This is a genomic window from Bowmanella dokdonensis (genome assembly GCF_017254865.1).
GTDB lineage: Bacteria > Pseudomonadota > Gammaproteobacteria > Enterobacterales > Alteromonadaceae > Bowmanella > Bowmanella dokdonensis.
Genome location: NZ_JAFKCV010000004.1, coordinates 1 through 57,671 on the forward strand (window position 1 = coordinate 1; position 57,671 = coordinate 57,671).

The following is a 57,671-nucleotide window of genomic DNA, read 5'->3' on the forward strand; positions in this document are numbered from 1 at the left end:
CGCTGGAAGGCGATGCCGAGTGGGAAAAGAAAATCATCGAGCTTGGGGAAGCACTGGATACCTATATTCCAGAGCCAGAGCGTGACATCGACAAGCCGTTCCTGCTGCCAATCGAAGACGTATTCTCTATCTCTGGTCGTGGAACCGTGGTAACGGGCCGTGTAGAGCGTGGTATCGTTAAGACGGGTGACTCAGTGGAAATCGTGGGTATCAACCCGACCACTACGACGACGGTTACTGGTGTAGAGATGTTCCGCAAGCTGCTGGACGAAGGCCGTGCCGGTGAGAACGTAGGTGCGCTGCTGCGTGGTACCAAGCGTGACGAAGTTGAGCGTGGACAGGTATTGGCCAAGCCAGGTTCAATCAACCCTCACACTAAGTTCGAAGCCGAAGTGTACGTACTGAGCAAAGACGAAGGTGGCCGTCACACGCCATTCTTCAAAGGCTACCGTCCCCAGTTCTACTTCCGTACGACTGACGTCACCGGCTCAGTAGAGCTGCCAGAAGGCGTAGAGATGGTAATGCCAGGCGACAACCTGAAGTTCAAGGTAGAGCTGATAGCGCCGATTGCGATGGACGAAGGTCTGCGTTTCGCCATCCGTGAAGGTGGTAGAACCGTTGGCGCCGGTGTTGTTTCCAAGATTATTGACTAATCTGGATTCTTCACAAAGCTGAAGCAAAAAGGCCGCACACTGCGGCCTTTTTCGTACAGGCAGTTTTTTTATGAACTACTTCCATGTAGTTAACCTGCGCTGCAGGCCAGCTAAAGCTGTTCCCTGGCGTTCCCTACGCCATGGTGCTCCTGCAAAAACTGCACTTCCGCCATCCCTGGCGGTCGTAGTGCGGGCGTCGTATCTAAAATCATCGACTAATTCTTCCGGAAAGAATTTACTCACCACCTCCCTGTGGTTCGTCCTTCGGACCCGCTAAAGCGGTTGATGATTGCTCCAGGCAATCATGCTGAACAGCCGGAGGCTGGCCCGTAAGGGCGCAGGGCAGGGTGAAAACGGAATAAGGAACAGCAAACTGTCTTGCTGTTTCCCGTTTGAACGATCCGAGCTCTGCGAGGGGCTGGGCAGCCCGAAGTACTTATAGAGACTTAGAACGCTAGAAAAGGTCACTGTGTTCTTTTATCGTTGTAAGCGGGATTACTGTCAGCGTTTGGATGAACGAAAACTGGGCTTTGCTGAATTCCGCTCCATGGCCTGTGTTGCCAATGAGATGGTTGAAGCGCATCGGCAAGTGGAACAGCAGTTGAAGGAGGCCAACCGGGAGCTGGAAAGGCTGCGGGGAGTACCGCCTGATCCCAACTGACTGGCAATAAAAAGCCCCGTTTCCGGGGCTTTACTTGTTATGCACGGCTAGACTCACCTTCGATGGTGGGTTTGTCCGAGTTCCTGGCCAGCTTTGTCTTTATCCAGGCAAAAGGCTTACGTGCATCTTCCAGAATCAGGTACAGGCAAGGCACCAGCAGCAGTGTCACCAGAGTGGCATAGAGTACCGCAAAGCCCAGGGCTACCGCCATGGGGATCACAAATCTGGCCTGCAGGCTGGTCTCAAACATGATGGGCAGTACGCCGGCAAAGGTGGTGATGGAAGTCAGGGTAATGGCCCGGAAACGGGCACAGCCTGCTTCTATGACCGCATCCTGAATGCGTATGCCCTCTGCACGGCGCTGGTTAATGTAATCTGTCATCACCAGGCTGTCATTGATCACCACACCTGCTGCAGCAATCAGGCCGAAGGTCGACATCATGCTCATATCCAGGCCGAAGAAGAAATGGCCCCAGATGGCGCCGGTCAGGCTGAACGGGATCACCGACATAATGATGATCGGCTGCCCATAGCTCTTCAGTGGCACCGCCAGCAGTATATAGACGATGATCATACCGGCGATAAAGAACAGCATCTGTTCATTCTGTTGGGCCTGCTGCTCGGCGATATCTCCGCCCAGTTCGGTCATCACTGAGGGATACTTGTTCTTCAGTTCAGGCAGCAGGGTCTTCTCGATGGTTTCCACCACCGCATTGGGTTCGACTTTTTCCTCGTCGATGGCGCCCCACACATAGACACTGCGGTAGCCTCCCTCACGGCGGATATAGCTGATACCTGGCTGTTCATCCAGGGTCACCACATCGCCCAGCATGACTTCTTCTCCGGAAGGCGTGGTAATCACTGCATATTTAAGCTCGGCAAAGCGCTCCCGGGTCAGGCGCGGGTAACGCACCATTACCCTGACCTCTTCTGTGCCGCGAATGACCCGCTGGGCCTCGCTGCCGTAGAAGCTGGCGCCAATCTGGCTGGCAATACTGGTCAGATCCAGTCCCAGGTCATAAGCCACAGGCAGAAGCTGCAACTGGATTTCCTTGCTGGCCGGGTCGATGGTCGAGCTGACATCGTACAGCCCCTCCTGCCCCTGCAGCATAGAGATAAATTCACGGCCGGCGGCATTCAGTGTCTTGATGTCCGAGCCGAACAACAGATAGCCGAACTCGCCGTCGTCACCACCGCCGTTCACGTCATCCTGGATGGTGAAGGATTTCATGCCGGGGATTTCGGGAATTTTCTCCCGCCAGCGGCGGGCCAGCTCAAAGGCGGTGAAGGGGCGTTGTTCTTCATCTATCAACGGTACCACGATGCGGGCCTCGGTCCGGCCCTGGTTGAAGGCCAGCAGGTCTTTAACCATACCCGTGCCGAACTCAGCCTCAATTTCCCGGTCAACTTCCCAGATAACGGCTTCTACAGTCTTCAGGGCGTCGATGGTGGCCTGATCTGACACGGTCTCATTCATTTCCAGACTGACGCTGGGGAAATCATGGGGGACCTTGGGGGTGGGGACAGTGCGTACATGGCCTGCTGAGATCAGGGCAAAACTGATCAGCAGAATGGCAATAAAGCTGCACAATACCAGCCAGCGGTTTTGGGTACAGCGGGTGACAAAGTTCTTGTAGGGGCCGTTGACGAAACCGAAGAAGCGGCGATTGAACCTGGCACGCCAGCTGTCTTCCTTGACCGGGTGAAAGTTGATATGAGCAATGTGCGCCGGCAGGATCAGCTTGGACTCAATGAGACTGAAGGTCAGGCAGAGAATCACAACCACGGCTATGATATAGAAGAAGGTCCCTTCCGGTCCGCTACTGAAGGTAAAAGGCGCGAAGACGGCAATGGTGGTCAGTACGCCAAAGGTAGCCGGGGTGGCCACCCGTTTGGCCCCTTTAATCACATTCTCCACTCCATGGCCGCTCTTCTCAATTTCCGTATAGGCGCTTTCCCCTATGACAATGGCATCGTCCACCACTATCCCCAGCACCATAATAAAGGCAAACAGGGAGAGAATATTGATGCTGATACCGAACACCGGCATCATCATCACCGCGCCAAGAAAACAGACCGGCAGGCCTACCATGACCCAGAAGGCCAGACGGAAGCGCAGAAACAGGGTCAGCATCAGCGCCACCAGTATGGAGCCCTGGAACAGGTTACTCAGCATCATGTCAAGGCGGGCATTCAGGTAGTAGGTCATATCCACCAGAATTTTCATCTCCACACCCTGTGGCAGGCTCTTGTTGCGATGATCTATATAGTCTTTGACTGACTGGGCGACCGGCACCATGTTCTGATCCCGGGTGGCCTTGACGGACATAAAGATGGCGTTCTCGCCGGAATATTTGAAGTAGCGCTCACCCTCGACAAATTCGTCCTGGATGGTGGCCACGTCTCTGAGCAATACCTTGGCACCGCTGGGACCAATCTTCACCGGGATCTGGCGGAACTGCTCACCGCTGTAACGCTGATTCTCGACCCGCACAGAGATGATACCCGACTCGGTGCGCAACTGACCGGCCGAGATATTCGCCGAGTAGCGGCGAATGGCCTGGGACACCTCCGCCAGTGTCAGATTGTACTTGCGCAGCATTTCCGGCTGGATTTCGATGGCGATTTCATCATCCGGGCTGTCCACATTCACCAAAGACACATTACCCAAATGGAGCATCTCCTTCTCCACCTGATTGGCAATGCTCTTAAGCTCAGTCAACGGCAGATCACCCACCACGGCCATCTCAATGACATCCTGGCGGAATTCTATCTGTGAAACGGTAACCGGCTCCATGTCGGCGGGAAAGGTGGCGATACTGTCCACCCGCAGTTTCACCTTGTCCAACACATCGGTCAGTTTCTTGTCCGTACGTATTTCCAGTGTCACCCGTCCGTAATTGCGAAAGGCACGGGACACGGTTTTCTTAATCTCGGTAATGTCCTTGATGGCTTCTTCAATCTTGATCAGAATGCCTTCTTCTATCTCCTGCGGGGATGCGCCGCGGTAATTGGCTTCAATTTCGATATAGTTGATTTCCACATTGGGAAACATCTGCCGCTGTATGGTGAAATAACTGACAATACCCATGACGATGATAAACAACATCATCAGGTTGGCCGCTACCGAGTTATGGGCGAAAAATGCGATCAGGCCCGTTTGTTTCTGCTCTTGAGTTGACATGCGGGCTCCTTAACGACTGGCCTGGGCGACCAGTTCATCCGTTTCTGCCTGACCGGCATTCTTCGCTTCGCTAGCCAGTTTAACTTTCATCCCTTTTTGTGGATATTCGGGGAGGGTCATCACCACCTGATCGCCGTTGGACAGGCCGTCGCCGATTAAAAAGTACTCCCCTTCCTCACGCAGCACTTCCACTTTCCTGGCAGCCAGTTGGTTGTCCTGATCCACCACCCATACCGTGCGATTGGTCACCAGTTCCTGGGGCAGCCTATACACCTCATTCAGGGTGCGGCCAGGCAGGGTGACTTCAACATAACTGCCAAACTTGAACTTGGGGGCATCCGTATTCAGGCTGTAAGGGTCTTTGATGCGGGCGACTATCTGGCTCATGCGGGTTTCCACATCGACCACGCCCAGATCCCTGTGAATCACTGCCTGGCGACTGACAGACTGCACCCCGCGACTGGTAATAGTGGCTTCGTTGCCTTCCAGATCGGCGGGCAGAAAGGCGCTGTCAAAGCCGGCGATGGGCAGCAGGATTTCTGCAGTCTCGATATTGTAAAGCTCAGCAACCTGGGTACCGACACTGACGTACTGCCCCTGACCCAGTTCTCTGGAGATGACCAATGCATCATAAGGGGCCCTGACCTCACAGTACTGCAGGTCGCGTTTGGCGATTTTTAACCTGGCTTCTGCCGATTTGACCGCAGCTTCGGCGCTGAGCACCTGGGGCTTGCGCAGGTAGAGGTCAGTAACCTTGCTGTCCGGCAGGCTTCTGGCCTCGCTCCTGGCCACTTCTGCCCGAGCCCGTTCCTCTATCAACTGGGCGTTGGCCTGTTTCAGTTCGGCTTCGGCCTGAAGCAGGGCAGCTTCATATTTTTCCTTGTCGATACTAAACAGCACTGTTCCCCGCTTGACCAGCCCGCCGGGCAAAAAGTCCGGATGCCAGGCTACCACCTCGCCTGATACCAAGGCGGCCAGTTGGGTTCTCTCCAGGGGCGCCACTTCCCCATAAGTATTGATCACAACCTGGTAGTCCTGAGCCGATATTTCATTGACTCTTACAGTCGGGCGGGTGTCCACCACCTCCTGTTCTGCTTTTTCATTGGTGGTCGCGTTGATGGCAGCCATGCCTGCCACGCCCAGGCCCAGTACTGCCAGGGGCAATGCTACTTTTATCCATTTCTGTTTCATCGTCTCTACCGGTCATTTAATTCTTTTGTGCGCGTATCATACCTAAGCGGAAAACAAAAGGCGTTAGCCAATTGTAAATATGTATGAGCCGATATTTCAGGCCAGCCGTCGCAAAAGACAAACCGGCTCTGTTAAAATGGGCTTTTTCTAAGAGTTGTGCCATGGATTCGCAAGCCAATAATCCGTTACACGGGATTACCCTGGAGCAAATGCTGGTCAGGCTGGAACAACGCCTGGGATGGCAGGAGATGGGACGGGCCGTGGATATCCGCTGTTTTACTCATGACCCCTCTATTAAATCCAGTCTGAAATTTCTGCGCCGCACCCCCTGGGCAAGGGAAAAGGTTGAGCGGCTATACCTAAATGTGTTTCATGTGTGGGGAGGAAAAAGCCAGCGATGACCGGCGACATGCTCACAGAGTGTTCTGTGTTGCTTTAAAGTCGGGGCTTCCAACGCTTTTACAGCCTTGTTTGTAAATAGTTTGTAATAAAGTTTTGCGCCGGTTATTGACGAGATAAGTCCGTTAACATAATCTATGTAAGCGCTTTCATGTCTGTTTCGTTTTATTTGTAAGCGCTTACGGCTGATTAACCAGTCAGATCCCGACTAAGAATCCATGTCTGCATTAGGGCTGAATACATGAAGACAACAGCGACAATACTGTCCCGTTTGGCGGCCACCTTCTCGGTGGCGGCTTTATTGGGATGTGGTGAAAGTGCCACGACGAATACCGATCTGGACAAGGTCGATCCCACCCTGCCGGTCAGTAGCTGGGAGATGGTTTGGAGCGACGAATTCGACGGCGCCGGTATCGATACCGATAATTGGACCTTCGAGGTCAACTGTGCCGGTGGCGGTAACAACGAAAAGCAGTGCTACACCGACAGCGAAGACAATGCCTTTACTAGCGACGGCATGCTCAATATCGTCGCTCTGCCGGCCGAAGAGGGAGCGGAAAAGCCCTATACATCTGCCAGACTGAATACCCGCTACAAGGCCGACTTCAAATATGGTCGGATAGAGATGCGGGCCAAGCTTCCCTACGGTCAGGGCAGCTGGCCGGCCTTCTGGATGATGCCGACCGATGAGCGTTATGGCGGCTGGCCGCGCTCCGGCGAAATCGACATTATGGAGGCGGTCAACCTCAAGGCCCCAACAGCAGAAGGGCAGGCAGAAGCCAGTGTGCATGGCACCCTGCATTACGGCAAAGAGTGGCCAAACAATGCCAGTTCTGGCAAGGCCTACCAACTGCCGGATGGACAAAATCCTGCCGATGATTTTCATACCTACGCCATCGAATGGCAGGAAGGTGAAATTCGCTGGTATGTGGACGACTACCTGTTTGCCACCCAGCGTCAATCCAAAGTGCGCTATAACAGCAAAGGTGAGCCGGTTGGCCTGGCTCATCGGGGTTGGTTTGCAGAATACTTCGGTCAGGGCAGCGGTGAGTTGGAAACCCACTGGGACACCGCCCCTTTCGATCAGGAATTCTACCTGATCCTGAACCTGGCCGTGGGCGGTGACTGGCCCGAAAACGTCAACACCCTGGGCATTGACGCCGGAGCGTTTGCCGATGGACAGAGCTATATTATTGATTATGTCAGGGTCTACGAATGTGCCCTGGATCCTGTCACAGGGAAAGGCTGCGAAACAGTACGCCCTGGTTATGACAGCAAAGACGATGCTCTGGTTGAAGGTGCTGCGCCTATTCCTTCTCCCCCCTCTTCGGGCATCCCGCAAAACCTGACGATCTTCGATGGCAGTGTTAACCCCAACTGGCCTGCCTGGGATTGCTGTGGCGGCTCCACGCCGAGTTTAGTGGCCGATGATGAGCGTGGCGACGTGATGGAGTTTACTGTAGGTGCTGCACCTACGGTCAATGGCTTTATCAGTCGTGCAGAATTTATTACTGACCCATCTGGACAGCCTAAGCCGTTTGACGCTTCGCCAATCATTGAAAATGGCGCCATCAGCTTTGATATGCGGGTGGTATCGGCACCCAATAATCCGGATGCGGCCTGGTTGTTCAAAGTGGAGAGCGTGGGTGCCAGCACCGCAGTGGAAATACCCCTGAATACCAGCTCAGAGGGCGTCGATCCTGTGCCCGGTCAGTGGCAGACCTACACTTTCCCGCTGCAGATGCTGGCTGACGCCGGTCTGGATGTCTCGGCCATTGACGTGATCATGATTTTCCCGGCCTGGGGATCAGGTGAGGGTGCGGTTTACCGGGTCGATAATGCCCAAATTGCACAGGACGGAATCAGCCTGCCTGAACTGGTAATTTTCGAAGAGGGAATGAATCCGGCCTGGCCCATGTGGGATTGCTGTGGCGGTTCGGTGCCCACTGAGGAGATGGATGACGCGGAACATGATTTGGTGGCTGAATTCCGGATCGGTGCATCTCCCACTGTGATGGGCTTTATCACCCGCAGCGCCAATGGCGGCAGTGACGAGCCTTTCGATGCCACTCCACTGCTGGATGGCGGCTTGATCCAATTCGAGATGAAAGTGGTCAGCATGCCCAACAATCCCGATGCAGCCTGGTTGTTTAAAGTGGAAGCCGACAATGCCGCTTCGGCCGTCGAGCTGAACCTGACTGAAAGTGAAGAAGGGCAGGCGCCGGTGGCCGGCCAGTGGCAGACATACAGCTTTAAGATCTCGGACTTGGCCGACGCGGGCCTGGATGTGTCAGCCATCGATGTGCTGATGATTTTCCCGGCCTGGGGGGCAGGCGAAGGGGCTGTGTATCGTGTGGATAACGTCAAAATCTTCCACCCTGACAGCGGCGCGCCGGCCGGTGACAGCCTGACCCTGTTTAAAGATACGGTGGCCGATCAGTGGTCAATCTGGGACTGCTGTGGTGGTAGCACACCGACCGAAGAACAGGATGACGACGCCCATGGCACGGTCGCCCAGTACGTCATCGGCAGCGCACCAACGGTAATGGGTTTCCTGGCCGAAGATGGGGTCTATTTCGATGCCTCTGCACTGTTGGCCGATGGGGTGGTCAGGTTTGAGATGAAAGTGGTCTCTGCCCCGGACAACCCGGATGCTGTGTGGAAATTCAAAATTGAATCCGGTGATGCCGCGACTGCAGTAGAGCTGAATTTGTCTGATTCCCAGGAAGGGCAGGCGCCGTCGGTCGGACAATGGCAGACCTACACCTACAGCCTGCAGGATTTGTTTGATGCGGGATTGGATATCAGCGCAATCGATGTGGTGATGGTCTTCCCTGCCTGGGGAACTGGCGAGGGCGCAGTATACCGACTGGACAATGCGGTGATCGCGCGTCCCTGAGGATCCTCTGACACATTGTACCGGGGGCAACCTCTGCCCCCGCCACAGACAACAGATTTAAATAAGTAGGGCAGTCATGAAACAGAACAATTTCAACAAGACCCGTCTGGCCATCGCGGTTTCAGTGCTACTCGGTACGGGGATGGGTCAAAGTGCTTTGGCGCAGGACAGCGAAGCGGGTGCACAGGGTGATGTCGAGGTCATTCAGGTCAGCGGTATCCGTGGCAGCCTGATGCGAGCCATGGATATTAAACGAGACTCATCAGGTGTTGTGGACGCCATATCCGCTGAGGAAATGGGTAAATTCCCTGATACTAACCTGGCTGAGTCTCTGCAGCGCATTACCGGGGTATCGGTGAGTCGGGCGAACGGGGAAGGCAGTCAGATTACCGTGCGGGGATTTGGTCCGGATTTCAACCTGGTCACGCTCAATGGGCGTCAGATGGCCGGAACCGGATTCTCACGTTCGTTTAACTTTGAAAACTTGTCATCTGAAGGCGTCAGTGCATTAGAGATATACAAGACAGCCCGTGCAGATGTGCCAACAGGCGGTCTGGGTGCGACGGTTAATATTGTCACGGCTAAACCCTTTCAAAACCCCGGAGAGCGCTACTCCTTTATGGCGAAGGGGCTGCATGACTCCTCCAACGAAGCCGGTGAAGACGTCACACCAGAACTTGCGGGCATTTACAGCAATACCTTTATGGATGACCGTTTTGGTGTCACGGCTAACTTCTCCTATCACCGCAGAGACTTCCAGCGGCAGTCGGCCAATGTCCGCTCCTGGCAGTTAAACCCCTCTTTAACCGTAGACGAAGCGGATATTGTGGATGGTCGGCCAGTGGATGCCAACGGTGAGGTGATCCCGCGTTTCTGGGCGCCTGATGCCAACGGCGACCTGCAGCCTGTTACCGCAACCTTCTTTCCTCAGGAAATCAGCTTTGCCCGGGATGACATTCAGCGGGAGCGCACAAATGGTCAGGTGACTTTCCAGTTTGCGGCAACGGACGATGTGATCTTCACCCTGGATCACACCATATCCAATGCAGTAACCGGCAATAACTCCCTGTCCTGGGGGGTTTGGAACGGTTCCTTCGGCGGGAACGCCAATGCCTATGAGCTGGATGAGAACGGCACGGCCATTTACTACAACTCGTCCGGTGATGACGGTTCGTTTACGGGCTTTCGGGAAACCAACGAAGTCGATTCTAAGGCCACTGGCCTGAATGTGGCATGGGCCTTCTCTGATACATTGAGCTTCAGCTTTGATGCACATACGTCCAAAACCACCACCGACAACGGCATGGATGAGGGGTTAGGCGCACAGGCCCGGGTCATCCTGGGCTCGGCCGCCCTGTCATCGAAGGAGTATTTTTTCCGCGAGGGCGAGATCCCGGGCTACAACATCAGGTGGCAAAACGGCACTAATGAACTGGGCCCCAGTCAGATTGGCTCAAACTTCAGCATCTTCACCCGCACGCCGGGTGAATCAGAAGTCACTCAGTACCAGTTTGACGGGGACTGGTTGCCCGACCTAGGTTACGGCCTGGTGGGGGTTTCCTTCGGTGCGGCTTACACCGAGCAATCACTGAGTGAATGGGGTGGTTCCAACAATGCCAACGCACCGGGATTTAACAACGGCACCTTTGCCGAAATCTTCCCGGACAGCATGTTCGAGCGGGTGGATTTGAGTGATTTCCTGGATGAATTTGCCTTCGGACCGGAAGGGATCTCGCCCGGGTATGCCTATACCTTTGATATCGATGAAGCCATCATCCGGCAAATGGCCTTCCTCACAGAGGATGTGCTGGGCGCCGATGCCTACGAGGTTGGCACGTTCGGGCCAGAAAATTTCCCCGTTAACCGTATCGAGGAAGAAACCCTCAGCCTCTATGTTTCGACTGAGTGGGAATTTGAAGTCAAAGGCTACTATGTGGATGTGAACCTCGGTTTGCGTTACGAGGAAACCGACATTCTCAGCCCGGCCAAGAGTCGCGTGCCCGAGTATGTTTACTGGGCCGGGGGCTCAGAGTGGCTTACTCAGTTCGCCAGCGGGGGGGAACTGGTCGAAGTCGAGTTCACCGGTAACTATGACTTACTGCTGCCCATGTTTGACGTGAAAGTGGATATTACCGATGACCTGGTTGGACGATTCTCTGCGGGCAAAACTATTACCCGACCCACCCTGGAGCAAATGCTTGGCAATCTGAGTCTGACGCCGTCGCCTAAGATTGGTGCCAGAAGTGGCAGCCGCGGTAATCCAAACCTGAAACCCTTTGAGTCAACCAATCTGGATCTCTCCCTTGAGTACTACTATGACGAGGCGAGTTATGCAGCAATTGGTTTATTCTGGAAAGACGTGGACGACTGGATCGATAACTCGCAAGTCACTACCACATTCGAAGGCTTGCACGACGTTTATCAGGGCCAGCGCTGGAATGATGCGGTTGCGGCCATACAAGCACGTGGCGAGCAGGCTACCGATGCAGCCATTTACAATGAGATAGTGGCCAACGGGGTGGGCATAGGTGAAAACAATCGGGTCCTGCCGGATCCGGCCACCGATCCCCTGATCCAGTGGACGATAAACTCTCCTGAGAACGTCGGTGCCAGAAAAGTGAACGGCTTGGAGTTTGCAGTTCAGCACGTGTTTGGGGACAGTGGTTTCGGTACGGGAATAAACGCCACGCTGGTGGACGGTGATGTGGAGTACGATAATTTCGTACTGGCCGCACAGGCGATTCTGCCCGGTCTGAGTAACTCGGCCAACTGGCAGGGCTTTTACGAGAAAGATGGACTCTCCGTCCGGTTAACGGCCGCATGGCGGGACGAGTACCTGTCAGGCCAGGGCCAGCCCGATACAACCGATGGGCCGCCCAATTATGTTGAAGAATACCTGCAGTGGGATTTAAGCGTTAACTACGACATTAACGAAAATCTGACCGTATTCTTCGAAGGCATTAACCTCACCAATGAGACCGAGCGCAGCTTTGGCCGGTTCGAAAGGCAGTTCCTAAGTGCCGCGCAATACGGTCCCAGGTATGCCATTGGTGTCAGATACACCATGGGCGACAACTAATCTTCCCTTGGACAGGTTTAAGCCGCTCTCTGAGCGGCTTTTTTTATATCTGTCCCGCGGCAAGGGATTACTGAAGCTGACAGCCTCTGCGGCTGTAAAGTGAAGCAGGCTCAACGCCGCATGAGACTCTCTTTGATAGATCTTGAATAATTCTGATCGTCCTGTGCCGGTTTGTGCCATCCAGGCGGGAGATTTTGAATGGCAACTTTGTACGTAAAGCTGCCCTTCGGCATCGCTAGTAGCCAGGTCCAGAAAGGAGGAAACTGCAGCCAGTGAATAGTTGCGGATCCAGTGACTGCAAACATTGGCGAGCTGAATTTTAATCCAGAGGACTGCTCACTTCATACGGACCTTGCTTCACAACATGCGTGTATATCTGTGTGGTTTGGACAGAGCTATGTCCCAGCAACTCCTGAATAGTCCGGATATCGTATCCGGCTCTTAACAACTCTGTGGCAAAGGTATGACGAAAGGTGTGACAACCGCCGTGTTTATGCACACCAGCCACCTCAATGGCTTTTTTTACCGCCTTTTGTAAGGTTCGAGTCGATGTATACCAGCGACGCTCTACGTTAAAGGTTTTATCTATCTTTGAGATGGCAGAAGGAAAGAGATATTGCCAACCAAACGCTCGTTCCGCGGCAGGGTATTTCTTCCTTAGAGAATTAGGTAATTCCACATACCCCTTCCCTTGACTCAAGTCATAGTCGTGGAGAGATTTTCTCCATTCGATTTGTTGAGAAAGCGGCCGGGTAAGCTTCTCAGGAAGGAGCGTGATACGGTCTTTCTTACCTTTTGAGCACTTCACATGGATAGTTCGTAGACTTACATCCACATCTTTAACTCTCAGTTTGACGCACTCACTCACGCGAAGGCCTGAGCCATATAGCAGGGATGCCATCAGACGGTGGGTTCCGTGCATGGCGCGTAATATCTTCATGGCTTCCTGATGGGTAAAAACCACAGGTAAGTTCGTCGGTGTTTTGGGGCGATGAATCGGGTCGAGCTGACCCATATCACGTTCCAAAACGTGCTTGAAGAAGAAGTTAATCGAGTTGATGGCGGCGTTGACTGTTGTAGCTGATTTATTTCGATTGGAGATGTGTAGGAGGAACTTGTTGATGTGCTCGGTGCAAAGGTCTGGAGTAGGCGTCGCGCGGCTATAGTTGAGGAAATACTTTATCCAGTAACGGTAGGTTTGCTCAGTTCGTTTACTGTAGCCCAGTCTGTTAACGGCAAACGAGACACGGTTAATAAGGTTCTGTCCAGTCTCAGCGATTCGTATTTTTTTTGTGTTCCATGTTTTGCGAACTCCTAAGTGTATGACTTGGCAGCTAAAAGCTGTAATATGCCAATAGTGATGTATTTATATGCGAACCCTAGTTCGCATATAAATAGGTTCGCAAAAAAATGAAAGTGATGCCAGCGCAGGAAGAACTAGGGATGGCAGAAGGTACACCTCAATGATAAAAAATAATATGCGGTTCATAGGGTCCGCATCATTTAACTGTTAGCAGGAAAAGGTTCAAACGTGAGAATTTCAATAATACCCGAAGACGGATGGGCCAATTTTGAAAGCTCTAAGAGCATTGAAAAGCTTATATGGGAAACCCTGAAATGCCGAGATATCGGCGGTGCATGGGAATATCACAGCTTTACAAGTAACAGTTCTTTTTGGAGCAACGGGGGCTTCAGTTTAGCTTTGCAATTTGAAGATGATGAATGTAAGAAAGTGCAAAATATTGAAATGGTAAATCCAGCTCCGCAAAGCGCAGAGTTAAATCAACTCGTTGAATTATTTGAAACGCAATATGGCCTTATCAGCAATCGCTGCTAACAATCGCCAGCACAACGCGCCGTCGGCGCTCGACTCGCAACAAGTTGCTCGCGTGTGTGGCGGGCGTTAGCATTTTAATATGAAAGAAATCGAGTGGTACCATACAAAAGATGGCTTTACTGTAAAAGGCCAATTTTTTTCTCCAATATCTATGGTCGCTCATATAGAAAGGCTTAATGGTGTAAAAGTGCTAGCAAAAAAATCATGGGGTATGACCGATGATTTTGAAGCATTTTTCGAGTACAAAGGTCATCGATTTATCGTCGAAACACCGTTCGTTGAAGTTGAGGTGGCAGCATTCGATAAACGAATACCAAAAGAAATAATCAAGGAAGTATTGGAACATGCAGCAAATTATTCATGGGTTAATCCAGTCACTTTTATCTGGGCAATGCTGCGTTACTTTATACTTCCATTTAATCCACCTGCTAAAAAATAATATGCGGTTCATAGGGTCCGCATCATTTAACTGTTATATGTCTGTGAGCAGATGAAGGAAAGTTACCCTTATTGGGACGAAGAACGGCTTAAGTACAAGTTTAAGTGCTTAACCTGCGGCACCTATGTGAAACGTGGCACCAGAAAGTGCTACAAGTGTAATAGCTGGTTTTCTCAGGCTGATGTGGAAGAGATGATTCAATACTACAAAGAGAATAAAAGGAAGAACTGGCATCATATTTTCTACTTCGTACTCATCACCTCCAGCATCCTAGCCCTCTGGATTGGAGCCTGGCTTTGAATACATATAAAAAATAATATGCGGTTCATAGGGTCCGCATCATTTAACTGTTATGTGCCTCAAGTGAAATGATATGACTAATATAGAGTCGCAACCCCATATCATTAAGTTATCGTACTTAAAATATATATTAGCCTTAGTTTTTTTAGTCGGTTTTGAATATATGGCGATCAAGATCATATCGATGCCATACTCTGAACTTGAACTAAACGCAGATCGCTTCCATCCATTAATGGCATATCTTTTTTTTATTCCACTGATCCCATTAATAGCTTTAATTCTTCTTTCGTTACTAATCTTTTTATTCAGCAGAAATAAAGGCGTTGAGCTGGGTTTAGAGGGAATATTTGAAAAAACGTCACCTTTTTCTATCGGCTTTATTCCCTACGAACAGATATCGTCAATATCGAACATCACAGGCCTTTCTGTAGGTAGGTGGCCTTTCAAAAGTAAACGCAAAGTGATTTCAATCAATCTTAGGAACAGAAAACAGGATAAAAACTGGTGGTATAGTAAAGGTTGGAGGGCCAGACTCTTGCGCGGACGTAGTTATGAAATCCAAACAAGCCTTCTTGGGATGTCGCACGATCGTGTTGTGAAAATTTTAAGCTACCATGCGAAAAAACATGGTATTAAAGTTAACACAGTTAACTTGGATTCATAGTAGTGGCAACGGCACATAACAAATGCAATCACGCGGATAAAATCTCCGTTGCACTCCAATTTTACCAGTGTTGCAGGCGTTGAATGTCCGCTCCTTGTCTGAACCAGACTGTCGTACATGACCTCATCAGTAACCAAATCTCTTCAGGTTAACTAACCTCCTTTCAGCACAGATATCAGACCAGAGATTAGCGCCTTTCTGCAAAGGTTTGTGGCCCGGCGGTATCGCTATATCCAACTGTTAAGTATTCCAGTCAAATCGGTCTTGTGTGACCTTTGGGTAATAAAAAAAGTGGGGCAATCAATATCTGCAGTGGCAGGCCGTGCCTGCCACTGCAGTGGGCTTAGTTGCTATCGCAGGTGACCGATGCCGGGCTCTGCGGGTGTGGGAGCAGGCGAATATTGGCCAGACTGAGTTGACCTTCGCCGCTGCTGGTCAGCACAAAAGGAGCATACATCTGCGCCAGGTGCTGTGAGTCAAAGCAGTCAAGGGATACCGATATGGTCTGCCACTCGTTCAGTGGCAGCAGCTGCAGCGTCTCCCTCAGACTGGCTTCACTCTGACAGTCAGGGCCACAGGACATGGCCAGGGTGACCTCGCCGCTAAAGGCCTGCTGCACTCTTACATCCAGGGTCAGTTGGGCGTTGGCCTCCTGATAATTGCGCATGTCCACAGGGAAGCTTGCGCCAATGGTTACCTGACCCGGCTCGGTACCATCAAAAGTCAGCTGACGGGCATCTTCCTGAATATGCCTGTCCAGGGTGCGCAGGGACACAGGGCCAACCTGCTGAACACTGCTGGTGACAATCTGAGTGGCACCAACCGCACCGATCTGCAGTTGCCACGGAGCTTTGATGCTGTTTTCGAACAGGACCAAGGGCGGCAGGTCATCGTGAGTCCGTTGCACTTCCTCATTCAGATTGTCACCAAGCACATTTTCTTGTCCGTAGCTCAGCCCAAAGCCATAAGGCAACAGGGGCTGGTAGTCCTCATCGCCGATATTGACCAGGGTCTGGCCGGGAGAGGCGGGCCAGGAGAAAGACAGCTTGCCGGTAAAATCATAGTTGATTGTCCCATCGGGCTTGCTGAACAGCACATCGGCCACCCCCTGTCCTTCAGAGCCCGGCAGCCAGGCCGCCACAAAGGCATCGGAGGCGTTAAGCTCGGGATTCACCCACAAGGGACGGCCGCTTAAGAACACTGAGACTACCGGGATCCCCTGTGATTTAAGCTTTTTCAGCAAAGCCAGATCGGCCTTATTACCCCGCTGATATTCCAGGTTAGCCAGATCCCCAACCCCTTCAGCATAGGGCTCCTCACCAAATACCACGATGGCAACATCAGGCTTGTTCTGGAAGTTCCCGTCAATTGAGAGCTCCACCTTGCCTTCCACTGCTTCGACTCTTGCTTTGATACCTTCATAGATGGAGGTGCCACCTGGGAAATCCGCATTGGTATTACCGGTGCCTTGCCAGGTAACGGTCCAGCCACCGGATTGCTTGCCAATATTGTCTGCACCGTCACCGGCCACCAGCACGTTAAGCTTGGGGTAAAGTGGCAGCAACTGGTCTTTGTTCTTCAGCAGCACCAGAGATTCCCTGACCGCCTGGCGGGCGATGGCCCGGTGGTCCGCATGACCAATCAGGCTCTTATTGGCGGCCAGCAACCGATTAGCCGGGGAGGGCTTGTCAAACAGGCCGGCGCGCAGTTTGACACGCAGCACCCGGCTGACTGCATCATCCAGCCGGGCAAGAGGAATTTGCCCGGATTTGACCTGAGCCAGGGTGTTCTCCATCAACGGCTTCCAGGCCTGGGTTGGCACCATGAACACATCGAGGCCGGCATTGAAAGCCTGGGGGCAACTTTCATTGCTGCATCCAGCCACCTGGCCGTGGCCGTTCCAGTCGCCCACCACAAAGCCGTCGAAGCCCATGCGTTCTTTCAGTATATCGGTAAGCAGGTACTCACTACCGTGTATCTTTTTGCCATGCCAGCTATTAAAGGACGCCATCACTGACTGGGCACCAGCGGTCAGACCACCCACATAGCCCTGGGCGTGGATACTGAACAGCGCCTCTTCAGTGGCCAGGTTATTGCCCTGATCGTCACCGCCTTGAGTACCCCCGTCGCCGACAAAGTGTTTAACCGTGCTGATGACCCGCTGCTGGGAGAGGAAATCATCCCCTTCCCCCTGCAGGCCCCTGACGATGGCATAGGCATAATTGCGCACAATATCCGGGTCTTCCGAATAGGCCTCATAAGTGCGGCCCCATCTGTCGTCCCGGGTGACTGCCACTGTGGGGGCAAAAATCCAGTCAATGCCGGTGGCCGCCACCTCGGTGGCAGTGGCCTTGGCAATCTGCTGGATCAACTCAGGATTGTTGGTGGCCCCCAGCCCGATATTGTGCGGGAATAACGTGGCGCCGATGACGTTATTGTGCCCATGCACGGCATCGGTGCCCCACATGGTGGGAATGGCGCTTCCGTCCAGACTGTCGTCGACGGAAGCCTGATACATGGTTTCGGCCAGGTTGACCCAATCCTCAACGCTGGCATGCTTGTCATTATTGGGAAAGGCCCCGCCGCCATTGAGGTAGGACCCAAATCCATACCGGCGCATGTCCTCAACTGTGATATCCCTGATTTCCGGCTGGATAATCTGGGCGACTTTCTGCTCCAGCGTCATATTCTGCAGCAGTGCTCCAACGCGCTGTTCAATAACCGGATTGGCAGGTATCTCAGGGTTTATTTGTGGCCAGTAGTCCGGTACCCGGGACGATTCACTTGCCGGCTCTATGGGATCCGCATTTGGGTTGTTGCAGCCGCTTGTCAGGGCACCCAGCAACATCAGGACAGATACCTTGCTCAGCGTGAATAAGGTTTTGCTGTTGTTCACTGTACCGCCTCCTGTGGCTGCAGACTGCCATCGGACTGCTTCCTGAGCCTGCTGCCCGTCAATCCGTAGAAGGCGATATAGAGATAGCAGACCAGCGGCAGCAGGAACGACAGCTGTAATCCCAGGTTGTCGGCGAGCATACCCTGAAACAAGGGGACCAGGGCGCCACCCACTATGGCAAGGCACAACAAACCCGAGCCACGGCTGGTATCCTGACCAATGCCGGCCAGGGCCAGGCTGAAAATAGTGGGGAACATGATGGAGTTGCACAGGCCTACCGCCAGGATACTCCACATGGCCAGACTGCCGCTGGACAACACCGCCGTCAGGATCAGCAGCATGGAGGCGAGGCTGTTGAAAGCCAGCAACTTGCCGGCAGAGACTTTCTGCATCACCAGGGCGCCGATAAAACGACCCACCATGGCGCCACCCCAGTAATAGGCGATGTAGATGGAGGCCTGCCCTTCACTCATCCCCATCACGTAGTCTTCGCCGAGGAAGTTGACCAGAAAGCTGCCGATGGAAACCTCCGCACCCACGTAAACAAAGATGCCGATGGCGCCGAGGATGAGATGGGGATGTTTCATCAAAGAAGCACTGGGCGCATGGGTGACCGGGTGTTCAACCGGCTCCAGAACCGGCACAGGCAGGCGCAACTTGACGAAAAAGACTGCCAGACCCAGCAGCACCAGTGCCAGGCCGATGTAAGGCGCAATGACGCTGTCGGCGGACTGGCTGCTACCTGCGGCATGGGAGAATATCAACAGTCCGCCAATAATGGGCGCTACTGTCGTCCCCAGGGAGTTGAACGCCTGAGTCATGGTCAGGCGGCTGGAAGCGGTCTGCGGGGCACCCAGCAGGGTGACCAGCGGGTTGGCGGCCACCTGCAGTATGGTAATGCCGGCGGCGAGGATGAACAGGGCCGCCAGAAACATCCAGTAAGCCTGGTAAATTGCCGAGGGTACAAACAGCAGGCAGCCCAGTGCCGCGGTCAGCAAGCCTACGCCAATGCCTTTCTGGAAGCCGGTCTTGTCCACCAACCGACCGGCCGGCACGGAAATCAGAAAATAGGCGCCGAAGAAGCAGAACTGCACCAGCATGGCCTGGGTATAGCTGAGATTGAATACGCCTTTGAGATGCGGAATCAGTATGTCATTCAGGGCCGTGATAAAGCCCCAGATAAAAAACAGGGTGGTCAGTGACACCAGAGCAGCCAGATAGTTGGCAGAGGCCTGTTGCGACTGCGTGCTGTGGGAAGATTTTAACATAGTGTGGTTCGCCAAGTTGCCGGTCAGTGAAGGGTGGCAGTTTCCGTTGACCCGTCCCTAACAAAGGTTTAACATTCATGAAAGCGCTTACATTTTTATCATCAGCCAGCCTCATGTGCAACAAATGCGTTAAGAAATTGTTGTCGGGGCAACGAAGTGCGGTTGGTTAACCAAGAGTAAAACCATTAACTTTGTCAGGTACGTAAATTGAACAACACAGTTATTTCATTGCCATCCTCGTCACCTTTAAACAAAGCTGACTTTATTTTTGGTGTGGCCACGGCGTCTTTCCAGATTGAAGGGGCTGTCGATAAGCGCCTGCCCTGTATCTGGGATACCTTCTGTGCCGAGGCGGGGCGGATTCGAGATGGTTCAGACGGCAGCATGGCCTGTGATCATGTGCGCTTGTGGAAGCAGGACGTGGAGATGATCTATTCCCTGGGCGTGGACGCTTATCGATTTTCCGTATCCTGGACCCGGGTGATGCATGCAGATGGCAGCCCCAACCAGCAAGGGCTGGATTTTTACCTGCAACTGCTGGAACGGCTCAACAGCCTGGGTATAAAGGCCTTTGTAACCCTTTACCACTGGGATTTGCCACAATATCTGCAGGATCAGGGCGGCTGGCTTAACCGGGAAACGGCTTATAAGTTTCGTGACTATGCCGATCTCGTGGCGCGCAGCTTTGGCGACAGGGTGTACTCCTGGGCCACCCTCAATGAGCCCTACTGCAGTGCCTACCTCGGCCATGAGTTAGGTATTCATGCCCCCGGATTGAAGAGCCGGGCGCAGAGCAAGCAGGCGGCACACCATTTGTTGCTGGCTCACGGGCTTGCCATGCAGGTGCTCAGGACACACTGCCCCACGGCACAATCTGGTATCGTGCTGAATTTCAGCCCCTGTTATGCCAAAACCGATAGGGCTGAAGATGTGCAGGCAGCCAACCTGGCCGATCAGTATTTTAATCAGTGGTATCTGTTGCCGGTGCTGACTGGGCGTTACCCTGAATTGCTGGACAGGCTTCCCGTGAATGACAGGCCGCCCATTGAAGAAGGGGACATGCAGATTATCGCTCAGCCGCTGGACTATCTGGGCATCAACTATTACACCCGGGAAGTCTACGAGGCCCATGACCAGCATTGGTTTGCCAACCTGCAGGAGAAACAGGGGCCGCTGACTGATATGGGCTGGGAAATCTATCCCCAGGGGCTGACCGACCTGCTGGTGACCTATCATCAGCAGTATGATCTTCCGCCCATCTATATCACCGAAAATGGCGCCGCCATGCCGGACAAGCTAGTGGACGGCAAGGTGACCGACAAGGACAGGGTGGAGTATCTGAACAGTCATATCCATGCCGTTCACGAGGCTGCCAGAATGGGAGTGGATATTCGTGGTTACTTCGCCTGGAGCCTGATGGACAACTTCGAGTGGGCCGAGGGCTACCTGAAACGCTTTGGTCTGGTGTATGTGGATTACCCGACCCAAAAGCGTATCATTAAGGCCAGTGGCCTGGCCTACCGGGACTTCCTGGCCCGTCGTCAGCAGCAGTCCGGTTCCTCTCACCGGCAAGTTGGAGAGTCAAACTGATGTTGTCAGTGCGCGAAAAAGTGGCTTACGGTTTGGGTGACACGGCCAGCAATATCGTCTTTCAGTCGGTCATGCTGTTTCTGTCTTTCTTTTACACTGACGTGTTTGGTATCTCGCCGGCTGTTGTGGGGACGCTTTTTCTGGTGGTACGCATCTTTGATGCAATCACCGACCCCCTGATGGGGGCCATCAATGACAGGACGCAGACCAAATACGGTAAATTTCGTCCTTATCTGCTGTGGCTTGCCATTCCTTTTGGTCTGATCAGCGTACTGGCGTTCACTACCCCGGATTTAAGCGAGCAAGGCAAAATTGTCTATGCCTTTTGTACCTATGGATTGCTGATGCTGGCCTATACGGCCATCAATATTCCTTACTCGGCACTGGGAGGAGTACTGACCGCCGATCCAACCGAACGTGTGTCGGTGCAATCCTATCGTTTCGTGTTTGGTATGCTCGGTGGCCTGATGGTCACGGCTTTTACCCTGCCGCTGGTGGACTGGTTCGGCCAGGGCGACACGGCCAAAGGTTATCAGCTGACCATTGCCGCCATGAGTGCGCTGGGTGTGCTGATGTTCTGGGCCTGCTTTGCCGGCACCAAGGAACGTATTTTTCCGCCGCCAGAGCAAGATTCCACTTTCTGGCAGGATATGGCTTCACTGTGGCGGAATGACCAGTGGCGCATTCTGAGCCTGGCCGCTCTATTTGTATTGCTGGGAATGGTCCTGCGCACCACCCTGGCCATCTATTACGTGAAGTACTACCTGGGGCGTCCGGATCTGATTACCCTGTTCGTGACTCTGGGGATGGTCGGCAATATTCTTGGTTGTGCCACTGCTCAGTGGCTGGCCAGGCGCATCTGCAAAGTCAAAGCCTACATCGGCCTGCAGTTGCTGGCGGCCGCCATCTGTGTGGGCAGCTTCTTTATCGGTCAGGACCAACTGATTCTGGCGTTTGTGGCTTATGTTTTATGGTGTTTCTTCCTGCAGATGGCTACGCCGCTGTTGTGGGCGAAGATGGCCGATATTGTCGACTACGGACAGTGGCGTACCGGTATACGTATTACCGGCATGACGTATTCCTCTGTGGTGTTCTTTATCAAGATGGGCCTGGCCCTGGGAGGGGCATCGGCGGGCTGGCTGCTGGCCTACCATGGCTATCAGCCCGGCGACAACCAATCTGCCGACACCCTGCAGGGGATACTGGTGTCCTTTACCCTGCTGCCGGCTGTGGCCTTTATTCTGGTGGCGTTTGTGATGAAGTTCTATAGACTGGACGACCAGGCAGTGGCGCGGGTCAGACAGGCATTGACGCAGCCGGCCGTTTAAGGCCCGGGATAAGGAGCAGTGAAAACAGCGATGGCAACGATTTATCAGGTTTCAGAGCGGGCCGGGGTTTCCCTGGCCACCGTTTCAAGAGTCATGAACGGCAATGCCAAGGTCAGTGAAACTACCCGCAATAAAGTGCTGGCGGCCATGGCCGAGCTGAACTACCGGCCCAATTCCATCGCCCAGTCATTGGCTTCCAATTGCTCCAACAGTGTGGGGATGCTGGTATCCGAGGTCCACGGGCCGTTTTTTGGTGAGATGATGAGCGGGGTGGAAAACGAGCTCAGGACCGCCGGCAAGCATGTCATTATTGCCGCCGGACACAGTGACGAGGCCAGTGAGAAGGAAGCCATCGAGTTCCTCATCAGCCGTAAGTGCGATGCCCTTATCCTGCATGTGGATGCGGTCACTGACCAGTATCTGATTGATCTCAATGAGCGCACCCCGGTGGTGATTATCAATCGCACCATCCCGGGGCTGGAAGATCATTGTATCTGCCTGAACAATGAACTGGGTGGCTATCAGGCCACCAAGGCGTTGCTGGACATGAATCACCGACAGATAGCCTATATCTCGGGCCCCTTGTGGAAACACGACGCCAGGGAACGTTTCGAGGGACATAAACGGGCTCTCTCAGAGTTCGGATTGCCATTGGATGAGGCCCTGTGCGTCCAGGGGGATTTTCATGAAGAGGGCGGCGCCAGGGCTATGGAGACGTTGCTGGCCAGCGCAAAGCCGTTCACGGCGGTGGCCTGCGCCAACGATGAAATGGCCTGTGGGGCGATGAACTGTGCCCGTGACCACAAGCTGGATATTCCCGCCGACGTGTCGGTGATGGGCTTCGATAATGTGATCATGTCCCGGTATACCTTCCCCCACCTCACCACCATAGACTACCCCGCCGGGGAGATGGGTCGCATGGCGGCCTGCTGGGTACGTCGACAAATTTACCAGGACAAACAGGTCAAGGTCCGCCAGTTATTCGAACCCAGCCTGGTTTTGCGGGATTCGGTCAGGCAGCTCTGATAAACCACCACCAGTCATCAGAAGCAACCTCCGGTATGCCCATGTCCTATAAAAAAAGCCGCAACATCTGTTGCGGCTTTTTCTTTCGGCTTCCTGCTACCAGGTATAGCGTACACCCAGGGCATAGCGGGCGTCATTTTGCTGGGCCAGCAGCATCTGCTCCTGATATCGCCCATGCACCCGTTTTTCCTGCTCCAGTAAGTTAATTCCTTCGAAGAAGACCACCAGTTCATCATTGAACTGGTAGCTGACGCTCATATCCAACTGGCCATAGGCTTCTGTGAACTGCGGGGCCGGACCTCCGGCTTCGGCCTGGCCCATGGCGGAAAGAAAATCGTCGCGCCAGTTATATGCCAGTCGTGCCTGCCACCCTGCGTCTTCGTAAAACACCGCAAAGTTTGCCGAATCGCTCAACCCGGGCAAGGCAAACTGTTCATCGGTACGTTCCACATCGTACTTAGTATCCCCTGTGACCGCCGTATAGTTGAGGCTGAAGCCAAGACCCGTATCCCACAGCCAGTGCTGCCATGCCAGTTCCCAGCCATGGATATTCAGATCTTCCACGTTGTTGGGCTTACTGATATTCCAGGTGGCGATGGGGTCGTCGGCTGACTGCTCAACCCGGTCAAGGTCGTTGCCAAAGCCATTGTCGATTAACCACTGGAAGACCGCCTCATCACTGGGCGTTTGATTATTGGCGATCAGTTCGGCTCTTGCCTGCTGAGCAGCGGGGCCTTCGAAGGGATCGCGTAAATGATCAAACTGAACTTCAGAGATGGTATTCATCAGGAAATTTTCCACTTCCTTGTTGAACCAGCCTACCGACAGGTAGCTTGCATCGTCGTAGTAATATTCAACCGCTATATCCAGGTTGTTAGACCGGTAAGGCTTAAGTGCGGGATTACCGGCAAACCCGGTACGAGACCCGACTTTAGGGATGGGGGTCAGTGAGGTGGTAGCCCGCATGGCGCCCAAACTGGGACGGGTGATGGTCTTGCTGTAGGAAAAGCGGGCAATCCAGTCATCGCTGACTTCCAGGCTCATGTCCAGGTTGGGCAGGAATTCCTTATAGCTGTGGGTCTCATGGCTGAAGGAGAACTCATCGGCGAACAGGGTCTGCCATTCAGTCGGATTCAGCCATACCAGTTGTTGCGCCTCCTTTTGCATGCTGCTGGCCGTCACATCGGTTTCTTCGTAGCGTAAACCCGCGACGATATCCAAAGGCATACCGTTGAATTCACTCTCTATATTGGCCTGGACGTAAGCCGCTGTGGTCTTTTCTTCGATCTCATGATCGTCCTGCCAGGGGGCGGCCACATACTCCACATCATAGAGATCTTGCGCCTTTTGCATCGCGGCAGTCTGATCAAAGGTGTAGTAATAGGGGATTTGCATCTGGCTGCCGCCGCCGCTGAAATCGGCGAGAAAATCTGAGCCCAGACCGACATACTCCACATCGTCCTCCCACAGACCCATATTGCCGTACCAGCCTGCACTGATGGGTCCGGTGTAGCTGCCCAGGGCATGGGTTTTCATTGCGGTGTAGGACAGACCAAAATCAAGGGAAGCCAGGGCATCTTCACTCTGGTTCAACCATTTACCGTCAAATTGTGCCTGCTGGACATCTGTTTCATTGCGGCCGGCCCTGACACCGGCGAACAAGGAGGCATAGTGCTCCGGCAACATGTGTGGCTCACCGGCAGGATTGAGATTGACATAGTTGGCGCTTAATAAGGGGATCTCGGTTTGGCTTGCATCATAGGTCTTATCCTCAATATTCAGGGCACCCATGATAAAGAAAATGTTGTCGGCGTCGTTGCCCAGGGCCCCGTTTGAAATCGCCTTGGAGTCATGAAGATCCAGGGTCAACTCGAGTTGATCGCTGGCCTGCCAGTTTATATTCAGGCCCAATGAGGTGTTTTTGTTCTTTGCGGCATTCTGGTGCATGGTACCGGAGTAGTCTCCGCCCACTTCGGTGACGCGATCAAAAGTGCCATTCTCATTGATGTGCGCATAGGTGGCGTTGCCCGGGCCGGAAAACCACAGTCCCCAGGTATCGCTGTTGGAAAAATCCTCTAACTGGGAATAGGTGTAGTCTGCGGTAATTTCCAGATCCTCACCGGGAGCGTACTGCAGTACCAGTTGCGCATTGGTACGTTCGCGTTCGGTATCCTGGCTGGCAAAGCCGATGTTACGGGCGTAAAACGTATTGCCATAAGGATTCTGGTTTTCATCTTCCACTACGGCATTGGGATTGAGGTCACCGTGGATGTTTTGCCGCCAGCCGTCAATGGTAGCGCGTTTGGTGTTGCTGTCACGTTTCTGGTAAGAGGCAGAAAAGCCGACCCCAAAGGTATCATCCAAAAAGGTGTTGCTGAAAATTCCTGATACTTCCGGGGTCAGGTTGTCGCCGGACTCGACACTTGTATCATGGTGACCCTTGACGCCGATGCTGGCAATCAGTGTTTTGCTTTCAAAGGGTCTGGCAGTGCGGATGTTGATGGTGGAGCCGATTCCGCCGGAGGCGATATCAGCCTTGCCGGTCTTGTAAATCTCCACAGAACTGACGCTGTCAGAGGCCAGGTTGGCAAACTCAAATGAACGGGTTGACTCACCGGCCACCTGTGCGGTGGGCATGGTCCGATTGTTCAGTAGTACCAGGTTAAAATCCGGGCCAAAGCCACGTACGGTTACCTTGCTGCCTTCACCATTTTGGCGATCAATGGATACGCCGGTGATACGCTGCAGGGACTCGGCGAGGTTAGTGTCGGGAAATTTGCCGATATCCTCGGCAGAGATTGCGTCCACTACGCCATCACTACTGCGCTTGATGTCCATGGCCCGGATCATACTGCTGCGAATGCCCGATACCTGAATGACCTCTACCTCATTGGCACTGCTGTCCTGAGTCTGGGTTTCCTGGCCTTGAACGCCGAACGCCGCACCCAGAATCAGGGATAGGCTGGTGGCAAGCTGTGTTCTCTTGAATTTGTTGTATTTCATGTGTCCCCCGATGCAACAGATACATCGATTTATTCTGATTTTTGAATTTGTAAGCGCTTACAAAGCAGGGCCAAAAAAATATTTCTATTCCCAATGCCGCTGTTCTGCGCCCCTTCAGATGTTAAAAGCGTCTGTAAGGATTCTCCCGATGGCAACATTCTGTTAACCCTGTGCGGGTCAGGATCCCATAAAATATCGTGTTGCAACGGGAACTGACGAAACCTGTTTCACAAGCTGCTTACTGGCGGATCCCTTAGCTGCACAGCCGGGGAATTCCTCAGAAAACAACCAATGTAAGCGCTTTCATTTTCACACTAGAGGGTTTTGGTTTGTAATGCAAGTGTTTTTAATTTGTTAATATGGAAGTGTGGCAGGATCAACAGCCCGGGTGACGCCAGGGCCACCGCGTTTTAGTATACTATGCAGAACTGATCGGAGGAGTGTAAGGTGACCAAGCAATATCAGAGCTTTCGTGAGTTCTATCCCTACTATCTGAAGGAACACCGGAATCCCACCTGCCGGCGCCTGCACTTTGTCGGTTCCGCTCTGGTGCTGGGGCTTTTGGGCCTGAGTCTTATTACCTTCAATGCCTGGTATCTGCTGCTGGTGCCGGTGGTGGGGTATGGCTTCGCCTGGGTGGGGCATTTCTTTTTCGAAAAGAACCGTCCGGCCACCTTTACCTATCCCTTGTACAGCCTGATGGGAGATTGGGTGATGTTCAGGGATATCCTTATGGGAAAACTGAAGTTTTAACCGGCAGAGGGCAACCATGACAGATCCACACACCGAAACGACTGCCGATACCCACCAGGTATTCAATCAGCCCGCTGCGCTGGAAAACTACAATGTTTATACGGCCGATGACGCACTGCAATACTGGGTAAAGCGATTCGGTGGTGCCTGGGCCGGCGACAGACTGTCCGCTTTTGGATACCAGGTCGGCCACGAACTGTTGCGAGCCGGCTTTGCGGCCAACAAGCACCTTCCCGAGTTTCACTCCCATGACAGGTTCGGCCGGCGTATCGACCAGGTGGATTACCACCCCGCTTACCATCAGTTAATGCAGGCCGCTATCGAAGCAGGCCATACCGGCCTGCCCTGGAATGAAAGCCGATCAGGGGCCCACGTGGTCCGCGGTGCCATGGCCTATCTGCATAACCATGCGGATCCCGGGTCCGGCTGCCCATTGACCATGACTTTTGCCAGTGTACCGGCGATTCGCATGCAGCCAGACGTGGCAAGCAAGTGGCTGCCGGGAATACTCAGCGGTCAGTATGACGGCAGCAATAGCCCCTGGTTTGAAAAGCGGGGGTTGACTATCGGTATGGCCATGACGGAAAAGCAGGGTGGCTCAGACGTGCGTGCCAATACCACCAGGGCTGTGCCACTGGAGCTGGCGGGCCCCGGCAAGCTGTACAGTCTGGTGGGGCATAAATGGTTCTGTTCCGCCCCCATGTGCGACGGTTTTCTGGTGCTGGCCAAAACAGAGGACAAGCTGTCCTGCTTTCTGGTGCCGCGCTGGCGCGAGGACGGCAGCAAAAACCCCATGCAGATCCAAAGGCTGAAAAACAAACTGGGCAATCAGTCCAATGCCAGCTCAGAAATCGAGTTTCGCGGTGCCCATGGCTGGTTGCTGGGCGAGGAAGGGCGCGGCGTGGCGACCATCATTCAGATGGTCGCACTGACCCGCTATGACTGCATGCTGGGCTCCAGTGCCCTGATGGCCCAGGCCGCCAAGGAAGCGATCTGGCATACGGCCGGACGGGAGGTCTTCGGCAAGCCTTTGCACCAGCAGCCGCTGATGCTCAATGTACTGGCAGACCTGGCCCTGGAAGCCGAGGCGGCACTGGCCATCTCCCTGCGTATTTCCCACGCCCTGGACGATCAAAATAAGCCGGGTGAGGCCGCACTGATCAGAAGTGCCACCAGTATCGGTAAATACTGGATCTGCAAGCGCGCCATTCAGCACACCTTTGAGGCCATGGAATGTATCGGCGGGGTGGGCTATGTGGCAGAAAACGTGGCCAGCCGCCTGTACCGGGAAGCACCGGTCAACTCTATCTGGGAAGGCTCTGGCAACGTGCAGTGTCTGGATCTGCTGCGGGTACTGAACAAAGAGCCGGATACGCTCAAGGCCCTGTTTGCCGAACTGGAACAGGCCCGGGGCAGACAATCACTGTTCGATCAAGCCCTGGATTGTCTGTTAAACGACTTTGCCGATAAACAGAACATGGAAACCCGGGCCCGGCAGTTGATGGAGCAACTTGCTCTGTGCTGGCAGGGTGCAACTCTGTTGGTTTATGGTGAGGCGGCCATTGCCAGCGCCTTCGTGGAATCACGTCTGGGTCAAAGGGGTTGGCATCAGTACGGCACCTTGCCGGCCTCTGTTGATGCAGCGGCCATCGTTAAACGTATGATGCCAAAGGTTGGCGATTAACGGGCAAACAGCTGGTCTATATCCTTAAAGGCTTTGAATTCCAGGGCATTGCCGGCCGGATCCATAAAAAACAGCGTAGCCTGCTCACCCGCCTGACCTTTAAAGCGGATATAGGGTTCGATGACAAATTCGGTGCCGGCGGCTTTCAGCCGTTGTGACAGGGCCTGCCAGTCATCCCACTGCAGCACCACGCCAAAATGCGGCACCGGTACTGCATGGCTGTCCACCTCGTTGTGCTGGGGTGCTGAAGGCATGCTGACCACCAGATGGGTCACCAGTTGATGGCCGAAGAAATTCCAGTCAATCCACTGGTTGGAAAAACGGCCCATCTCACAGCCCAGCAGCTCACCGTAAAAGGCTTTGGCTTTGGTTAAATCGTCTACCGGAATGGCCAGGTGAAAAGGTTGTACAGACATTATTTTACCCACTTGAGCATTTTAAGCTTTTTGCTGTTAAACGGCGGATAGCGCCAGTTCACATCAAACCAGGTACTGCGCTTCATCACCGCTTTCAGATGGCTGAAGGTATCAAATCCCCAGCGGCCGTGGTAGTGACCCATACCGCTGTTGCCCACCCCGCCAAAAGGCAGATCCGGATTGGCCATAAACATCATGCCGTCATTGATACAGACGCTGCCGGCACTGGTGTCTTCCAGCAACAATTGCTCGGTGGCGGCCGATCCCGTGTACAGGTAGAGGGCCAGGGGCTTGGGTCGCTGATTGATAAAATCCAGCGCCTGGTCAATCTTATCCAGGGTAACGATGGGCAGGATAGGGCCGAATATTTCTTCTTTCATCAGCGCCGAATCCGGCTCGGGTGCCATCACCAGGGTGGGAGCCAGATAGCGCTCACCGGCCTCCTGCTGACCACCGTACACCACCTGCTGACCCTCCAGATACTGGCTCAGGCGGGCAAAATGCCGGTCATTGATAATCCTGCCGTAATCCGGGCTTTGCTGGGGATCCTGACCGTAAAAATCCTGTAGTTTGGTTTTAATGGCCTCAATCAGATGGGGAGCGAAGCCTTTCTCCACCAGGATATAGTCCGGTGCCACACAAGTCTGGCCGGCGTTCATCCACTTGCTCCAGACGATGCGGGCAGCGGTGACCGCCAAATCACAGTCACTGGCCACCACACAGGGGCTTTTACCGCCCAGCTCCAGGGTGACCGGGGTCAGATGCTCGGCGGCGGCTTTCATCACTGTCTTGCCCACCGCTTCGCCCCCTGTGTAAAGAATATGATCGAAGCGTTGCTTTAACACCTCGGTGGTTTCTTCCACGCCGCCTTCCACCACGGCAATGGCCTGGTTGTCCAGATACTGCGGAATCAGTTTTGCCACCAGGCTGCTGGTGGCACCCGCCAGTTCTGACGGCTTAAGCAGGGCACAGTTGCCGGCCGCAATGGCGGCAATCAGTGGGGCCAGCAACAACTGGAACGGGTAGTTCCAGGCACCGATAATCAATACCGTGCCCAAAGGCTCAGGCTGGACAAAGCTCTTACCCGGCTGAGCCACCATGGGGGTGGCGATAGAGCGTGGCTTGGACCATTTATGTAAATGCTTGAGGCTGTGGTCGATGTCCCCGGTCAGATATCCCACCTCCGATACCCAGCTCTCCTGCTCAGACTTGCCCAAATCCTGTTTCAGGGCCTGATAAATCTTATCTTCATTGTCTGTAATCAGGCCTTTAAGGCGCGTTAACTGTTCTTTGCGCCAATCCAGGGAGCGGGTCTTGTTGCTGGCAAAATACTGATGCAGGGCTGACACCTGCTGGGCAATCGTCAAGGCAGACATGGAGGTTCCGGATAAACTGGTCTGAGCCTAAGTTAAGGGATTCTGGTCGGATGAGCAAGATGGAGGATCGGTAGCGAAACTGGCCAGTTTTTTTACCTCGTCCAGATCCTCGTCCAGTTGCATGACTAACTCGGAGCGTTTCAGCGCGAGCTTGGCATGGGTCAGAGTGGTCTGATGCATCAGATCATGGGGCAGGGTGGACAGTGAGTAGAGCGTCTTCTGCAGCTTGGTGGCCACTTCAACTGCCCCGGCACCGTCCCGGGCAATGAGGGTAAAGGCGTCCTCAAACATCTCTTCGATGCCAAGCTCCGGCACCTGCACCCGGTCAAAGCGCACAGGTTGCACATCCTCTTTGGCCACCGGCTGACTCCAATCGGTAAGCAGCCGGGTCAGGCTGCTCAGCACATCGATAGCGGTGCCAGTATCATTGATACCCGGGGACAGGGCCTTAGAGGCCACCTGGGACAAGGTCACCAGACCGAACCTGGGATCGCCGTCGAAGGTCCGGTTTCTGCCCACGACAAAGGCCCTGCGGATAGCGTCCAAATCTGGATCAGAGGGAAGGGCGCCGTAAAGGCTGGCAATTTTCCTGCCCGGTGACAAAAAACGGCCGGGCAGGGCTTCCAGGCGAATGATCAAATCATCCTGTTCAGCCAGCTTCTGTAATCGCGTCAGTTCCACCCGTTGCACATAGCCCACCGAGTCGGCAAATACAGGATGACCCTCTCGGGACTGCTGCCTGACCGGCGTGCCACCCATCAGGGGAGACAGGCGCCTGGCCTGCAGGGACTTGTTGGTGGCTTGTTCAATCTTCTCGATGGTGGAATTGATCCGGCCCAGTCGGGCAATACGGTCTACCCAGCGCACGAAGGTAAGGATGACCAGGGCAAATACCAGCAGGGTAAATACAAATAACAGGAAATTGCCGCCGGTCCCGAAATACTGGTTCTTGACCGCCACAATGGCCACGATACTGAAAATAAAAGCGCCCACAAAGGTGGCCAGGGCGTTTTGCGAGACATCGTCGGCGATAACCAGGGAAAATGAGCGTGGCGTGGCACTGGTGCTGGCGCTGGCATAGGCGGAAACCATGGAGCCGACACAGAAGGTGGCAATCACCAGCATGCTGGCCGACATAATGGACAGCAGGCTCTCCAGGGACTCAAGGCTGATCTGTGGCAGATAGCTGGCCAGTTCATAGTCACCGAGCCATTTGGCCGCAAATACCGCCAGCACCGACACCACGCACATCATCAATGGCTTGACCCACAGACGTTCCAGGGTGCGGTTAACCCAGAATCCCAATCGACTGACCATGGCTGACTCCCTTGTAAGCTCACTAGCAGCATAACAATGAATGGACAAAAGGGCGAAGGCCGGGGCAATACCCTGAAGTTAATGTTTTGCAGGATCTCTATCCGCTTACATTGTTGGCATTGAGAACAAATTAAGAAGACTAAGCCGACAGCCTTTTCTCTATCTGCTCGTAATAGGTTAACAGCCAGACCGTTAGCTTTGGCTGCTGAAACTTGTCTCTTTATCTTAGCCAGGTGAACGCTATTCAATCCCTTTGCCGTATTCTGACGGAGGAAACGGGGTGAGGTGCCGAGACACTTCTTGGGCAAGGGCTACCAGGCATGCTAAAAAGACAGGATTCAGAAGTACGGCGAAGGCCTGTGTTTAAACACGGGATTTTGCCGGCGATTAATACTGTTAGCTGAAGAAAAACAACGGAGAACTGTTCTGAATGTTCAAAAGCCGAGTCATTGAAAGAATAACCAAAGAATTTGGAGCTCCATCTCGAACCACGGTTAAAGTTCAAGCATGGGATATTACGGATAATTTAGGGGTGGTAGTTCAAACAGATCAACCCAACAGGGAAGATAATGCATTTGTTTGGCTTCCATACCCACCAGAAAATGAAGAAGTACCTGAAATAGCACTTGAGTATGCAGGTGAGTCTGGGCGTCATAGCAATACTTATGCATCACCAGGCCTAAATAAAGGTAACCCTGCCTTAAAGCTCATAGTTACAAGCGATCAAGAACTTGATGATCTTGTAGCCTACATAAATGCATTCAAAGCATTTGCACCTTTGCCTCGAATTAATGCCAGCCCAGCACCTGAGGAGCAAGAGCCTGTAACCGCTGAAGGGTTAATACCAGTTGATATAACAAAAATGCCAACGGCAAAACCCGTTAAGCCTCGTAGAGAGGCTATTCCAAGGGTGGTTCAACGGGAAGTCTGGCAGCGTGATGGTGGCAGATGTGTCGAGTGTGGCTCAAAGGCTAAGTTGTGTTTTGATCATATTGTTCCATTTTCAAAGGGGGGCAGTAACAGCGTTCGTAATCTTCAGTTGCTGTGTGAAAGCTGCAATCTATCCAAAGGCAACAGAATATGAAATCAGCTAACAATCACATCAAATTGCTCCCTTTGGGTTCCAATGCAAAAACCTAACAAGCGCATCTTGGGCTAGCTAGCGCTCGTTGGGACACAAACACGCAGGCTCCCTTCGCTTCGCTCCGTATTTTAGCCTGCGTATTTGTGCCCCAAATGCGGACGTTAGTACTAAACCATGCTCCCTAATTCCCTGCGCCCACAGCGGCGCCGCATGATCCCCACGTAGCCCCCTGCCTGAAAACCTCACCCCCGCGACTGAAACGCCACTGCCACCAGTAAGTTGGTGGCGCGACAGGCGAAGCCGCTGATAAAGCCGATAATCAGCCTTACACTGTGTCTTCTTGATCCTGTACAAATTGTTCAAAGGCAGGGTCAGTGAAGCGCCACACCCCATGCTCGGCGCTGTATATAGCATTGAGGGGGGGACCTTTGAGACGGTAAACCGCGTTTTGGATGCTGGAATTGGCGCTCTTTGTGCTATCAAAACCAGGATAGATGCTTTTTAGCTTGGATTTGTAGTCATCGCTGTACAGGCCGCGTTGTTCCCCTTTGGCCAGTAGGATCAACAGGGCTTTATCCATAGGATGCATACTGTCCCAGGCAGCCTTGAACTGCTGGTTTTCTTCTTCAATCAGAGTTTCAGAAAACCGTGCTACACCTTCATCAATATCATGGACCTCTTCGAGCGCCATCCTTTTTAACAGGTCTGTAAAGCCCCCGGGAGCTCTTCTCATTGTATCGAAAAGCTCTATCGCTCGGGCCTTGTCAAGCATGACTCCCCCCGTGATGCGTTTGAACACTTCAAGTTCGAAGGCGACAAACTCTTCTCCAAGATCTGGGAAATCTATGTTTGAGCTTGCATTATAAAAAGGTGCTTTGGTCCGTTTGAATAGTTGCGCCAGGCCTTCCTGGCTTGAGCCGGTGAATATGCCTTTGACTTTATGGTCGGCACGCGCCGTCATAAAACTTCGCAGGGAAGCTGTGAAATCGCTGAAGGCTGGATTGGTTGCTAGGTGCTGAACTTCATCTAACAGCAATAAAACGGCTTTGTTGGTGGATTCAAGCTCCTCAAACGCAGCTTCGGTCACTTGCTTTTCGGCATGCTTTCTCTGCGGAGAGACTTCAAGCGACAAGTCGCCGCCCAGGAGTTTTAGACTTGCCTTAAGGTTAGAGCTGCTTAATACATTGGCAAACCAGCTTTCCTGTTCTCGTCTTGCCGCGATCACGGCGGTGGCAAATGCCATGGAAGGAGATGACTTGTCTCGCCAGAAGTCGACATATACCACCAAGATTCCCTGCTCTTTGGCCATAGGGGCGACATCGCGCTGAACGAATTCTGTTTTGCCTCTTTTTCTGGGGGCGAAGATAGTGATTCTGTCGGCCAGCCCGGATTGGAAGCCCTTTAAAATTTTCTTTGCCAGATCCGTTCGGGGAAAATGCCAATTGGAATGAGGTGACTCAGTCATAGTTTTCTCTGCTCGCCAGGGAGATTATTAGTAATTATTAACCACTTTAGTAATTATTAAAAGTGTTAGTAAAATCTAATAAACATACATGACGTGCCTACCAAACGACTAAGTTTGTCGACACAAGCGCTATATTGCTCTTCGCGCCCACAGCGGCGCTGGGTAATCCTCACGCAGCGCCAAAGCGGGTGTCTTCAGCCTCTGGACTGAAACGCCACTGCCACCGGCACGCTGGTGGCGCGCCAGGCGGGGAAGAAGCCGCTGATAAAGCCGATAATCAGAGCCAGATAGATACCCTGGAGGATCAGATCCGTGCTGAGCTCAAAGCTGAACACCACCTGGGTGAAACTGCCGCCCAGGGTGGAGGCGTTCATGCCGTCAAACAGGGCGAATGCAGCCAGGGCCCCAATAATGCCGCCAATCAGCGCCAGCACCATGGCCTCGACCAGAGTGCCGATAAAGGCCGACAAGTTGGAAAAGCCAATGGCCCGCAGGGTGGCGATTTCCTTGGCCCGGTCCGCCACCGAGGTGTACATGGTGTTCAGGGCGCCGGCCAGGGCGCCCAGCGCCATAATGGAACTGATAACCCGGCCAAACAGGGCCATATAGCCCAGGCTCTCGCCCTGGGTGGCAAAATAGGCCGCCTCACTCTGCACTTCCTGATTCAGGCGAGGATCCTGTTTCAGGTATTGCTCGATACTTTGCAGGCTGGCGCCCGGCTCCAGCTTGGCGCGCACCGACTGATAGCTGCTGCCTCGGTTATACAGAGTCTGGATAACCCGGGCGTCGGCCCACAGTTCGCTTTCAAATACATTGCCGCCGGTGCTGAACACGCCCACCACCGTCCAGCGGTTTTTGCCGAAGCGCACTTCCTGGCCCAGCTCAAAGCCGTCGAACTGGCGCAGGATCCCTTCGCCCACGATCAGCTCATCGGTGCCCGGCGTAAACAGCCGGCCCTGGGTCAGGCTGAAGTTTTCCCTCATCGCCAGGCCCTGAGGCTCAATACCACGCAGAGGGATATTGGCCTCGGTGCCGGTGCTTTTCTTGATACCGTCTACGATCACATAGAGCTCCGGGGAGACCAGCGGCCCGTCGTCATTGCTGGCAATGCCCGGCGCTTCGCTGATCAGGTTCACCTGATCCTTGGTCACTGTACTGTTCAGTTCAGCCGCTGAGCCGGTGCGGATAAAAAAGGCCACATCCTCGGAGCCTGCGCTTTGCATGGTCGCCTCAAAGCCTTTGGCCATGGCCAGAAACGCCAGCAATACGGCCACCACCACCGCTGCGGCCAGCACCATGGCCAGCGACATCCAGACCCGTCTGGGCAGGCTGAGCACGTTCATTTTGATCACGGCAAGGCTTTGCGAAATAACGCTCATATTACCCCCTGGCAAATGCGCTGATGATATTAAGGCGCAGGGCGTTAACCGCCGGTACTATGCCGGTGATGAGCCCCAGTAACAGCATATAGCCCAGTGCCTGGAGCAGGATATCCGACCCCAGCACCAGATTGGGCAGGAAGCGGGCCATCATCTCTGACAGAAACCTGACCACCAGAAAAGCCGCGCCGATGCCCAACAGCCCGCCGAGAAAAGACAGCAGACAGGACTCGGTGAGGATCATGCGGAATATACGCGGACTGGAAAAGCCCAGGGTTTTTAGCACGGCGATCTCATTGGTGCGTTCGCGCACTGCCAATACCATGGTATTGCCCACCAACACCAGAATGGTGAAGAAGGCCATAAAGACCACCCCGAAGATGATCAGGCCGATATTGCCGATCTGCTCGATAAAGGCTTTATTAAAGGCTTTTTCCGTGTCGGTGTCGGTTTCGGCCTGGGAGTTGGCAAAGTTCTCGTCGATGGCCTTGGCCACCTGCTCGTTAAGGGCCGGGTCCTCGGTGGTGAGCACTATCCAGCCCACGTAATCACCACCCCAGCTCTGGGTTTCCATAAAGTATTTGTAGTGGAACACCATATAGCCGGTGTCAATTTGCGGGTCATTAGCGGTAAAGATGCCTTCCACCACCAGGTCCCAGGTCTGGCCACCGTCCTTGTGCGAGAAAATACTGGAGGAGATGGGAATACGATCGCCGATCTGCCAGTTGTTGACCTTGGCCAGCCGCTCACCCACCAACACGCCGGCCTGATTGGCCAGCCAACTGGCTTTTTGCTGTGGATCCACCACCAGCTCTTCATAGACCTCGAAGTAACTCTCAGGAGCCACTGCCATGGTGACTATCTGATTGGCCGGTTCCTGATAGTAGCCGCCAAACCAGTTGGCGTGTGTCACATGCTCTACGCCGTCGATGCTGCGCACCTTGTTTACATAGGCATAGGGCAAAGGCTGGGTAAAGTTGATCTTGTTAAACACCACCAGGCGGTTATCAGCGGACATTTCCACGCCTGAGTTAAGGGCCCCCTGCAAGGCGGTGACTGCACCGAAAATCAGAAAGGCGATAAAAATGGCAAAACACGTCAGAAACAGCCGCAGTTTTTTGCGGGTCAGATTTTTATAGACCAGATAGAAGTCCTTCATAGAGAAACTTCCTCTGCTGGTACGCCGCCCTCCCTGACAAACTGGCCTTTATCCAGGTGCAGGGTATGGGTGGCGTATTTGGCCGCTGCCGGGTCGTGGGTCACCATCAGTATGGTCTTGCCGAATTCGCGGTTGAGCAGTTGCAGCATCTCCAGAATTTCATCTGCGGTGCGCCTGTCCAGATCCCCTGTAGGCTCGTCACACAGCAGCAGTTTTGGGTCGGACACCACGGCCCGGGCGATAGCCACCCGTTGCAACTGCCCGCCGGACATCTCCGCCGGCATATGTTTGGCCCGATCCGCCAAACCCACCAGTTGAAGCGCGGTGTCCACCCGCTGCTGACGTTCTTTGGCACTCAGATTGGTCAGCAGCAGGGGCAGCTCGACGTTTTTGGCCGCATTGAGCATGGGCATCAGGTTATAAAACTGAAAAATAAAGCCGATGTTGTTGGCCCGCCACTTGGCCAGTTGGCTTTCGCTCAGACTGTCGATGCGGCTGCCGTCGAACCAGACTTCCCCCGAGGTGGGTTGATCCACCCCTCCGAGCAGGTTGAGCAGGGTGGTCTTGCCCGAACCGGACGGACCCATAATGGCCAGGAAATCACCGCGCTTTATCTGCATATCCAGGTTGTCGAAAATGCTGATGGTTTCCTTACCCTTGGTAAAGCGCTTGGAGACCTTGTTCAGTTCAAACAGATTGTCTTGATTCATGGCAATTCCCTTAAGGTGTGACTCAGGTTTTCTGAAAAGCGACCTTGACGCCCATATCGGGCAGAATTCTCGGATCGCTCTCTTCCAGTTTGATTCTTACCTGCACCGTGGCCTTGGCCCGGTCGGCAGTGGGGATAATGGCGATGACAGAGGCCGGAATTGTCCAGTCCGGATAGGCGTCCAGATGGGCGTCCACTTTCTGGCCGGGGAAGACCCGGCCGATAAAGGCCTCGTTCACATCCACCTCGATTTCCAGCGACTCCATATCCACTATGGTGCAGATACCGGTGCGGGTGAATCCGCCACCGGCCGAAGTGGGGGCGACAATTTCACCGGGCTGGGCATTTTTCTCCGTCACCACGCCGCCAAAAGGGGCGCGAATGGTGTGATCATCCAACCGTTCCTGCTGGCGTCTGGCTTCCAGTCTGGCCACCAGGATATCCGCCTCAGCGCTTTCCAGGCTGGCGGTCAGACTCTGTAACTGGCTCATGGCGCGGGTCCGCTCGGCTTCACTGGAATAATCATTGCTGCTGATGCGCTGGTTATTGCGCCGGGCTTCTTCCAGATCCGCCTGCATGGCGTTTTTCCGGGCAATCAGGGCTTTGACCTGGGCATGGGCCAACTCCAGGCTGACGCTGGCCAGGGCATTGTCCAGTTGCGCCAGCACCTGGCCTTCGGTGACCTGCATGCCTTCTTCCACATTTACTTGTGTGATCAGCCCCATAATTTCGGCAGAGACCGTGGCCGTGCGCCTGGCAGTGATGTAGCCGGATGAATTAAGAATGCTTTGGTTGTCAGTCGCCCTGACTGCGGGTTTTGGCTCGGCCGCCTTTTCCTCAGCCGGCCTTGGAGCATTTTTTCTGGCCTGGACGTTGTCCTGTCCGGCCTGAACCGGGCCGCTCAGTGTCAGGGTCAGCCAGTAGGTCAGACCTGCGCTGAGCAGCATCGCCACCAGCAGGTGCCAGACCTTCAGGCCGGACGCCTCCTGCTTGTCGCTGGGGTGGATCTTCAGTTGTTGCAGTAGCGCGCTTTTGTCGTTTTGGTTATTGGCCATTTGATTGGATTGTGATCTTTTGTGTGAAACAGTCCCTGAATATGCCTAATCATTACACAGTCAGGAAAAATTAAAATAGGTCAAAAGTCATTCTCTTTAGCTTTATTTCTGTCGGGCACCATTCAGCCGAAAAAAAGGGAGCCTAAGCTCCCTTTGTTGTACCGGTTAATGGCAGACTGTGGGCCAGCGGTCAGTTACTCAAACTGGGCAGCCCGGAGGGCAGAGGCCCCTGATCGAAACGCTGTATCGGCATCTCCTGCCAGTGTTCCGCAGGCAGGGGTGGGGCCAGAGCCTCTTGATCCTGATGGGCAGGCATGTTGGCCAACCGGATACGCAGGGCGCGAAGAACCTCGGGTTCGCGATGTTCGCTTGGGCTGACAAAGATACCCAGTCGGCGCGCCCAGCGACCCAGTGTCAGACTGCTGGAGAAACGGATAATGGGTGCAGCCAGTACCAGCCCCAGCAATACCGGCATCATCCACCAGAACAGCACCGGGGTAAACAGATAGGTGATAGTGCCCCACAGCAAGGCGATCAGGCTGGCGGGCGCGGAGCGGCGAAGTGAGTCTGACCAGGGCACCATCCTGCCTTCCCTGGCCTGGGCATTCCAACTGACCTGATAACCCAGGAATACGCTGAGTACGAAGAAGGCATGGTAAACCATCATCAAAGGCGCAATCATCACGGCAAACAGGGCTTCAACCAGTGCGCCAAAGCCGAGTCGCCACGCGCCACCAAACTCTTCACGGCGATACATCATGGCCAGTATGACGGCGAACAGCTTGGGCAGCATCAGCAGGCCGGCGGTGACCAGCAGCAGGGCATGGATCAGGCCGGTTTCCGCCACCTGCCAGTTGGGGAACAACTGGTACTGACGGTCAAAAAAGGTGTTTTCGCTGGTGGCCAGAATCAGTGCATCGGCAGTGCTGAGCAGCAACATCAACAACCAGATCAGCGACGAGATGTACGCCAGGGCGCCCATAAAGAAATGCACCCTGCTGGTCATACACAGCCCCGTACTGCCCAGCAGCCCCAGGTGCTGGATATTCCCCTGCACCCAACGTCTGTCGCGGGTGGCGTAATCGAGGATATTGCTGGGCACTTCCTCGTAGCTGCCTGGCAAATCAGCCAACAGATAAACCTCCCAGCCGGCGCGGCTGAGCAGGGCTGCTTCCACAAAATCATGGCTGAGTATATCGCCGCCAAAGGGGGCGGGTCCTTCCAGGGTGGGCAGGCCGCAGTGACGCATAAATGCCGACAAACGGATAATGGCATTGTGTCCCCAGTAGTTACCGCTGTCCGTCTGCCAGAACGCCAGCCCCGTGGCCAGCATCGGGCAATAGAGTATCGAGGCGAACTGCAGGAAACGACCGAATAAGGTAGTCTGGCGCACCGGAATCGGTACTGTCTGGATAAGGCCCGCCCGGGGATTTTTCTCCATGGCGTGCACCAGGGTCAGCATGCTCTGTGCGCTCATGATGCTGTCTGCGTCCAGAACAATCATGTGCTCGTAGGCATGGCCCCAGCGCTGGCAGAAATCTGCCAGGTTCCCCACCTTGCGATGGGTATTCTTTTCCCGGCGACGATAGAAAGCATGGCCTGCCAGCTTACCCAGGCGCTTTTGCATGGCGGCCCAGGCAGCCAGTTCCGCCTGTGCCAGCTCTGGCTTACGGGTATCGCTGAGCATATAGAAATCAAACTTATCCATGTGCCCCGAGCTGGCCAGTGCGCGCAGACAGGTCTCAAAACCCGCCATGATGCGATCGGTGTCTTCATTGTAAACGGGCATCACCACAGCGGTACGGGCATGGGGCTTGTCAGTGCAAAGGGGCGTTTGCAACTGGGGCTTGAGGCTTAAGGGGTCCCGCCGCAGCAGTTGCAGGGCAAAGCCGATCATGGCGCTCCAGAATGCACAGGCAATCCAACTGAAGCTGATGGCAAACAGCACCAGTAAGACTATCTCCAGTGCAGTGAGGCTGTTAGCCATCAGGATGGTGGTCATCATGCCGACACCTGCAGCGGCACTGGTACTGACCAACAGAAAGAAAAACCATTGGCGGGTTTTCTTCCAGCCCATGCGGATTGTCAGCCTGTCTGCATTTGGAGACAGTTCGTGGGTATGCGCATTATTTGATGTCGCTTGGATTCCAGACATAATTCCATACCTCGGTTAGGTTTTGTTCACGCAGGTGCAATTGCAGACGCATGTCTACTGTTTGTTGCTCCCGGGGAAGTAATTTAAAGGACGCCCGCCACTGGCCATTGGGCAAGTGGTTTACTTTCAGTTCCTTGTACTCGCCTGAGGACAGTTGCAGTCTGGCTTCAACCGCCTGACTGGGGGACAGGTTGGCGAGGCCGGGCCCGGCAAAGTCCACAATGAACTGACGAAGCTCTCTGGGGGGCGGATTGTGTTGACCAGGCAGGGCGGCCCAGCCTATGCGTGTCTGTGTCACCTGCGCCAGCGGTTCCTGATGCAACGTGCTGTCAAAGGTTTGCAGGGAATAGCTGTACTCTCTTTGTTCGCCGGCCTTAAGGGGCTGCTCTGGCACCCAGTAAGTGACGATATTGTCATTGGTTTCGTTATTGGTGGGGATCTCCACCACTTCCAGACGACCCTTGCCCCACTGTCCCTGCGGGGTGACCCAGAGGCTGGGGCGACGATGGTAATGGGCTTCCGTGTCCTGGTAATGGGCAAAGTCCCGGTCACGCTGAACCAGGCCAAAGCCTTGCGGGGAATCATCAGAAAGACTGGTGACCTGCAACTGGCGTGGGTTTCTCAAGGGACGCCAGATCCATTCATCCCTGGAGGTGTGCATCAGCACGCCGTCTGAGTCATGGATTTCCGGGCGGAAATCGTCCACGAAGCGCACTTTGTTCTCGCCATACAGGAACATGCTGGTCATAGGTGCAATGCCCAGCTTGCTGACATCTTTGCGGGCGAACAAGCGGGCGGTAATGTCCATTTTCGTGTCCATGCCCGGTTGTAACTCAAAGCGGTAAGCCCCGGTGACCGAAGGGCTGTCGAGGAGGGCAAAAAATACCAGATGCGCATCTTCAGGTTGGGGTTTCATCAGCCAGAACTGGCGGAAGTGCGGAAACTCTTCGCCTTCGGGCATCGCTGTGTCGATGCTCAGTCCACGGGCTGAAAGGCCATATAACTGGCCCGGCCCGACCAGACGGAAGTAGGAGGCGCCCTGGAACACCGCCACTTCATCCTTGTAGGCCGCCGTATTCAAGGGAAAATGAACCCGGAAGCCGGCGAAGCCCGCCCCCTCCACCTGTTGCTCCAAGGGAGCGGCTCTGTTGTCATAGCTGAACATACTGGGATCGAACGCTATCCGCCTGTTCACGCCATCGTGATTGACAGCTTCAATTTCCACCGGTGAGCGATACAGGAATCCAGGGTGAAAAAACTGCACTTCAAACAATGCCTGATCGTCCCACAGGGCCTGTTCAGACTTAAAGCGAATCGACCTGTACTGTTCATAATCCATGTTCAGCCAGTTGGCGGGCAGCGGAGTGTCTGGAACCTCATGGGGTTTGGACGATAATTCCTGTGCCCGCTTGGTCATCAGGTCAAACAGCAGTTGCGCGTCTGTTTTACCCTGATTAGCGGGTAAAGCTTCCTGGGCCTGGCTAACGGCCGACAGCCACAACAGTACCAGCCAGTACCATCCCTGGCTCAAACTGCTCCAACGTCCTTTGGGGCCAACCACATTCCGGTTACGCAAGCTCACACTCCGATAATCTGATGATGAATCCGGGCTCATTGGCGCATCGCCTTATGAGCGTCATGCCGATAAGCGCAAGAACAATACCAACCTGGACTGCTGGTCAATCCTGAGGCACCTCTCCACTCGCCAAGAATGGGATTAGTCTTATATTTATCAATAGCTTGCATGGAGTTTTGCGCCGCGGCCCGGCAGGAGACGGCGGGAGGAGAATCAGGCTAAACAGCAGGGCGGGAAAGTATGGCTGTGGAGCACAGCGTAAATTTGTCGTCCGCAAGAGACAGATTCGGCGGTATTAGCCCTGCCAGCAGAGAAGAACGACTGATGACACTGGCCGCAACGTTCTGTTGGCCTGCCGGTGGATAAGCCTTGTACTCTGGCAGCTCAGTTAGCTACGGCTGTTTTTTAACCGCATTTCAGTCGGTTAGCTCAAGGTTATAAGCTGTCGTCAATATGAGACAGTGGTTGGGTTGCGGCCGGAAGCTCAGGTTCAAGGCCGTGTTTTTGCCACAGGCGATCAAGCTGACCGTCCTGGTGCATTTTGTCAAACAGCTTATCCAGTTCGCCGATCAAAATAGCGGCATCTTTGTCGAGCAGGGCGCCATGCAGGTATACCTGATCATACTGCTCGGATACCAGCAGATCGTCGGCATGCTGCGGATGACGGTGGAGATAGTGATTCAGATAGGACAAAGCCACGATCCCCATATCGGCCTTGCCCTGCAGAATCAATTCGATAATGGTCGCCTGGCTGTCCACCAGATGGATGGTGTATTGGTCGCTGAGAAAGTCCGGATCCGAATTCAGGCCGGCAAAACCATAGTGGTAGCCCAATACCCCCAGCAGCCGTTTGTCCTGTGGGGAAGTGAAGTAAGCCTGATCCCTGCCAGGCCTGTTCCGGGCAATCCAGACTTCAGCGCCCTGGTAAAAAGGCCGGCTCTGCTCAATGGGATATTCCTGCCAGCCCCAATCGGGGCTTTCAAACATCAACAGGTCGAATTTGTCATTGGCAAAGTCCAGGTAACGTCGCCGGGCAGTGGTGGGCACCAGGTGGAATTCAAATCTATCCTGATTCTGGTTCATCAGCGCCACCAGATCCGGTATCAGCCCTTCCTCACCCTCAGCGGAAGCCATATAAAAGGGCGGGTAATCGTAGCAGCCAACCCCCACCCGCTCGGCGGCGTAACTTAACGGACTGCAAAGAGCTGTGAGGACAGTCGCAAGAGCAATGGCCCTACTCGCCAATATCTTCATTCCAGAGTTCGGGATTGCGGGTAATAAACTCGTCCATCAGGTTGATGCAGGTGGGATCCTGCAGTACCTCCAGGTTGACGCCCCGGCTTCTCAGCAGGGCCTCCTCGCCCATAAAGGTCTTGTTTTCGCCGATGATGACCTTGGGAATGCCGTAAAGCAGAATGGCGCCGCTGCACATTGAACAGGGAGACAGGGTAGTGTAGAGCACCGACTCCCGGTAGACGCTGGCAGGCAGACGCCCGGCCTGTTCCAGGGCATCCATTTCGCCGTGCAATATGGCGCTACCCTGTTGCACCCGCCGGTTATGTCCGGCGCCGATAATCTTGCCTTCGTGTACCAGCACCGAGCCGATAGGGATGCCCCCTTCGGCCATACCTAGCCGGGCTTGCTCAATGGCGGCTTGCATAAAATTGTCCATAGTTACCTTTAATCTTGCGTGCCAATATTCAGATTAGACCAGTTAAGGTCGTTTGAGAATGGTCTGTTTGAGCATATCTCCGGGCTAACGCTGTCCCGAGGCAAGTATTCACTGCCTGAATCAGAACATCTCCAGACTGTCCAACACGAAGTCTGCGGCAGCCAGATCGGCTATTGCCATGCCTACCGCTTTAAACAGGTTGATGCGGGATGGCTGCCACGCAATCTGAGGGTGGCGACACAGGTCGGCCAGTTCGCCCTGAATATGCTCTTCGCCGATATGCCCCTGGGTCATGGGCAGCAAGATTTCACCTGCCTCTCTGAGGCAATTGATGCGGCTGTCCACATAGAGTCTGGTCTCCGCCACCAGGTCAGTATCAATCTCCGAAGCGCCGGCCTGATGATTGCCTATGGCATCCACCAGACATCCGGGATTCACCCAGTGGCCGGGAAACAGCGGCTTGCTGCTGGCAGTGGCGCAACTGATGATATCGGCCTGGCCCAACAACCCGGCTGAGGGCCGTACCCCACTGATATCCAATTCCGGCAGAACGGTTTTCAGGTTATCAGCCAATGCCTGAGCCTTGACCGAATCCCGCCCGACGATGTACACAGACTGGATTGGCCGCACATGGGCGTGGGCCCTGACCATATAAGGCGCCAGCTGACCGGTGCCAAACAACACCAGGGTTTTAGCGGTCGGATTAGACAGGTAGCTGGACGCCAGCGCCGAGACGGCGGCAGTGCGCCAGTAGGTCAAACGGGTGCCATCCAACAGTGCCAGAGGTTCTCCGGTTGCGCGGCGAAAGACTATCAGCTTCGAATAGAGTCTTTCCTTGCCCTGCGAGGCATTGCCTGGGAAGTAGGTAAAGAGTTTGCAGCCAATCAGTCGCTGATTCCAGGCCGGCAGCAGAGCCAGGGCATCGGTATCCCCACTGTTGCCATCGGGATCCAACGGCAGTACCTGGCGTGGCGGCATCTGAAAGTCTGCCGCCAGACTCTGGCGCAAATGGCCGATGAGTCCATCGAAATCCATCACTGCTTCGATTTGTGCCGCGTCGATCTGCCGCATGGTCAGATTTCCATCAAGTCTTTGTTGAAGCGGGTCAGGGACAGGCTGCCCTGATCCTGCACCAGGATATCGTCTTCAATGCGCACGCCGCCAAAACCGGGCCGATAAAGCCCCGGCTCTATGGTCAGAATCATACCGCTTTGCAGCAACGTCTCACAGGAACGTCGCAGCAACGGCGGCTCGTGCAGGCTCAGACCGAAGCTGTGACCTATACCTTCCCCCGCATAGGCGGCATAAGGGGAAGCGGCCAGGATGTCGGATGCAGTCCGATTTATCTGGTGGCCGCTGACCCCCGCCCGCACCATGTCAATGGCGGCCTGTTGGGCCCTGGCCACTGTCTGATAGAAGCGGCGTTGTTCATCACTGGCCTTGCCCAGGACAAAGGTGCGGGTAATGTCGCAGCGAAGCCCTTTGAGTTGGGCGCCAAAATCGATAAGCAGCCAGTCGCCTCTGCACAGCTTCCGGTCGCCGGGTTGTCCGTGGGGTAAGGCGCTGCGCGGACCACTGAGCAAAATAGTGGGAAAGGCCTGCCCCTGCGCACCCAGTTCCATCATCTTATTGTTCAGCAATTCGGCGGCCCGGGCTTCGGTCATGCCCACCTCAATACGGCCCAGCAGCCAATCCAAAGACTGCTCGGCGATGAGTATGCACCGCTCAATGCAGGCCCGCTCCGCCGGCTCTTTGATGGCTCTGAGGTCTTCTACCAGTAAAGGAGCAGGCTTTAATTCCATCATGGGCAGATCACTTTGCAGCGTCAGATACAACTCCACACTGAGGTGCCGGTAGTCCAGATACAAACTGGCATTAGGGGTATGACTCAGCAATCGCCCCACTGCTTGTCCCAGGCTTTCGCTGACACGATCCCGGCAGTAAGTCTGGTAATCCGGACAGTCTTCCCCGGCCCTCTGTACATAGCGGTAATCCGTAATCAGAAACTGTTCAGAGGCAGTGACCAGCAGATAAGCGCTGCTGCCGCCAAAGCCACTCAGATAGCGAATATTGGTCGGTTCGCTGATCAGCATGGCGTGGCAACCGGCAGCGGTCATTGCCTGGCGAAGCCGGGTCAGGCGCTGACTGTACTGGTTCATGGGGCGGCCAGACCGAAAGGATCGTCCAGACTGTATGCCGGACTGGTAAACCAGCGCGGACCTTGTTCGGTGATATAAAAATGATCTTCCAGTCGTACGCCGAATTCACCGGGCATGACGAGCATGGGTTCATTGCTGAAACACATGCCTGGGGCTAAAGGCTGGGTTTCTCCTTCCACCAGGTAGGGACCTTCGTGAATGTCCAGACCGATTCCATGTCCGGTGCGATGAGGCACGCCGGGTAACTGATAATCCGGCCCCAGGCCCTGACTGGTCAGAAACGCGCGCACCGCCCGGTCGGCGTTCTGGCATGGGGCGCCCGGTCTGGCTGCCTCGAAAGCGAGCTGCTGAGCCTGTTTTTCCCATTGCCAGACCTGGCGTTGGCGATCGCTGGCCTGGCCAAACACATAACTGCGGGTAATATCCGACAGGTATCCATGCAAACGGCAGCCGGTGTCAATGAGCACCATATCGTTCAGTTTCAGCGGCGACGGCTGCTTCACACCATGTGGAAAGGCTGTATCGGCGCCGAACAGCACAATGCAGAAGTAAGAGCCGGAGGCGCCGACCTGTTTGTGTGCCTGGTGGATAAAGTTTTCCACCTCTTTGCAGCTGATCCCTTCAAACAATACACTGGCTGCGGCCTGATGCACCGCCATAGTCATATCCATGGCGCGTTGGATCAGGGTGATCTCGCTGGCGGATTTATGACTCCGGCAGGGACCGATAACCGACCTGGCACTGCGTAGCGTGACTTCTGACGAGCAGGCCCCCAGTCCATCGGCAATAAAATAGGGCGCACTGTCATCCAGTATCAGGGTGGCCCCCTTGCCGCTGTGCTGACAAAGCTTATCCATACATAGCGCATAAGGGTTGTCATGCTCCTGCCAGGTCAGGATCTCACCCGGCACCTGAAACAGGGGTTTGAGGGTGCCCAATTCAAAATGGGGCAACAGATAATAAAGTTCACCACTGGCAAACAATAAGGCTGCCACCAGGCGCTCACTGACGTACCAGTCGACACCGCAAAAATAGTGCAGGTTGGTGCCGGCATTGATCAGCATGGCATCAATATTTTGCTGTTGCATTAACCCACAGGCCTTGTCCATCCGCTGACGGTATTCAACAGTCTGAATGGGGCGGACCCCGGCCGTCATATCCGACAAACCAGCCAGGGCCTGTTCCATGCTTTTTCCACCTATTCCAATCGCCATAGTCTTCTCCAACGTTTATTCACTTAGGCTGTCAGATAGATTCTGATAGCACAAGGGCCGTAGAAAGCGACGGATAGCCTGGCTGCCCACAGCGGTATACCGTGAGTCGCTGGACGCCGGGAAAGGCCCCCCATGTTGCATACTGTGACACACTTCCACGCCGGTCGGCATCTGCCCGGCAATGATGCGCCCGGCTTTCAGTTCCAACTCCTGCAACAAAACGGACTGTGCCTTCCACTCAGTCTCGCTGGCATACAGGGTGGCGGTCAGTTGTCCTGCCAGGGTGGTGGCCAGCATCTGCATCTGGGTGACATCCTTACACCGTACCAGCAGGCTGGCAGGTCCGAAAATCTCTTCCCTCAGTTCAGGGTGTTGCAGAAATGCCTCGGCATCGGAAGCAAACAACCTTGGCCGGCCATGGCAGCCCGTTTCTTCGCCTTGTCCCTGGGCCAGCAACTCAACTCCGGCGCACTGCTGCCAGGCTGCAGATTGATGACGATATCCCTGGGCTATTTTAGCGGTGAGCATGGGGCCGCTGCTGCAGTTGGCCAGCCGCTCGGCCAGCGCCTGACATAGTCCGGGATAAGTGGTGTCTGCGACCACAAATACCAGCCCCGGTCTGGTACAGAACTGACCCTGGCCCATCGTCACCGACTGGATTAGGGCATCTGCAAAAGCAGGCAGATTGTCTTGCAGGTAGTCCGGCAGGGCAAACACCGGATTTTGTGAGCCCAGCTCACCATAAAAAGGAATGGGTTCAGGTCGCTGCTGAATGATCCCGGCAAAGTGCATCCCCAGTTTCACCGAACCGGTGAAGGCGACGGCCTTGACCTTAGGCTGGGCGATTAAGCTTTCTGAAAAGGCATGTTGCCGGGCATGGACCAGGGTAAAAACGCCCTCAGGCATGGCGCAGTGGCGAATGGCCTTATCGATGGCCCTGGCGATAAGCTCGCAGGTAGCGGGATGGGCGTTGTGCCCCTTGAAGATAACCGGGCAACCGGCCGCCAGCGCCGCTGCGGTATCGCCGCCTGCGGTAGAAAACGCCAGGGGAAAGTTGCTGGCGCCAAACACCACAACGGGCCCCAGCGGGATCTGTGTCAGGCGCAGGGCGGGTCGCGGAAGAGGCTTGCGATCCGGCAGGGCCGGATCGCGGATTTCCATGTCCTGACTCAGCAGATTGTCGGCAAACAGGCGCAACTGATTGCAGGTACGGGTCCGCTCATTCTCCACCCTGGCCTGTGGCAATGCGGTTTCCAGATTCACCACTTCCACCAGGGTAGAGCCCAGCGCTTCAATCTCATCGGCGATGCAATTTAAAAACGCCGCCCTGCTGGACGGACTGACTCGTCGGTACTCCTGAAAAGCCGAGTGCGCCAACTCGGTAATCTGTGCTAGGTCGGCCAGATCGGCCTCGGCGAAGTGCCAGTCCAGAGCACGGTTGGTCGCCGGATTAAAAGATTGGTTGTGTGCCAGGGGGCGTCCCTGCCAGCGACCAGCAATAAAATGTTGTCCGCTAATCATATTAATTCACCTCAAAACCATGGGCATAGGGATCCCCATCGTCCACTAGTATTTGGTTGTAACCTATGGTGCGTGCCCACCCCTGGATGGACGGAACAATGGCGTCCTTTTCTGCCAGGTTGGTCAGCGCTTCGATACGGCCGACAAACTGACTGCCGATAATGCTTTCATGCACGAAGCTGTCGCCTACCCGCAGCTTGCCTTTGGCGTACAACTGCGCCATGCGGGCGCTGGTGCCGGTGCCGCAGGGAGAACGATCGATGGCGCCACTGCCGTAGAACACCGCATTGGCGCTGTCCGAACCTTTGTGCCTGGCTCTGCCGGTCCACTGCACATGGCTGATACCCTGTATGCTGGGGTCCAGCGGATGAGTGCACTGATAAGCCTGGTTGGCCGCCTCGCGCAGCATGGGACTGAAATGCAGCAGCTTGGCGGCACTCCAGTGTTCCAGGCCGGGGTAGTTTGGCTGTGGATCGACGATGGCGTAGTAATTGCCGCCATAAGCCACATCGAAGCGTATTTCGCCCAGTCCGGGCACATTAACCACGCCATCGGCGATAGCCATAAAGGACGGAACATTCTGGATCTTGACGTGGGTGATTTTGTGGCCCTGACGCTCGTACTCCACCTCGATTTGTCCCGCCGGCACATCCAGGTACACCCGTCCTTCCACTCTGGGCTTGAGCAGTCCTTGCTCCAGCGCCGCAGTGACTGCCCCTATAGTGCCATGGCCGCACATGGGTAAGGCCCCGCTGGTTTCAATGAATAACAGGGCGCCATCGCTGCCTTCCGAACAGGGCGGGTACAGAAACGCCCCCGACATCATGGCGTGGCCTCTGGGTTCAAACATCAACGCCTGGCGGATCCAGTCAAAACGGCGGATAAAATCCTGGCGTTTCTCGCTCATACTGTTGCCCATGAGCGGTGGATGGCCGCTGGTCACCAGGCGGACCGGGTTACCACAGGTATGGGCATCCACGCAGAAGAAAGTCCCTGTCAGCATGGCACTACTGTCCTTGCCGGAGCAGGCGGAACAAATCCGGTCGGTGGGTCAGGGCATGATCCACCAGGCGTTCCACCCGGTGGCGTTGTTCTCCTTCCAGGCTCAGTCTCGGCATACGGACCCGCTCGCTGCCCCGGCCCACCAGTTGCTCGGCCAGCTTGATGCATTGCACCAGGGTGGGAATGGTATCCAGACGCAGCAGCGGCATAAACCAGCGATACAGCTCTCTGGCTTCGGTGATCCGGCCCTGCATGGCCAGTTCATACAAGGCTACCGATTCCTTGGGGAATACATTGGTCAGGCCGGATATCCAGCCGGTGGCACCCAGCAATAAGGACTCCAGGGCGATATCGTCCACGCCGCAGAAAAGGGTGAAACGGTCTCCAAAGCGACTCTGCAGCTCGGTTATCCTGCGGGTGTCGGTGGTGGATTCCTTGATAGCCAGAATATTGGGCTGCTCAGCCAGCCCCGCCATCATCTCCAGGCTGATATCCACGCCATAAGTGACCGGATTGTTGTAAACCATGATGGGCAGGGTGGTGGAGCGGGCAACCGTCTGGTAATGGGCCAGCACCTCCCGGTCCGTTCCCTGATACACCACCGCAGGCAACAGCATTAAACCGTCCACCCCCAGGGCCTGCGCATCGTTGGCATAGGCAATGGCCAGCTCGGCGGAGTGTTCGGTGCAACCGGCGATGACCGGTATTCTGCCGCCCACTGTCTGTACCGTGTGTTGCAGGAACTGTCTTTTTTCCTGCGCGCTGAGTGACGCATTCTCGCCCACTGTACCAAGGGCAATAATGCCATGCACCCCGTCTTCGATGAGCTGTTCCAGCATGCGTTGATTGGACGCCAGATCCAAACTGGCGTCCTCATGGAATTGGGTGGATATCGCCGGGAATACCCCATGCCAATTGATGTTCATTTTTTATCCTTTGTAGTTGTGAGCAAGAAAAGAATATTGTATACAATATATCTTATCAAGAGTTTCGGGAATAAAAATGCAACAGGTCGCAGTGATTGGTGCCGGGGTGGTAGGGCTTTGCAGCGCAGTATTCCTGCAGCAGGCTGGCTATCAGGTGATGTTGATTGACAGGCAGGAGCCCGGGGAAGGCTGCTCCAAAGGCAATGCCGGGCATTTTGCCACCGAGCAGGTGTTTCCGCTGGCGGATGCGCGGTTGCTGCCCCGTTTGCCCGGTATGCTGAGCGCGGCAGACGGCCCGCTACGGATAAGGGCGGCCTATCTGATGCGGGCCTTACCCTGGTTCGGCCGCTTTGTGTTGAATATGGCCCCCGCACGGCGGGCCCGCCATCAGTCTGCCCTCAGTCAGCTCAATCACCATAGCATCTACAGCTGGAAGACGTTGGCAGGGCTGTGCAATGCCTCGGATCTGCTGCTGTGCAAGGGTTCCCTGCTGGTGAGTGAACAGGCGAACAAAAGAGCCCTGTTGAAAACCTATGAAGCTTACCGAAGGGCGGGTATTGATGTGCGTGTTATTGGTCGGGATGACCTGCAGGAACTGGAGCCGGGTCTTGCTGATCATCTGCATCAGGGACTGGACTTTACTGAGGTCGGTCACACCTTGGATCCCCACGCACTCTGTTTGCGGCTTTACCGGCACTTTCTGAATCAGGGCGGTACTTGGCTGAAGAGTCAGGTGTTGAGGATCTCTACCGGACGTTATGTGCGGGCGGTCGAGACCCTGGACCGGACGGTACGCTGTGAGAAGGTGGTGGTGTGTGCCGGCGCCTATTCTCATCAACTGACCCGCAGTCTGGGCTGGCGAATCCCCCTGGAAGCCGAGCGCGGTTATCACCTGATGGTCAAGCCCAATCAACTGCCGCGACATCAGCTGCAGCGACCGGTGACCTCAATGGAACGTAAGTTCATTATGACGCCCATGCTGGCCGGCCTGCGTCTTGCCGGCACGGTGGAGTTCGCCGGCCTCAGTGCACCGCCCGATTACCGTCGCGCCTATCAGTTGCTGGGTCACGCCAACCGGCTGTTGAAACAACCGCACACACCTTTGTCGGACAATGCGGTCTGGCATGGCAATCGCCCCTCTTTGCCCGATTCGCTGCCTGTGCTGGGACCCTGCCCCAAGTTCAAAGGGGTGTTCTACAACTTTGGCCATCAGCACCTTGGCCTGACCCAGGCCGCGTTCAGTGCAGAAATCATGACCCAATGCCTGAAAGGGCAGAGACCGGCCATCGATATCTCGCCGTTTTCCATCGGCAGGTTTTAGTCCTCAAGGTTTGCCCCCGCTAAGCGCGCAGCGGAGTCAGTGGTATCAGCGCATACAATATACAAAGAGTGATAATAAGATGAAGCAAAGCAACAGTGGAACCACCATTCGTCTCTCCCTGCTGGCCAGTGCCATGGCGCTGGCGCTGGCCACCACACCGGCGCGGGCCCAGGACAACACTACCGGCCTGTTAAAGGGCTCGGTCAGCAATGAGGCCGGCCAGCAACTGAGCGGGGTAACTATTCAGCTTCGCCACCTCGGCCGTAACTTTACCCGCAGTATTCAGACCAGTGACCAAGGCGAATATGTGTTGCGCGCCCTGCCGGTCGGAGACTACCAGGTACAGGTGCTCAAAGACGGCAAAGTGCTGATGGATGACTATGTCATCAGCATCTCACTTGGTCAGGCGCAGATTTTCGCCCCGGTCGTGCAAGGCAACAAGGAGATAGAGCGTATTCAGGTGACTGGCGCCATGCTAAGGCGGGTGGACACGGCCGACTCCACCGCCGGCATTACCCTGGATGACGACATTTTGGATCTGATGCCGGTCAATACCGGGTTTGAGAATGTCGCTCTGCTTACCCCCGGCGTGGCGCGCAATTCGGAATTCAGTGCTTCCAGCTTTGGCGGGGCCTCGTCAGCCGAGAACGGCTACTTTCTTAACGGCATGAATATCAGCGCCCTGCGTACCGGCATCGGTTCCATTGACCTTCCCTGGGAAGCTATTGCCCAGACACAGGTGAAAACCGGCGGCATCTCTGCCGAATATGGTCGCTTTATCGGCGGGGTGGTCAATGCAGTATCCAAGAGCGGCAGCAACGACTTCCAGTTCGGCGCCGAAGTGCGCCATGACCCAGGCTCCCTGTTCAGTGCTCATGACACCCAATGGTTACCAAGCGGCGGCATGGCCATCAATAACATGGATTATGAAAGCAGTTTCAGCGAGGCCAATCTGTGGTTGAGCGGTCCGATTCTTGAAGACAAGCTGTTTTTCTACGCCTTGCTCAATCCCAGGCAATACAACTCGGACTATGCCAACTCTGCCGGCACCCAATTCACCGAACACGAGAAGCGCGATGATCGCTGGTTTGTCACCCTGGACTGGAACATCAGCGACGATCATGTGTTGACCCTGACGGCTTTGGATAACAGCGCCGACAAAACCTACGATACCTTCGCCTGGAGCCAGGATGCGGGTAAGGGGCAAAGCACCGGACAAATACTCAGCAACGAAGGGGGCAAAATGTACTCGGTCCGCTACCAGGGCTTTATTACCGATAACTTCTCCTTGTCTGCCACCCTCGGCCGGGTGGAAGACAGCAGCCGTAACATTCCCACCAACCAGTTCCCCGGCGTATGGGACTACGTCAATCTCAACGGTGAGCGCATCGGTAGCTGGACTACCAGCAACCTTATCGATGAGCGTTATCAGCGGGATCAGTTTCGTCTGGATATGACCTATCTGCTCGATGATCACAGCATCCAGTTCGGTGTGGACGGAGAGAACCTGACGGTCAACTATCTTGAATACCAAAACGGAGTCGGCGATGCCAGGGGCTGGTGGGAGTACCGGAACTACGTGGCTATCCCCCGAATCGGATTGCCGGCGGGTACCTACGTGCGCCAGCGCCAGCGGGACGCCGGCGGTGAAACCGAAGTCAATGCCCTGGCGTTCTATATTCAGGACAGCTGGCAGGTTAACGACAATCTGGTGTTAAACACAGGACTGCGTTACAGCAACTTTGAAAACACCGCCACCACCGGGGAAAGCTATGCCGAGCTAGATGGGCAAATCGCCCCCCGAGTGCAACTGATATGGGATCCGCAGGGGGACGGCAGCAGCAAGTTGTTTGCCACTTTGGGTCGCTATTTCCAGCCTATCAGCGCCAACATGAATATCAAACAAGCCAGCGGTCAGCGGGATGTCCATTACTACTATGAGCCGGGACAGCTCAACGCCGACGGAACGCCTGTGCTGGGGGCAGACGGTTCACCCAGTCGCGGCGCGCTGGTGGCGACCAACCAGGTACAAAGTGGAGAAGTGGACGTCCAGCGGATTGCCGCACAGGATCTCGGCCCCATGTACTCTGACGAGGTCACCCTGGGTTATGAGCGGGAGCTGGGAGACAGCATGAAAGGCGGTGTCCGCTTCGTCTACCGGGACCTGAAGCAGTCCATCGAGGACTCTGACCTTGGGCCCGTGGTCGCCCAATGGCTCGAGGAAAACGGCGTCGCCAACAACGCCGGGGAATACTATTTCTACACCCTGCTCAATCCCGGCAAGGATGTGACCTTTCTCTATGATTTCGACCTGGACGGCAACAAGGAACGGGTGGAGTTGTCCGCTGCCGATTTGATGCTGCCCGAGCCCAAACGCCGTTATCTGGCCTGGGAGTTTAACCTGGAAGGTCGCGCCACCGAGGATTTGCAGCTCTATGCCTCGTATGTCTGGTCCCACAGCTGGGGCATGACCGAAGGCCTGGTGCGCACCGACAATGGTCAGGCCGATCCGGGCTGGACCACGTCTTATGACTATGCCGATTTGATGGACCATGGCTATGGCAACTTGCCTAATGATCACCGTCATGCGTTCAAGCTCAGCGGTATTTATGACCTGACTGAAAACTGGAAGCTGGGATTTGTGGCCAGGGCTACCTCCGGTTCACCGGTCAACAAATTCAGCATCCACCCCCAGGATGTGGATACCTGTGCGCAGCCCAGCTTGTGGGCCAACTGGTGTGCCAGTCAGTGGTATGACGAAGCGTCTTTTTATGACTGGGATGGTACGCCGGCGCCAAGGGGATCGGCGGGTAACCTGGACTGGCTGTATGAGCTGGATTTGTCCCTCACCTATGTCACCCAGGTCTATGGGGGGGATCTGTCCTTTAAGGCCACCGTCTACAACCCCTTTAACTTTGACACGCCCATCAATGTTAATGAGGTAGCGCAAGTGACCCTGTCTGACGGCAGTTTCGCCGCCAATCCGGATTGGAACAGTCCCACCGGGCTGCAGAAAAACCGCTTTGTCTCACTGGTAGCACGCTACGAGTTCTAAGGACGCCGGGGCCAGACCGGCCCCGGCTGTTCCGGCTGGAGAAAATTATGAAAATCTACCCTTACCTGGCAATCCTGATGTTGTTGCCTGGTCTTCTGGTGCGGGCCGGTGATATTGGCGAAGCGGTCGGCTTCCCGCAACGCGTTTATGACGCCGACTATTTTGAGCAACATCTGACCGGTCTGGAGGACGCGCTGGCTGCCGAGAATTGGGATTGGCAGGCCCTGGAAGACGCCCTGCAGGGCTTACGGTATTTTTCTTATCTGGGGGATACCAAGACTTTGCAGGACGCCAGCCTTAAGCGTCTGGCCATAAGCTTGGCAGGGTTGGCCATTCACAGCGGCTTCAAAGCTAATGACGCCAAGGCCTGGCGGGCACAGGAGCAATACGCGGTGTTGGCGTACCGATACTTCCCGCTTAAGTCCCTGAGCAGTCAGTGGTCCAATGCCCTGCCGGTGATTTTCTCACTGTTGGGCCAGACCCTGGCCGCATCCGACGACACCCAGAAGGCCTATGCCTGGTGGGAAAATATCCGTCATCTGGCCTTTATGGCTTACCAGGCCAGAAACGTCCCGGCACTGAAATCGGCGCTGATGCAACGCCATGAATTGCCGGCACTGTTGCTGGAACGTATCCAAAGCAGCAATGGCTGGCAGCTGGATCATCTGGTCTGGACGCTGGCCTACTATCACATCCTGCTGGATGAACAGACACAACGGGCGCTGGATATAGCCTTGCTGGCGGCTCTGGAGGCCAACCCCGGTCTGTCAAGAGAGGACAAAAAGCGCCTGTTCAGCCAGCGTTATCTGGTCAATTCTTTTCGCGGCAAACAGAGTTGTGAGGACGAGTACGCCGCTTACTGCCTGATACCTGACGAGTCAGAGGTACTGCCCCATACCCATGTTTGCCGTGAGGGGCTGCATATTCGCTATAAGCAGATAAGTGAAACCGATCTCAGCCGACTTTGCGCGAGCCTGGGCGCTCAGGAAGGCGGTTTCCATGCACTGCTGGCCACGGCACACAAGCCGGTGGCCAATGACTTTAATGACCGTCTCGAGGTGCTGATTTTCGACGACTACAGTGACTACAACCTGGCGGGGGCGCTGCTGTTTGATATCGGCACCGACAACGGCGGCATGTATATTGAAGGCACTCCCAGCGATCCTGACAATCAGGCCAGATTCTTCACTTTCCGCATGTTCTGGCAGCGCCAGCCCTTTGGCGTGTGGAATCTGAAGCACGAATATATCCACTATCTGGATGGTCACTTTGCCGCCTACGGGGCGTTTAACCATTTTCCCAGCCATATGGTTTGGTGGGCCGAGGGTCTGGCCGAGTGGCTGGCCGAAGGCGAGCACAACTCCAAATTGCAGAAGCTGCTGCAGGACACCAAGCCAGAGGATGTGCCCAGTCTGGAAACCATCTTCGCCGCCCGTTATGAAGACGGCCTGGACTTGACCTACCGCTGGTCCTATCTGGCCTGGCGCTTTTTGGCCAGCCGGCAACCTCAGACACTGGCCCAGTTAGCCGTTCTGCTGAGACAGGACTTCTTTGACGGTTATCTGCGGGCCCTCGAACAACTGGCCGACGAACAAGAAACGGCTTTCCAGCACTTTGTCGGAACGGTGCGAAACCAGGATCCCGTCCCGGATAACAAGCCATCGGGCAACTACCTGGGCCGCTATCTGTATCGCAGCTATCTGCAGCCCCCGCAGCTGGGCGTGGATGAACAGCACTTTCATCTGTTACAGGCATTGCCGCCGTCAGAATCCCGCATGGCAGGCCAGTTATGAGGACACGGGACAACTGGCTCGGCCATCCAGGGGGCCTCTTCCTGCTGTTTGGTACCGAGATGTGGGAGCGCTTTTCCTACTTTGCCATGAGGGCCCTGCTGGTACTTTACCTGGTTGACCGGGTGTCTGTTCAGGGCGGCGGCATGGGTTGGGATCAGGCCGACGCCCTGCAGCTTTACGGCAACTTCACCATGATGGTCTATGTCACGCCCCTGATCGGCGGCTGGCTGGCCGACAATCACCTGGGGCGCCGTCGTGCGGTGCTGCTGGGCTGCCTGTTGATGGCCCTGGGGCAGTTTTGCCTGGCGCTGCCCCACCAATGGTTTGTGGGTCAGCAAAGCGGTCTGCTTTACGCAGGGCTGGCGCTGCTGGTGACGGGAAACGGCTTGTTCAAGCCCAATATCTCCACCATGGTGGGTGAACTGTATAGCCAACAGGACCCCAGGCGGGACGGGGCTTTCAC

42 protein-coding genes (1 of these 42 running past the window's edge) are annotated in these 57,671 nt (G+C 54.8%); 18 read left to right on the plus strand and 24 right to left on the minus strand.

Going from position 1 to position 57,671, the window contains the following annotated elements; all coding sequences use genetic code 11:
* Both J0A66_RS08210 and J0A66_RS08215 read left to right on the plus strand, forming a co-directional pair.
* Window positions 1-653: EF-Tu C-terminal domain-related protein (locus tag J0A66_RS08210; RefSeq protein WP_241264102.1), on the plus strand; the 653-nt coding region annotated here is incomplete at its 5' end.
* Between the two features lie 508 nt (window positions 654-1,161).
* On the plus strand, window positions 1,162-1,314 hold the full coding sequence (locus J0A66_RS08215; RefSeq protein ID WP_206573321.1) for a hypothetical protein: 153 nt from the start codon (window positions 1,162-1,164) through the stop codon (window positions 1,312-1,314).
* A gap of 37 nt (window positions 1,315-1,351) precedes the next feature.
* On the opposite strand, the gene J0A66_RS08220 is transcribed toward J0A66_RS08215, so the two are convergent.
* A complete protein-coding gene (locus J0A66_RS08220) occupies window positions 1,352-4,498 on the minus strand; it encodes an efflux RND transporter permease subunit (RefSeq protein ID WP_206573322.1) in 3,147 nt (1,048 codons plus the stop codon).
* Between the two features lie 9 nt (window positions 4,499-4,507).
* Window positions 4,508-5,689, minus strand: coding sequence for an efflux RND transporter periplasmic adaptor subunit (locus J0A66_RS08225; RefSeq protein WP_206573323.1), 1,182 nt, complete (start codon window positions 5,687-5,689; stop codon window positions 4,508-4,510).
* 161 nt (window positions 5,690-5,850) lie between these two features.
* On the opposite strand from J0A66_RS08225, the gene J0A66_RS08230 reads away from it, so the two are divergent.
* The 3 genes from J0A66_RS08230 (at window position 5,851) to J0A66_RS08240 (ending at window position 12,066) form a co-directional block, all read left to right on the plus strand.
* Window positions 5,851-6,090, plus strand: coding sequence for a VF530 family protein (locus tag J0A66_RS08230; protein ID WP_206573324.1), 240 nt, complete (start codon window positions 5,851-5,853; stop codon window positions 6,088-6,090).
* A 239-nt stretch (window positions 6,091-6,329) separates the two neighbouring features.
* Window positions 6,330-8,987, plus strand: coding sequence for a glycoside hydrolase family 16 protein (locus tag J0A66_RS08235; RefSeq protein WP_206573325.1), 2,658 nt, complete (start codon window positions 6,330-6,332; stop codon window positions 8,985-8,987).
* A gap of 76 nt (window positions 8,988-9,063) precedes the next feature.
* A complete protein-coding gene (locus J0A66_RS08240; RefSeq protein WP_206573326.1) occupies window positions 9,064-12,066 on the plus strand; it encodes a TonB-dependent receptor in 3,003 nt (1,000 codons plus the stop codon).
* 319 nt (window positions 12,067-12,385) lie between these two features.
* On the opposite strand, the gene J0A66_RS08245 is transcribed toward J0A66_RS08240, so the two are convergent.
* Entirely contained in the window at window positions 12,386-13,432 is a 1,047-nt protein-coding gene (locus tag J0A66_RS08245) for an integron integrase (RefSeq protein WP_206573700.1), read from the minus strand.
* Window positions 13,433-13,597: 165 nt separating this feature from the next.
* Between J0A66_RS08245 and J0A66_RS08250 the strand changes: the two genes are divergently transcribed.
* The 3 genes from J0A66_RS08250 to J0A66_RS08260 all read left to right on the plus strand — a co-directional run bounded on the left by J0A66_RS08250 (window position 13,598) and on the right by J0A66_RS08260 (window position 15,306).
* The gene (locus J0A66_RS08250; RefSeq protein WP_206573327.1) at window positions 13,598-13,903 is read left to right on the plus strand and encodes a hypothetical protein; all 306 of its coding nucleotides are present in this window, start codon (window positions 13,598-13,600) and stop codon (window positions 13,901-13,903) included.
* Between the two features lie 79 nt (window positions 13,904-13,982).
* Window positions 13,983-14,342 carry a hypothetical protein gene (locus tag J0A66_RS08255; RefSeq protein WP_206573328.1) on the plus strand — a complete coding sequence of 120 codons (360 nt, stop codon included), beginning with the start codon at window positions 13,983-13,985 and terminating at the stop codon, window positions 14,340-14,342.
* A 373-nt stretch (window positions 14,343-14,715) separates the two neighbouring features.
* Window positions 14,716-15,306, plus strand: a complete 591-nt coding sequence (locus J0A66_RS08260) for a hypothetical protein (protein ID WP_206573329.1) — start codon at window positions 14,716-14,718, stop codon at window positions 15,304-15,306.
* 343 nt (window positions 15,307-15,649) lie between these two features.
* Here the strand turns inward: J0A66_RS08260 and J0A66_RS08265 are convergent, their stop codons facing one another.
* Together J0A66_RS08265 and J0A66_RS08270 are read right to left on the minus strand one after the other, a co-directional pair.
* On the minus strand, window positions 15,650-18,154 hold the full coding sequence (locus tag J0A66_RS08265; protein WP_206573701.1) for a glycoside hydrolase family 3 protein: 2,505 nt from the start codon (window positions 18,152-18,154) through the stop codon (window positions 15,650-15,652).
* A 44-nt stretch (window positions 18,155-18,198) separates the two neighbouring features.
* A complete protein-coding gene (locus J0A66_RS08270) occupies window positions 18,199-19,470 on the minus strand; it encodes a sugar MFS transporter (protein WP_206573330.1) in 1,272 nt (423 codons plus the stop codon).
* 207 nt (window positions 19,471-19,677) lie between these two features.
* Between J0A66_RS08270 and J0A66_RS08275 the strand changes: the two genes are divergently transcribed.
* Genes J0A66_RS08275 through J0A66_RS08285 form a run of 3 tightly spaced genes read left to right on the plus strand, consistent with a single transcriptional unit; the run spans window position 19,678 to window position 23,414 of the window.
* Window positions 19,678-21,060, plus strand: a complete 1,383-nt coding sequence (locus tag J0A66_RS08275; protein ID WP_206573331.1) for a GH1 family beta-glucosidase — start codon at window positions 19,678-19,680, stop codon at window positions 21,058-21,060.
* Window positions 21,060-22,388 (plus strand): glycoside-pentoside-hexuronide (GPH):cation symporter, encoded by a 1,329-nt coding sequence (locus tag J0A66_RS08280; RefSeq protein WP_206573332.1) that lies wholly within the window; start codon window positions 21,060-21,062, stop codon window positions 22,386-22,388. Before J0A66_RS08275 ends, J0A66_RS08280 begins: the two co-directional genes overlap by 1 nt.
* A 30-nt stretch (window positions 22,389-22,418) precedes the next feature.
* Window positions 22,419-23,414: a LacI family DNA-binding transcriptional regulator gene (locus J0A66_RS08285; protein ID WP_206573333.1), complete on the plus strand. Its 996-nt coding sequence runs from the start codon at window positions 22,419-22,421 to the stop codon at window positions 23,412-23,414.
* A 96-nt stretch (window positions 23,415-23,510) separates the two neighbouring features.
* Here the strand turns inward: J0A66_RS08285 and J0A66_RS08290 are convergent, their stop codons facing one another.
* Window positions 23,511-26,417, minus strand: a complete 2,907-nt coding sequence (locus J0A66_RS08290; RefSeq protein WP_206573334.1) for a TonB-dependent receptor — start codon at window positions 26,415-26,417, stop codon at window positions 23,511-23,513.
* Window positions 26,418-26,864: 447 nt separating this feature from the next.
* Between J0A66_RS08290 and J0A66_RS08295 the strand changes: the two genes are divergently transcribed.
* Entirely contained in the window at window positions 26,865-27,170 is a 306-nt protein-coding gene (locus J0A66_RS08295; protein WP_206573335.1) for an Mpo1-like protein, read from the plus strand.
* A 16-nt stretch (window positions 27,171-27,186) separates the two neighbouring features.
* Entirely contained in the window at window positions 27,187-28,854 is a 1,668-nt protein-coding gene (locus tag J0A66_RS08300; RefSeq protein WP_206573336.1) for an acyl-CoA dehydrogenase family protein, read from the plus strand.
* Here the strand turns inward: J0A66_RS08300 and J0A66_RS08305 are convergent.
* Genes J0A66_RS08305 through J0A66_RS08315 form a run of 3 tightly spaced genes read right to left on the minus strand, consistent with a single transcriptional unit; the run spans window position 28,851 to window position 31,963 of the window.
* A complete protein-coding gene (locus J0A66_RS08305; protein WP_206573337.1) occupies window positions 28,851-29,270 on the minus strand; it encodes a VOC family protein in 420 nt (139 codons plus the stop codon). The genes J0A66_RS08300 and J0A66_RS08305 overlap by 4 nt on opposite strands.
* Window positions 29,270-30,646 carry an aldehyde dehydrogenase family protein gene (locus J0A66_RS08310; protein WP_206573338.1) on the minus strand — a complete coding sequence of 459 codons (1,377 nt, stop codon included), beginning with the start codon at window positions 30,644-30,646 and terminating at the stop codon, window positions 29,270-29,272. Before J0A66_RS08310 ends, J0A66_RS08305 begins: the two co-directional genes overlap by 1 nt.
* Window positions 30,647-30,673: 27 nt before the next feature.
* The gene (locus tag J0A66_RS08315) at window positions 30,674-31,963 is read right to left on the minus strand and encodes a DUF2254 domain-containing protein (protein ID WP_206573339.1); all 1,290 of its coding nucleotides are present in this window, start codon (window positions 31,961-31,963) and stop codon (window positions 30,674-30,676) included.
* 430 nt (window positions 31,964-32,393) lie between these two features.
* On the opposite strand from J0A66_RS08315, the gene J0A66_RS08320 reads away from it, so the two are divergent.
* On the plus strand, window positions 32,394-33,047 hold the full coding sequence (locus tag J0A66_RS08320; protein ID WP_206573340.1) for an HNH endonuclease: 654 nt from the start codon (window positions 32,394-32,396) through the stop codon (window positions 33,045-33,047).
* A 325-nt stretch (window positions 33,048-33,372) separates the two neighbouring features.
* Here J0A66_RS08320 and J0A66_RS08325 read toward each other — a convergent pair whose 3' ends face one another.
* The 15 genes from J0A66_RS08325 to dapA all read right to left on the minus strand — a co-directional run bounded on the left by J0A66_RS08325 (window position 33,373) and on the right by dapA (window position 51,039).
* The gene (locus tag J0A66_RS08325) at window positions 33,373-34,512 is read right to left on the minus strand and encodes an ATP-binding protein (RefSeq protein WP_206573341.1); all 1,140 of its coding nucleotides are present in this window, start codon (window positions 34,510-34,512) and stop codon (window positions 33,373-33,375) included.
* Window positions 34,513-34,706: 194 nt separating this feature from the next.
* Window positions 34,707-35,891, minus strand: a complete 1,185-nt coding sequence (locus J0A66_RS08330; RefSeq protein ID WP_206573342.1) for an ABC transporter permease — start codon at window positions 35,889-35,891, stop codon at window positions 34,707-34,709.
* Between the two features lies 1 nt (window position 35,892).
* On the minus strand, window positions 35,893-37,050 hold the full coding sequence (locus J0A66_RS08335; protein ID WP_206573343.1) for an ABC transporter permease: 1,158 nt from the start codon (window positions 37,048-37,050) through the stop codon (window positions 35,893-35,895).
* On the minus strand, window positions 37,047-37,760 hold the full coding sequence (locus J0A66_RS08340) for an ABC transporter ATP-binding protein (protein WP_206573344.1): 714 nt from the start codon (window positions 37,758-37,760) through the stop codon (window positions 37,047-37,049). The genes J0A66_RS08335 and J0A66_RS08340 overlap by 4 nt, the downstream gene beginning before the upstream one ends.
* A 22-nt stretch (window positions 37,761-37,782) precedes the next feature.
* Window positions 37,783-38,814 carry an efflux RND transporter periplasmic adaptor subunit gene (locus J0A66_RS08345; RefSeq protein ID WP_206573345.1) on the minus strand — a complete coding sequence of 344 codons (1,032 nt, stop codon included), beginning with the start codon at window positions 38,812-38,814 and terminating at the stop codon, window positions 37,783-37,785.
* A gap of 190 nt (window positions 38,815-39,004) precedes the next feature.
* Window positions 39,005-40,891 carry a glucans biosynthesis glucosyltransferase MdoH gene (mdoH, locus tag J0A66_RS08350; RefSeq protein WP_206573702.1) on the minus strand — a complete coding sequence of 629 codons (1,887 nt, stop codon included), beginning with the start codon at window positions 40,889-40,891 and terminating at the stop codon, window positions 39,005-39,007.
* 49 nt (window positions 40,892-40,940) lie between these two features.
* Complete coding sequence (locus tag J0A66_RS08355) at window positions 40,941-42,545, minus strand: OpgD/OpgG family glucan biosynthesis protein (RefSeq protein WP_206573346.1); 1,605 nt, start codon at window positions 42,543-42,545, stop codon at window positions 40,941-40,943.
* A gap of 435 nt (window positions 42,546-42,980) precedes the next feature.
* Entirely contained in the window at window positions 42,981-43,799 is an 819-nt protein-coding gene (locus J0A66_RS08360) for a substrate-binding periplasmic protein (protein ID WP_206573347.1), read from the minus strand.
* A complete protein-coding gene (locus J0A66_RS08365; RefSeq protein WP_206573348.1) occupies window positions 43,780-44,217 on the minus strand; it encodes a nucleoside deaminase in 438 nt (145 codons plus the stop codon). Before J0A66_RS08365 ends, J0A66_RS08360 begins: the two co-directional genes overlap by 20 nt.
* 120 nt (window positions 44,218-44,337) lie before the next feature.
* The gene (lhpI, locus tag J0A66_RS08370; RefSeq protein ID WP_206573349.1) at window positions 44,338-45,288 is read right to left on the minus strand and encodes a bifunctional Delta(1)-pyrroline-2-carboxylate/Delta(1)-piperideine-2-carboxylate reductase; all 951 of its coding nucleotides are present in this window, start codon (window positions 45,286-45,288) and stop codon (window positions 44,338-44,340) included.
* A gap of 2 nt (window positions 45,289-45,290) precedes the next feature.
* Window positions 45,291-46,376, minus strand: a complete 1,086-nt coding sequence (locus J0A66_RS08375) for a M24 family metallopeptidase (protein WP_206573350.1) — start codon at window positions 46,374-46,376, stop codon at window positions 45,291-45,293.
* The gene (locus tag J0A66_RS08380) at window positions 46,373-47,590 is read right to left on the minus strand and encodes a M24 family metallopeptidase (RefSeq protein ID WP_206573351.1); all 1,218 of its coding nucleotides are present in this window, start codon (window positions 47,588-47,590) and stop codon (window positions 46,373-46,375) included. Before J0A66_RS08380 ends, J0A66_RS08375 begins: the two co-directional genes overlap by 4 nt.
* Window positions 47,591-47,605: 15 nt before the next feature.
* Window positions 47,606-49,111 (minus strand): aldehyde dehydrogenase (NADP(+)), encoded by a 1,506-nt coding sequence (locus J0A66_RS08385; RefSeq protein WP_206573352.1) that lies wholly within the window; start codon window positions 49,109-49,111, stop codon window positions 47,606-47,608.
* 1 nt (window position 49,112) lies between these two features.
* Window positions 49,113-50,114, minus strand: coding sequence for a 4-hydroxyproline epimerase (locus J0A66_RS08390; RefSeq protein WP_206573353.1), 1,002 nt, complete (start codon window positions 50,112-50,114; stop codon window positions 49,113-49,115).
* 4 nt (window positions 50,115-50,118) lie between these two features.
* Window positions 50,119-51,039 (minus strand): 4-hydroxy-tetrahydrodipicolinate synthase, encoded by a 921-nt coding sequence (gene dapA, locus J0A66_RS08395; RefSeq protein WP_206573354.1) that lies wholly within the window; start codon window positions 51,037-51,039, stop codon window positions 50,119-50,121.
* Window positions 51,040-51,115: 76 nt separating this feature from the next.
* Between dapA and J0A66_RS08400 the strand changes: the two genes are divergently transcribed.
* From J0A66_RS08400 to J0A66_RS08415, 4 genes are all read left to right on the plus strand, one after another.
* The gene (locus tag J0A66_RS08400; RefSeq protein WP_206573355.1) at window positions 51,116-52,360 is read left to right on the plus strand and encodes an NAD(P)/FAD-dependent oxidoreductase; all 1,245 of its coding nucleotides are present in this window, start codon (window positions 51,116-51,118) and stop codon (window positions 52,358-52,360) included.
* 79 nt (window positions 52,361-52,439) lie between these two features.
* Window positions 52,440-55,415 (plus strand): TonB-dependent receptor, encoded by a 2,976-nt coding sequence (locus tag J0A66_RS08405; protein ID WP_206573356.1) that lies wholly within the window; start codon window positions 52,440-52,442, stop codon window positions 55,413-55,415.
* A 47-nt stretch (window positions 55,416-55,462) separates the two neighbouring features.
* Window positions 55,463-57,208 (plus strand): collagenase, encoded by a 1,746-nt coding sequence (locus J0A66_RS08410; RefSeq protein ID WP_206573357.1) that lies wholly within the window; start codon window positions 55,463-55,465, stop codon window positions 57,206-57,208.
* Window positions 57,205-57,671: the 5' end (the start) of a peptide MFS transporter gene (locus J0A66_RS08415; RefSeq protein WP_206573358.1), read on the plus strand. Its footprint extends 994 nt past the window's final position; the window shows 467 of its 1,461 coding nt (coding positions 1-467); the start codon lies at window positions 57,205-57,207; the stop codon falls past the right edge of the window. The genes J0A66_RS08410 and J0A66_RS08415 overlap by 4 nt, the downstream gene beginning before the upstream one ends.

Excerpts from the sequence above, each read along its gene's own strand:
- J0A66_RS08220 (WP_206573322.1), bottom strand. The coding sequence starts at position 4,498 with ATGTCAACTCAAGAGCAGAAACAAACGGGCCTGATCGCATTTTTCGCC.
- J0A66_RS08225 (WP_206573323.1), bottom strand. The coding sequence starts at position 5,689 with ATGAAACAGAAATGGATAAAAGTAGCATTGCCCCTGGCAGTACTGGGC.
- J0A66_RS08230 (WP_206573324.1), top strand. The coding sequence starts at position 5,851 with ATGGATTCGCAAGCCAATAATCCGTTACACGGGATTACCCTGGAGCAA.
- J0A66_RS08235 (WP_206573325.1), top strand. The coding sequence starts at position 6,330 with ATGAAGACAACAGCGACAATACTGTCCCGTTTGGCGGCCACCTTCTCG.
- J0A66_RS08240 (WP_206573326.1), top strand. The coding sequence starts at position 9,064 with ATGAAACAGAACAATTTCAACAAGACCCGTCTGGCCATCGCGGTTTCA.
- J0A66_RS08255 (WP_206573328.1), top strand. The coding sequence starts at position 13,983 with ATGAAAGAAATCGAGTGGTACCATACAAAAGATGGCTTTACTGTAAAA.
- J0A66_RS08260 (WP_206573329.1), top strand. The coding sequence starts at position 14,716 with ATGACTAATATAGAGTCGCAACCCCATATCATTAAGTTATCGTACTTA.
- J0A66_RS08265 (WP_206573701.1), bottom strand. The coding sequence starts at position 18,154 with ATGTTGCTGGGTGCCCTGACAAGCGGCTGCAACAACCCAAATGCGGAT.
- J0A66_RS08270 (WP_206573330.1), bottom strand. The coding sequence starts at position 19,470 with ATGTTAAAATCTTCCCACAGCACGCAGTCGCAACAGGCCTCTGCCAAC.
- J0A66_RS08280 (WP_206573332.1), top strand. The coding sequence starts at position 21,060 with ATGTTGTCAGTGCGCGAAAAAGTGGCTTACGGTTTGGGTGACACGGCC.
- J0A66_RS08285 (WP_206573333.1), top strand. The coding sequence starts at position 22,419 with ATGGCAACGATTTATCAGGTTTCAGAGCGGGCCGGGGTTTCCCTGGCC.
- J0A66_RS08290 (WP_206573334.1), bottom strand. The coding sequence starts at position 26,417 with ATGAAATACAACAAATTCAAGAGAACACAGCTTGCCACCAGCCTATCC.
- J0A66_RS08300 (WP_206573336.1), top strand. The coding sequence starts at position 27,187 with ATGACAGATCCACACACCGAAACGACTGCCGATACCCACCAGGTATTC.
- J0A66_RS08305 (WP_206573337.1), bottom strand. The coding sequence starts at position 29,270 with ATGTCTGTACAACCTTTTCACCTGGCCATTCCGGTAGACGATTTAACC.
- J0A66_RS08310 (WP_206573338.1), bottom strand. The coding sequence starts at position 30,646 with ATGTCTGCCTTGACGATTGCCCAGCAGGTGTCAGCCCTGCATCAGTAT.
- J0A66_RS08315 (WP_206573339.1), bottom strand. The coding sequence starts at position 31,963 with ATGGTCAGTCGATTGGGATTCTGGGTTAACCGCACCCTGGAACGTCTG.
- J0A66_RS08320 (WP_206573340.1), top strand. The coding sequence starts at position 32,394 with ATGTTCAAAAGCCGAGTCATTGAAAGAATAACCAAAGAATTTGGAGCT.
- J0A66_RS08325 (WP_206573341.1), bottom strand. The coding sequence starts at position 34,512 with ATGACTGAGTCACCTCATTCCAATTGGCATTTTCCCCGAACGGATCTG.
- J0A66_RS08330 (WP_206573342.1), bottom strand. The coding sequence starts at position 35,891 with ATGAGCGTTATTTCGCAAAGCCTTGCCGTGATCAAAATGAACGTGCTC.
- J0A66_RS08335 (WP_206573343.1), bottom strand. The coding sequence starts at position 37,050 with ATGAAGGACTTCTATCTGGTCTATAAAAATCTGACCCGCAAAAAACTG.
- J0A66_RS08340 (WP_206573344.1), bottom strand. The coding sequence starts at position 37,760 with ATGAATCAAGACAATCTGTTTGAACTGAACAAGGTCTCCAAGCGCTTT.
- J0A66_RS08345 (WP_206573345.1), bottom strand. The coding sequence starts at position 38,814 with ATGGCCAATAACCAAAACGACAAAAGCGCGCTACTGCAACAACTGAAG.
- mdoH (WP_206573702.1), bottom strand. The coding sequence starts at position 40,891 with ATGGGCTGGAAGAAAACCCGCCAATGGTTTTTCTTTCTGTTGGTCAGT.
- J0A66_RS08360 (WP_206573347.1), bottom strand. The coding sequence starts at position 43,799 with ATGAAGATATTGGCGAGTAGGGCCATTGCTCTTGCGACTGTCCTCACA.
- J0A66_RS08365 (WP_206573348.1), bottom strand. The coding sequence starts at position 44,217 with ATGGACAATTTTATGCAAGCCGCCATTGAGCAAGCCCGGCTAGGTATG.
- lhpI (WP_206573349.1), bottom strand. The coding sequence starts at position 45,288 with ATGCGGCAGATCGACGCGGCACAAATCGAAGCAGTGATGGATTTCGAT.
- J0A66_RS08375 (WP_206573350.1), bottom strand. The coding sequence starts at position 46,376 with ATGAACCAGTACAGTCAGCGCCTGACCCGGCTTCGCCAGGCAATGACC.
- J0A66_RS08380 (WP_206573351.1), bottom strand. The coding sequence starts at position 47,590 with ATGGCGATTGGAATAGGTGGAAAAAGCATGGAACAGGCCCTGGCTGGT.
- J0A66_RS08385 (WP_206573352.1), bottom strand. The coding sequence starts at position 49,111 with ATGATTAGCGGACAACATTTTATTGCTGGTCGCTGGCAGGGACGCCCC.
- J0A66_RS08390 (WP_206573353.1), bottom strand. The coding sequence starts at position 50,114 with ATGCTGACAGGGACTTTCTTCTGCGTGGATGCCCATACCTGTGGTAAC.
- dapA (WP_206573354.1), bottom strand. The coding sequence starts at position 51,039 with ATGAACATCAATTGGCATGGGGTATTCCCGGCGATATCCACCCAATTC.
- J0A66_RS08400 (WP_206573355.1), top strand. The coding sequence starts at position 51,116 with ATGCAACAGGTCGCAGTGATTGGTGCCGGGGTGGTAGGGCTTTGCAGC.
- J0A66_RS08405 (WP_206573356.1), top strand. The coding sequence starts at position 52,440 with ATGAAGCAAAGCAACAGTGGAACCACCATTCGTCTCTCCCTGCTGGCC.
- J0A66_RS08410 (WP_206573357.1), top strand. The coding sequence starts at position 55,463 with ATGAAAATCTACCCTTACCTGGCAATCCTGATGTTGTTGCCTGGTCTT.